Annotated in this window: 39 protein-coding genes; 19 read left to right on the forward strand and 20 right to left on the reverse strand. The window is 66.7% G+C overall.

Annotated features, from left to right (window positions below):
• Both IQ458_RS16775 and IQ458_RS16780 read right to left on the reverse strand, forming a co-directional pair.
• Positions 1 to 268 (reverse strand): FecR/PupR family sigma factor regulator (locus IQ458_RS16775; protein ID WP_203323526.1); only part of this gene is annotated, 268 nt, incomplete at its 3' end.
• The gene (locus IQ458_RS16780) at positions 246 to 833 is read right to left on the reverse strand and encodes an RNA polymerase sigma factor (protein WP_183639606.1); all 588 of its coding nucleotides are present in this window, start codon (positions 831 to 833) and stop codon (positions 246 to 248) included. The genes IQ458_RS16780 and IQ458_RS16775, both read right to left, overlap by 23 nt.
• A 125-nt stretch (positions 834 to 958) precedes the next feature.
• Between IQ458_RS16780 and IQ458_RS16785 the strand changes: the two genes are divergently transcribed.
• Together IQ458_RS16785 and IQ458_RS16790 are read left to right on the forward strand one after the other, a co-directional pair.
• Positions 959 to 2,026, forward strand: a complete 1,068-nt coding sequence (locus IQ458_RS16785; protein ID WP_203323527.1) for a cyanophycinase — start codon at positions 959 to 961, stop codon at positions 2,024 to 2,026.
• 26 nt (positions 2,027 to 2,052) lie between these two features.
• Positions 2,053 to 3,075, forward strand: a complete 1,023-nt coding sequence (locus IQ458_RS16790; protein ID WP_235996920.1) for an isoaspartyl peptidase/L-asparaginase family protein — start codon at positions 2,053 to 2,055, stop codon at positions 3,073 to 3,075.
• Positions 3,076 to 3,304: 229 nt separating this feature from the next.
• Here the strand turns inward: IQ458_RS16790 and IQ458_RS16795 are convergent, their stop codons facing one another.
• From IQ458_RS16795 to IQ458_RS16810, 4 genes are all read right to left on the reverse strand, one after another.
• Positions 3,305 to 3,652, reverse strand: a complete 348-nt coding sequence (locus tag IQ458_RS16795; protein ID WP_183639603.1) for a VOC family protein — start codon at positions 3,650 to 3,652, stop codon at positions 3,305 to 3,307.
• A 74-nt stretch (positions 3,653 to 3,726) separates the two neighbouring features.
• Positions 3,727 to 4,482: a helix-turn-helix domain-containing protein gene (locus tag IQ458_RS16800; RefSeq protein WP_203323529.1), complete on the reverse strand. Its 756-nt coding sequence runs from the start codon at positions 4,480 to 4,482 to the stop codon at positions 3,727 to 3,729.
• A 31-nt stretch (positions 4,483 to 4,513) separates the two neighbouring features.
• The gene (locus IQ458_RS16805) at positions 4,514 to 6,094 is read right to left on the reverse strand and encodes a serine hydrolase domain-containing protein (RefSeq protein ID WP_203323530.1); all 1,581 of its coding nucleotides are present in this window, start codon (positions 6,092 to 6,094) and stop codon (positions 4,514 to 4,516) included.
• Between the two features lie 132 nt (positions 6,095 to 6,226).
• Positions 6,227 to 7,195: a LysR family transcriptional regulator gene (locus IQ458_RS16810; protein ID WP_183639600.1), complete on the reverse strand. Its 969-nt coding sequence runs from the start codon at positions 7,193 to 7,195 to the stop codon at positions 6,227 to 6,229.
• Positions 7,196 to 7,300: 105 nt separating this feature from the next.
• Here IQ458_RS16810 and aceB point away from each other — a divergent pair, with 105 nt between their 5' ends.
• The 6 genes from aceB (at position 7,301) to IQ458_RS16840 (ending at position 16,353) form a co-directional block, all read left to right on the forward strand.
• On the forward strand, positions 7,301 to 8,926 hold the full coding sequence (gene aceB, locus IQ458_RS16815) for a malate synthase A (protein WP_203323531.1): 1,626 nt from the start codon (positions 7,301 to 7,303) through the stop codon (positions 8,924 to 8,926).
• Between the two features lie 23 nt (positions 8,927 to 8,949).
• Entirely contained in the window at positions 8,950 to 10,239 is a 1,290-nt protein-coding gene (aceA, locus tag IQ458_RS16820; RefSeq protein WP_203323532.1) for an isocitrate lyase, read from the forward strand.
• Between the two features lie 182 nt (positions 10,240 to 10,421).
• The gene (locus tag IQ458_RS19930; RefSeq protein WP_328805217.1) at positions 10,422 to 13,862 is read left to right on the forward strand and encodes an RHS repeat domain-containing protein; all 3,441 of its coding nucleotides are present in this window, start codon (positions 10,422 to 10,424) and stop codon (positions 13,860 to 13,862) included.
• 38 nt (positions 13,863 to 13,900) lie between these two features.
• Positions 13,901 to 14,245 carry a hypothetical protein gene (locus tag IQ458_RS16830; protein ID WP_203323533.1) on the forward strand — a complete coding sequence of 115 codons (345 nt, stop codon included), beginning with the start codon at positions 13,901 to 13,903 and terminating at the stop codon, positions 14,243 to 14,245.
• A gap of 70 nt (positions 14,246 to 14,315) precedes the next feature.
• Positions 14,316 to 14,999: a hypothetical protein gene (locus IQ458_RS16835; RefSeq protein ID WP_203323534.1), complete on the forward strand. Its 684-nt coding sequence runs from the start codon at positions 14,316 to 14,318 to the stop codon at positions 14,997 to 14,999.
• 727 nt (positions 15,000 to 15,726) lie between these two features.
• On the forward strand, positions 15,727 to 16,353 hold the full coding sequence (locus IQ458_RS16840) for a hypothetical protein (protein ID WP_203323535.1): 627 nt from the start codon (positions 15,727 to 15,729) through the stop codon (positions 16,351 to 16,353).
• Here the strand turns inward: IQ458_RS16840 and IQ458_RS16845 are convergent.
• Positions 16,274 to 18,328 carry a S9 family peptidase gene (locus IQ458_RS16845; RefSeq protein ID WP_203323536.1) on the reverse strand — a complete coding sequence of 685 codons (2,055 nt, stop codon included), beginning with the start codon at positions 18,326 to 18,328 and terminating at the stop codon, positions 16,274 to 16,276. The genes IQ458_RS16840 and IQ458_RS16845 overlap by 80 nt on opposite strands.
• A 141-nt stretch (positions 18,329 to 18,469) precedes the next feature.
• Entirely contained in the window at positions 18,470 to 19,381 is a 912-nt protein-coding gene (locus IQ458_RS16850) for a sigma-70 family RNA polymerase sigma factor (protein WP_203323537.1), read from the reverse strand.
• 158 nt (positions 19,382 to 19,539) lie between these two features.
• Between IQ458_RS16850 and IQ458_RS16855 the strand changes: the two genes are divergently transcribed.
• Positions 19,540 to 19,998, forward strand: a complete 459-nt coding sequence (locus tag IQ458_RS16855; RefSeq protein ID WP_141455123.1) for a carboxymuconolactone decarboxylase family protein — start codon at positions 19,540 to 19,542, stop codon at positions 19,996 to 19,998.
• A 105-nt stretch (positions 19,999 to 20,103) separates the two neighbouring features.
• Here IQ458_RS16855 and IQ458_RS16860 read toward each other — a convergent pair whose 3' ends face one another.
• The 3 genes from IQ458_RS16860 to ubiK form a co-directional block, all read right to left on the reverse strand.
• A complete protein-coding gene (locus IQ458_RS16860) occupies positions 20,104 to 20,841 on the reverse strand; it encodes a phytochelatin synthase family protein (RefSeq protein WP_203323538.1) in 738 nt (245 codons plus the stop codon).
• Between the two features lie 195 nt (positions 20,842 to 21,036).
• Positions 21,037 to 22,539 carry a YifB family Mg chelatase-like AAA ATPase gene (locus tag IQ458_RS16865; protein WP_203323539.1) on the reverse strand — a complete coding sequence of 501 codons (1,503 nt, stop codon included), beginning with the start codon at positions 22,537 to 22,539 and terminating at the stop codon, positions 21,037 to 21,039.
• 10 nt (positions 22,540 to 22,549) lie between these two features.
• On the reverse strand, positions 22,550 to 22,819 hold the full coding sequence (gene ubiK, locus IQ458_RS16870; protein ID WP_203323540.1) for a ubiquinone biosynthesis accessory factor UbiK: 270 nt from the start codon (positions 22,817 to 22,819) through the stop codon (positions 22,550 to 22,552).
• A gap of 175 nt (positions 22,820 to 22,994) precedes the next feature.
• On the opposite strand from ubiK, the gene IQ458_RS16875 reads away from it, so the two are divergent.
• Both IQ458_RS16875 and IQ458_RS16880 read left to right on the forward strand, forming a co-directional pair.
• Positions 22,995 to 23,333 carry a P-II family nitrogen regulator gene (locus IQ458_RS16875; protein ID WP_141455127.1) on the forward strand — a complete coding sequence of 113 codons (339 nt, stop codon included), beginning with the start codon at positions 22,995 to 22,997 and terminating at the stop codon, positions 23,331 to 23,333.
• Positions 23,333 to 23,785 carry a hypothetical protein gene (locus IQ458_RS16880; protein WP_203323541.1) on the forward strand — a complete coding sequence of 151 codons (453 nt, stop codon included), beginning with the start codon at positions 23,333 to 23,335 and terminating at the stop codon, positions 23,783 to 23,785. Before IQ458_RS16875 ends, IQ458_RS16880 begins: the two co-directional genes overlap by 1 nt.
• A gap of 64 nt (positions 23,786 to 23,849) precedes the next feature.
• Here IQ458_RS16880 and speE read toward each other — a convergent pair whose 3' ends face one another.
• Positions 23,850 to 24,701 (reverse strand): polyamine aminopropyltransferase, encoded by an 852-nt coding sequence (gene speE, locus IQ458_RS16885; RefSeq protein ID WP_203323542.1) that lies wholly within the window; start codon positions 24,699 to 24,701, stop codon positions 23,850 to 23,852.
• Between the two features lie 173 nt (positions 24,702 to 24,874).
• On the opposite strand from speE, the gene speA reads away from it, so the two are divergent.
• Positions 24,875 to 26,764: an arginine decarboxylase gene (speA, locus tag IQ458_RS16890; RefSeq protein WP_183639590.1), complete on the forward strand. Its 1,890-nt coding sequence runs from the start codon at positions 24,875 to 24,877 to the stop codon at positions 26,762 to 26,764.
• 84 nt (positions 26,765 to 26,848) lie between these two features.
• On the opposite strand, the gene IQ458_RS16895 is transcribed toward speA, so the two are convergent.
• The 4 genes from IQ458_RS16895 to radC form a co-directional block, all read right to left on the reverse strand.
• Positions 26,849 to 27,598 carry an SDR family NAD(P)-dependent oxidoreductase gene (locus IQ458_RS16895; protein ID WP_203323543.1) on the reverse strand — a complete coding sequence of 250 codons (750 nt, stop codon included), beginning with the start codon at positions 27,596 to 27,598 and terminating at the stop codon, positions 26,849 to 26,851.
• A 152-nt stretch (positions 27,599 to 27,750) separates the two neighbouring features.
• Complete coding sequence (locus IQ458_RS16900; RefSeq protein ID WP_203323544.1) at positions 27,751 to 28,584, reverse strand: SPOR domain-containing protein; 834 nt, start codon at positions 28,582 to 28,584, stop codon at positions 27,751 to 27,753.
• 15 nt (positions 28,585 to 28,599) lie between these two features.
• Entirely contained in the window at positions 28,600 to 30,288 is a 1,689-nt protein-coding gene (argS, locus tag IQ458_RS16905) for an arginine--tRNA ligase (RefSeq protein WP_203323545.1), read from the reverse strand.
• A 107-nt stretch (positions 30,289 to 30,395) separates the two neighbouring features.
• Positions 30,396 to 31,070, reverse strand: a complete 675-nt coding sequence (radC, locus tag IQ458_RS16910; RefSeq protein ID WP_183639586.1) for a RadC family protein — start codon at positions 31,068 to 31,070, stop codon at positions 30,396 to 30,398.
• Between the two features lie 94 nt (positions 31,071 to 31,164).
• Between radC and coaBC the strand changes: the two genes are divergently transcribed.
• From coaBC to IQ458_RS16925, 3 genes are read left to right on the forward strand one after another with little or no spacing between them, the layout of a single operon-like run.
• Positions 31,165 to 32,385, forward strand: coding sequence for a bifunctional phosphopantothenoylcysteine decarboxylase/phosphopantothenate--cysteine ligase CoaBC (gene coaBC / locus IQ458_RS16915; protein ID WP_203323546.1), 1,221 nt, complete (start codon positions 31,165 to 31,167; stop codon positions 32,383 to 32,385).
• Positions 32,382 to 32,852 (forward strand): dUTP diphosphatase, encoded by a 471-nt coding sequence (gene dut / locus IQ458_RS16920; protein ID WP_203323547.1) that lies wholly within the window; start codon positions 32,382 to 32,384, stop codon positions 32,850 to 32,852. Before coaBC ends, dut begins: the two co-directional genes overlap by 4 nt.
• Positions 32,853 to 32,868: 16 nt before the next feature.
• Positions 32,869 to 35,199, forward strand: a complete 2,331-nt coding sequence (locus IQ458_RS16925; RefSeq protein ID WP_203323548.1) for a phosphomannomutase/phosphoglucomutase — start codon at positions 32,869 to 32,871, stop codon at positions 35,197 to 35,199.
• 56 nt (positions 35,200 to 35,255) lie between these two features.
• Here IQ458_RS16925 and IQ458_RS16930 read toward each other — a convergent pair whose 3' ends face one another.
• Both IQ458_RS16930 and pyrE read right to left on the reverse strand, forming a co-directional pair.
• Positions 35,256 to 35,948: a hypothetical protein gene (locus IQ458_RS16930; RefSeq protein WP_425504713.1), complete on the reverse strand. Its 693-nt coding sequence runs from the start codon at positions 35,946 to 35,948 to the stop codon at positions 35,256 to 35,258.
• A 19-nt stretch (positions 35,949 to 35,967) separates the two neighbouring features.
• Complete coding sequence (gene pyrE, locus IQ458_RS16935) at positions 35,968 to 36,645, reverse strand: orotate phosphoribosyltransferase (protein WP_183639582.1); 678 nt, start codon at positions 36,643 to 36,645, stop codon at positions 35,968 to 35,970.
• 112 nt (positions 36,646 to 36,757) lie between these two features.
• Between pyrE and IQ458_RS16940 the strand changes: the two genes are divergently transcribed.
• Genes IQ458_RS16940 through IQ458_RS16950 form a run of 3 tightly spaced genes read left to right on the forward strand, consistent with a single transcriptional unit; the run spans position 36,758 to position 39,122 of the window.
• Entirely contained in the window at positions 36,758 to 37,531 is a 774-nt protein-coding gene (locus tag IQ458_RS16940; RefSeq protein WP_141455142.1) for an exodeoxyribonuclease III, read from the forward strand.
• Complete coding sequence (locus IQ458_RS16945) at positions 37,528 to 38,844, forward strand: AmpG family muropeptide MFS transporter (protein WP_183639581.1); 1,317 nt, start codon at positions 37,528 to 37,530, stop codon at positions 38,842 to 38,844. The genes IQ458_RS16940 and IQ458_RS16945 overlap by 4 nt, the downstream gene beginning before the upstream one ends.
• 50 nt (positions 38,845 to 38,894) lie before the next feature.
• On the forward strand, positions 38,895 to 39,122 hold the full coding sequence (locus IQ458_RS16950) for a hypothetical protein (RefSeq protein ID WP_183639580.1): 228 nt from the start codon (positions 38,895 to 38,897) through the stop codon (positions 39,120 to 39,122).
• Between the two features lie 6 nt (positions 39,123 to 39,128).
• On the opposite strand, the gene IQ458_RS16955 is transcribed toward IQ458_RS16950, so the two are convergent.
• Together IQ458_RS16955 and IQ458_RS16960 are read right to left on the reverse strand one after the other, a co-directional pair.
• The gene (locus IQ458_RS16955; RefSeq protein ID WP_203323549.1) at positions 39,129 to 40,274 is read right to left on the reverse strand and encodes an anhydro-N-acetylmuramic acid kinase; all 1,146 of its coding nucleotides are present in this window, start codon (positions 40,272 to 40,274) and stop codon (positions 39,129 to 39,131) included.
• Between the two features lie 91 nt (positions 40,275 to 40,365).
• Positions 40,366 to 41,823, reverse strand: a complete 1,458-nt coding sequence (locus IQ458_RS16960; RefSeq protein ID WP_203323550.1) for a peptidoglycan DD-metalloendopeptidase family protein — start codon at positions 41,821 to 41,823, stop codon at positions 40,366 to 40,368.
• A 181-nt stretch (positions 41,824 to 42,004) separates the two neighbouring features.
• Here IQ458_RS16960 and tyrS point away from each other — a divergent pair, with 181 nt between their 5' ends.
• Positions 42,005 to 43,216 carry a tyrosine--tRNA ligase gene (gene tyrS, locus IQ458_RS16965; protein ID WP_235996921.1) on the forward strand — a complete coding sequence of 404 codons (1,212 nt, stop codon included), beginning with the start codon at positions 42,005 to 42,007 and terminating at the stop codon, positions 43,214 to 43,216.
• Positions 43,217 to 43,460: the final 244 nt, after the last annotated feature.

Raw genomic sequence — 43,460 nt, forward strand, 5'->3', positions numbered from 1 at the left:
GCGCACGCGCCGGCGCAGGGCGGTCCAGCGGCGAAGCACCCCATTGTCCGCGCGGCGGCGCGGCACCCGGTGCCTGTCCGGCGCCCAGCGCGGCCAGCCGGCCGCTTTCATTCCAGGCAGATTCCAGGCGCAGGAACGCGACCCGGTGCGCGGTGGATTCGGCCAGCCACGCGTCCAGTCCGGCCTGGTCGGTCCCGGCCCACCCGTCGCTTTCGCGTCGCGCGAGCCAGGCCGCCGCGGCCTGTTCAATCTGTCTGCTGCTGGCCATGTCCCGGTTCCCTTCCTGCGTCCTGCAAGGCCTGCCGCGCGCGGGCGCGCGTCCCGCCACCGCCGTAGAAATGTTCGGCAATCAGGCGGATTCCCTTGGCGACATGCTTTTCCACGGTCTTCTCGCTGATGCCCAGGCGCGAGGCCACCTCTTTCTGTGGCAGTTCCTCGACCCGGCGCAGCCAGATGACCTCCCGGCACCGGTCCGGCAGGCGGTCGAAAGCGTCGGCCAGGCGCTTGAGCACCTGCCGGCCGCCACACCACCGTTCGGGCGATACCTCGTCTATCAAGACGTTTATCGAGTCGAAATCACCCACTGTCTCGATCGACACCACCCGGCTGCGGCGCAGCCGGTCGGTCATCAGGTGGCGCGCGGTGGCGAACAGGAACGACTTGGGCGCGGTCGGCACCGACTTGCCGGCGGCCTCGTAGACCCGCACGTACACTTCCTGGCGCAGGTCGTGGATCTCTTCCCGATGCGGCCAGCAGCGGCGCAGGAAATGCACCAGCGCCTCCTCGTGGACGAGGATTTCGCGGGCGAACCAGGCGTCGGTGGATTCGGTCATGCCACGACATTACCCCAATCCGCGCGGGCCAACGACGGCCATCGATGCTGCACAGCAGCGACGACCGGGGGAGGGGAAGCGCGTATCCGTTCGTCTTCAATGCAGGTGCCCCCTGGAGTTCCATGATGCCGTCGACGTCGTCCCGCCGCCTGTTCCTGCAACGCTGCGCGCTTCTGATCCTGACGCTGGCCGCCGCTGTCGGCACGGCGACCGCCGGGGATGCGCCCGCCACGGACGCGTCGCGCCGCGACGGCTACCGCTACTTTGAAATCGGCGACCTCACCGCCACGCGACCCGGCGCGACCGAGGCCGGGCTGATGCTGGTCGGCGGCGGCGATTGGCCCTACGACGCCTTCCGCTGGATGATCGAAAAGGCCGGGCATGGCCGCATCGTGATCCTGCGCGCCTCCGGCACCGTCGAGGCGCAGGACGAATTCTTCAAGGACATCGGCGGCATCACCGCCGCGCAGACGCTGGTGTTCGACGATCGCCGCGCCGCCAGCGATCCGGAAGTGCTGCGCATCGTGCGCGAGGCCGACGGCATCTTCCTGGCCGGCGGGGACCAGTCCAACTACGTGCGCTTCTGGAAAGGCACGCCGCTGAACGAGGCGCTGGACGCCCACGTGCGCGCCGGCAAGCCCATCGGCGGCACCAGCGCGGGCCTGGCGATCCTGGGGGCGTTCGCCTATGGCGCGATGGACGGCGGCAGCATCGTCTCGCCGACCGCGATGACCGACCCCGCGGGGTCGGAAGTCACCCTGGTGGATGATTTCCTGCACATGCCCTACCTGCAGAACGTGATCACCGACAGCCACTTCGGCGAACGGGATCGGCTGGGCCGCCTGATCGCCTTCGTCGCCCGGCTGTCGGCCGAACAGAAGCGCACGGACCTGGCCGGTATCGGCATCGACGAATACACCGCGCTGTGCATCGACGCCAGCGGCATCGCCCGCGTCCACAGTGGCGACGGCGGCCATGTCTGGCTGGTGCGCCCGCAGCGCCAGGCCGACGTGTTCGCCGCCGGCAAGCCGCTGACCTTCCGCGACGTGCCGGTCATCGGCCTGGATACCGGCAGCACGCTGCGGTTTCCGGACTTCAGCGTCGAGCATCCGGCGTTCGAGCGCCGCATCGATGTGGTGAACGGCGTCCTGGGCGACGCCGCGCGCACCGCCTCGCTAGAATCAACCCCCTGAACCACTGCCATTCCGGAATGACTGCCATGACGAACCTGTTGCGTGCGTGCTGCCTTGCGTTGTTGGGAATGGCGGGCACCGCCATCGCCGCGGATGCGGATCGGCCGGTGCTGGTCATCCACGGCGGCGCGGGCGTGGAGCGTGGCGATCTCGCTCCCGAGGAAATCGCCGCCGCGCGCAAATCAATGGAAGAAGCGCTGCGCGCCGGCCACGCCCAGCTTGCCGCCGGCAAGCCGGCGCTGGACGCGGTGGCCGCCGCGATCACCGTGATGGAGGACGCGCCCAGCTTCAACGCCGGACGCGGCGCGGTGTTCACCCATGACGGCAAGAACGAACTGGACGCCTCGATCATGGACGGTGCCAGCGGCAAGGCCGGCGCGGTGGCCGGCGTGCACCGGGTCAAGAATCCGATCCAGCTGGCGCGGCTGGTGATGGACAAGTCCAGGCACGTGATGATGGTTGGCGACGGCGCCGAGGCCTTCGCGACCGAGCAGGGCGTGACCCTGGTGGATCCGTCCTACTTCCGCACCGAGAAGCGCTGGCAGCAGCTGCAGAAGGCGCTGAAGGAAGAGGCCTCCGGACAGGCGCATGCGGATCTGGAAACGGCCAAGCATTTCGGCACCGTGGGCGCGTTGGCGCTGGATGCGCAGGGCAAGCTGGCTGCGGGAACCTCGACCGGTGGCATGACCAACAAGCGCTACGGCCGGGTCGGCGATTCGCCGATCATCGGCGCCGGTACCTATGCCGACGCGCGCTGCGCGGTATCGGGCACCGGCTGGGGGGAGTACTACATCCGTGCGGTCGCCGCGCACGACATCTGCGCGCGCGTGCGCTACGGCGGCCAGGACATCGCCAGCGCCGCCAGGGCGGTGATCAACGACGAGATTCCCAAGGCCGGCGGCGACGGCGGCGCGATTGCGCTGGGCGCCGACGGCAGCATCGCCTTCCCGTTCAACACCGAGGGCATGTACCGCGGCTGGATCGGCGCCGACGGCGTGCCGCACGTGGCGATCTTCGCCGACGACCCGCTGCCGATGCCGAAGAAGTAAGCCCGCTGAAATCCCGAACCTGTGGGAGCGACGTGAGTCGCGAATCAGATGCCCGGTAGCGCATGGCGCGAAAAGCTCGCGACTCACGTCGCTCCCACAGGAAGGTGTTCCCGCAGGGCGACAGGCGTGCCGAAGATCGGACACTTGTAGGAGCGACGTAAGTCGCGACCGTATCCCTTGAAGATCACGGGTCGCGACTTACGTCGCTCCTGCAGGCGCAAGCGCTGAATCAGCCCTGCGACCACACCGCCAGTTCGTAGCCGTCGCGATCCAGGAAGTGGAAGCGGCGGCCGCCGGGGAAGGCGAAGATGGGCTGGCTGATGCGTCCGCCGGCAGACTCGACCGCGCTCTGGCTGGCTTCCAGCTCATCCGACTGGATCACGATCAGCGCGCCGCCCGGGCGCGGCTCGCCATGCGCGAAGCCGCCGGTCAGCCGGCCATCGCGGAACTCGCAGTAGTCCGGGCCGTAATCCTGGAAGGTCCAGCCGAACGCCTTGCCGTAGAACGCCTTGGCAGTGGCGATCGAAGCGACGTTGAACTCGACGTAGTCGATGCGATGGTGGTGGGATTCGCTCATGGCGCGGCTCGTGTGGAGGGCGGGCGCGCAGTATCGCGCGATGGCCGGACGGCGTCTTGGAAAAAACGGCCAGCTCAGCCGTGCCGCTGCGCCAGCAAGTCGGTCGGTGTCAGTCCGGTGAGCAGGCGGGTGTCGCGGACCAGGTGCGAAGCATCGCCGTAACCGGCGTCCAGCGCGCGTCGCAGCAACGGCAGATCCGCCGGCGTACGCAGGAAGCGTTGCAGGCGCAGGATCCGCGCCAGCGTCTTGGGGCCGTAGCCGAAGGCATCGTGGCAGCGCCGCCGCAGGGTGCGTTCGCCGATGCCCAGTTCGCGCGCGAGCCTTGCCGGCGACGCGGCATCGGAATGAGCCAGGCGAGTGAACAGCGCGCGCATGGCGGGATCCGCAGTCGGCAGGCCCTGCCGGGCGACCGCGTGTTGCAGGGACCGCAGGCGATCCGCGGGATCGGCGGCATCGAAGGCCAGCCCATCGGTCAGCCGGCGCGCCCGCCGTCCCCACAGATCGCGCAGCGCGACCCGCTGGCCGGTGATGTTCCGCAATGGCAGGCCAAGGAACGCCTGCGCCGCGCCCGGCGCGAACCGGATCGCGGTCAGCAACGCGCCGGGCGCGATGGATGCCGTTTGCGCGATCGGATCCGGCCCGGCCACGAACACCTCGTCATCCGCCCAGATCAGATCGACGCAGCCGTCGGGGATGACCAGCACCTCCGCTGCCGGCCGCGACGGCGCCTGGTAGGTCCAGGCGCAGGCCAGGCCCGCGCGCAGCGGCGCGGCCGGCGCGACCTCGCGGTAGGCGGAAGGAGGAAGGTCGGAGGCGGCGTCGCGTGGCATGGTGTGCGCCACAGGTTACGCGCTTCCATCGTCAGCCTTCATCCCCGGAATCGGCGCGCCGCAGTTCCAGCCAGTGGTTGAGCGCGAACACGAAGTACGGATCCAGCACGCCCGCGGGTCCCTTCGGTCCGGACCAGGCCATCGCCTCGCCCGCGAGCGCGTCGCCGCGCAGTCGCAGATCCACGCGCAGCGCATGCCGGCGCCGCCGCGCGTCGGCGGTCGGCACCTGGCTGAGCGTGTAGCCGCGCAGGCGTCCGTCTTCGACTTCCACCTTGTCGAGCAGGCTCCACAGCTGATCGCCCAGCCGGAACAGCGCACGGCCATCTTCCAGTACGCGTAGCCGCGCGGGCACCGGCCCCTCATAGGTATGCAAGGTGCCCGACCAGTCGCCGCGCCATTCGGACGGCGCGGTGCCGATCGGCGCCGGCCGCGGTGCGGAAGCGGTGGCGGGGCCGGCGGCGGCGGCGGCGGCGGCCTGCGCGCGCCAGCCCGGCAGCAACTGCTGGAAGATCCGTTCGCGCACCTGCGCCACTGGTGCGCCGGACACGTTGCCCAGCACCGCCACCACCAGGCCTTCGGACGGCACCATCGTCAACGAAGCGGAGACACCGGACATCGAACCGCCATGTTCGTACCAGCGATAGCCGCCGTCGTCGATTACCTCCAGCCCGATGCCGTAGCGGGCATGCGGATTGGTGCGGAAGGCGTTCTCGACCATCGCGGCGCGGTGCCGGGCATCGAGGATTTCGCGTTGCCCCGGCAGCGGCCGGCCGAGGAAGAACAGCCCGAACCGGGCCAGATCCGGCGCGCTGGCGTACATCGCCGCGGCGCCGGGCTCGGCGAAGCCGTAGAACGGAATCGGTTCGCGCTTGCCGCCATAGCGCGCCGCCGCGTGCCGCTCCAGGCCGGGTCCGGTGTCGATGGAGGAATGCCGCATGCCGAGTGGTTCGAACACCCGTGTTCGCAGTGCATCGCTATAGGACTGGCCGGTGACCCGTTCGACGACATGGCCAAGCAGGCCATAGCCGAAATTGTTGTACTCGTGAACCTCGCCAGCGCGACGGTACAGATGCCCATAACGCTGGATGGATTGCGCCATCGGCGGAATCAGCGCGCGCTCGGATTCGCCATAGAAGAATTGCTCGGCCGTGCCCAGCCCGGACGTGTGGTTGGCGACGTGGCGGATGGTCGCCGCGTCGGCGTCGTCGACCCACGAATGCAGCCCGGCCTCGCCCAGATGCCGGTTGACGGGATCGTCCAGGGCGATGCGGCCTTCCTGCACCAGCGTCATCAGCGCGACCGCGGTGAAGGTCTTGGTCACCGAGGCCAGCGAATACATCGTGTCGGCATCGGCGGCGATGCCGCGTTCGCGATCGGCCACGCCGAAGCCTTCGGTCCACAGCAGGCGGCCGTCCTTCGCCACCGCCACCGACATCGCCGGCACGTCGCGTTCCTGCATGCGCGTGCGGATGTATTCGCGCACCGGCGCAAAGTCCGGCTCGGCGGCGTGGGCGGACAGCAGGGACAGGCACGGCAGGGGCAGGCACAGCAACAGCAACAGCGCCGCGCAAGTTTGGCGGACACGTGAAAAACAGGGGAAAGACAGCAACATCGACAGACTCCGGGAGCAATCCAGTGAACCGGCGCACGTTCGTCGTGCGCGGTGTTCCGAAGTTGTCGGCGGATACTGTCCGGAGCGGACAGGGTAGGCGAACGCGTGCGCGGCTTCAAACGCGCGGCGCGCTCAGCGTTCGGAATGCCCGCTGTCGTCGTAGTCGCGGCGGGTGAACAGATCCGGATGGATCAGCTCGATGAAGGCGCGCGCCTGCGGTGACAGGAACTTGCCCTTGCGCACGATCACGCCGTAGCTGCGCGCAGGAAACCAGTCGCTGAGCGAACGCGTTGCCAGTCTGCCGCGATCGGCGTCGGTCAGGCAGATCGAACTGACGATCGACACGCCCATGCCCATCGCCACGTATTGCTTGATCACTTCCCAGCCGCCGACTTCCAGCGCCACCGTGTAGGGCACGCGGTGCTGCTGGAACACCAGGTCCACCAGCCGGTAGGTAATCTGGCGCTTGGGCGGAAGGATCAGTCCGTAGGGCGAAATGTCGGCGAGTTCGAGTCGCGGCTTGTTCGCCAGCGGATGATCCGGCGGAGTGATCAGCAGCGGTTCGAACCGGTAGATCGGTGCGTAGCTGAGATCGGCGGGCACATCCATCATCGAGCCGACCGCCAGATCCACCGCGTCTGAGCGCAGCAGATCGGTGCCGTCGGCGGTGATCGCGTTATGCAGGGTCAGGCGCACGTCCGGGTGCTGCTGGCGGAACAGTTCGACGATGCGCGGCAGCAGGTACAGGATGGTGGAGCTGTTGGCGGCGATGTTCAGTTCGCCGGCGTCCAGCCCGGCGACCTTGTCGTGGAAGGTCGCCTCCAGACCGTCGATGCCCTCGACCAGCGGCTGGGCCAGCTCATACAGCAGTTGCCCCTCGCGGCTGGGACTCAGGCGCCGGCCGCTGCGCTCGAACAGCACCACCCCCAGGTCTCGCTCCAGCGCCTGCAATTGCAGGGTGATGGCCGGCTGGCTGACGAACAGCGCCTCGGCCGCCCGCGATACCGAGCCCAGCCGGACGGTCTGGCAGAACGCCCGCAGGGGCTTCAGCCGGTCCGACTTGTAGGCAAATCGCAGCGTGGGCGGGCGTTTTTCAGGCATTCTGGCCGAAATATAAGTTCAGCTTATTAAGTGCATTGACAAAACTGTTTTGTCAAATAGTATGCTGCGGCGCACGGTGGACCTCCAAGCAGCAGGAGTCCCGAAATGTCCGCCGCCGTTGCCCTGAGCCAATCCGAACCCGCGTCCCGCCCCACGCCCGGCATCAGCCTGACCGTCCGCCATCACGAGCAGGCCGCGCTGTTGCCGCCCGCCGCCTTGGCGCTGCTCGTCTCGCTGCACCGTGCGATCGAGCCCGGCCGGCAAGCCCGGCTGGCCGCGCGCCGCCAGCGGCAGGCGTTCTTCGATGCCGGCGGCCTGCCGGACTTCCGCGACGACACCCGCGCCATCCGCGAGGGCGACTGGCGGGTCGCGCCGCCGCCGGCGGCGCTGCTGGATCGCCGGGTCGAGATCACCGGGCCGGTGGATCCCAAGATGGTGATCAACGCGCTGAACTCCGGCGCGAAGGTCTACATGGCCGACTTCGAGGATTCGACCGCGCCGACCTGGCACAACCTGCTGATCGGCCAGCAGGCCCTGATCGGCGCGGTGCGCGGCGACCTGACCCACACCGCACCCAACGGCAAGCGGTATGCGTTGAAGCCGTTCGATGAGCAGGCCGTGCTGCTGGTGCGCCCGCGCGGCTGGCATCTGGACGAGAAGCACGTGCTGATCGATGGCCAGCCGATCGCCGGCGGTCTGTTCGATCTGGCCGTGTATGCCTTCCACAACGCGCGCGCGCTGGCCGAGCGCGATCGCGGCCCGTATTTCTACCTGCCCAAGCTGCAGAGCATGGAGGAGGCCGCGCTGTGGGAGACCGCGCTGTCGCACATCGAGGCCGCGCTGGGCCTGCCGCAAGGTCAGATGAAGGTCACCGTGCTGATCGAGACGCTGCCGGCGGTGTTCGAGATGCATGAGATCCTGCACGCGCTGCGGGATCGCATCGTCGGCCTGAACTGCGGCCGCTGGGACTACATCTTTTCCTACATCAAGACCTTCCGCCGCCATCGCGACCGGGTGCTGCCCGAGCGCGGCCAGGTGACCATGACCCAGCCGTTCCTGAAGGCCTATTCGGAACTGCTGATCCAGACCTGCCACCGCCGCGGCGCGCATGCGATGGGCGGCATGGCCGCGCAGATTCCGATCGGCAACGACGAGGCGGCCAACGAACAGGCGCTGGCGCGGGTGCGCGCGGACAAGCTGCGCGAGGTCACCGCCGGCCACGACGGCACCTGGGTGGCGCATCCGGCGCTGATCCCGATCGCGCGCGCCATCTTCGACGAACACATGCCCACGCCGAACCAACATGGCGTGCTGCGCGAGGACGTGCGGGTGGGCCGCGACGATCTGATCCGCCCAAGCACCGGCACCATCACCCGTGCCGGTTTCGAGGGCAACGTCGAGGTCTGCGTGCGCTACCTGGCCGCCTGGCTGGACGGCAACGGCTGCGTACCGATCCATTGGCTGATGGAGGACGCCGCGACCGCCGAGATCGCGCGCACCCAGATCTGGCAGTGGCTGCACACGCCCGGCCTGCACCTGGCCGACGGCACCGCGATCGACTTCGCCCTGCTCGACGCCACCCTGCGCAACCTGCCGGCCCGCCTGGGCGACCGCGCGGCGCTGCCCGGCGGCGACAGGGTCGACGAGGCCATCGGCCTGCTCGACGCATTGAGCCGCAGTGAAGACCTGGCCGAATTCCTGACCCTGCCCGCCTACACCCGCATCGACTGAACCCCCATTTCCGGAGAATACCCATGAACAAGCTGCCCACCGCCCAGGACATCCAGAAGGACTGGGACACCAATCCGCGCTGGCAAGGCATCACCCGCAACTACAGCGCCGATGACGTCGTGCGCCTGCGCGGCACCATTCCGGTCGAGCATTCGATCGCGAAGATCGGCGCCGAGAAGCTGTGGAACTACCTGCAGACCGAGGACTTCATCAACGCGCTGGGCGCGCTGACCGGCAACCAGGCGATGCAGCAGGTCAAGGCCGGTCTGAAGGCGATCTACCTGTCCGGCTGGCAGGTCGCGGCCGACGCCAACCTGGCCGGCCAGATGTATCCGGACCAGTCGCTGTATCCGGCCGACTCGGTACCGGCGGTGGTCAAGCGCATCAACAACACCCTGCTGCGCGCGGATCAGCTGCATCACGCCGAGGGTGACGACAGCACCGACTTCCTGCAACCGATCGTCGCCGACGCGGAAGCCGGCTTCGGCGGCGTGCTGAACGCGTTCGAGTTGATGAAGGCGATGATCGAGGCGGGCGCGGCCGGCGTGCACTTCGAGGATCAGCTGGCCAGCGTCAAGAAGTGCGGCCACATGGGCGGCAAGGTGCTGGTGCCGACCCGCGAGGCGGTGGAGAAATTGAACGCCGCGCGCCTGGCCGCCGACGTGATGGGCGTGCCGACCCTGCTGGTCGCGCGAACCGACGCCGAGGCCGCCGACCTGCTGACCAGCGACATCGACGCCAACGACCAGCCGTTCACCACCGGCGAGCGCACCGTCGAGGGCTTCTTCAAGACCCGCAACGGCCTGGACCAGGCGATCAGCCGTGGCCTGGCCTACGCACCCTACGCGGATCTGGTGTGGTGCGAGACCGGCAAGCCGGACCTGGAGTTCGCGCGCAAGTTCGCCGAGGCGATCCACGCGAAGTTCCCCGGCAAGCTGCTGGCCTACAACTGCTCGCCCTCGTTCAACTGGAAGAAGAACCTGGACGACGCCACCATCGCCAAATTCCAGAAGGAAATCGCCAGCTACGGCTACAAATTCCAGTTCATCACCCTGGCCGGCTTCCACAGCCTGAACTACTCGATGTTCAACCTGGCCCACGGCTATGCGCGCCGCCAGATGAGCGCATTCGTGGAACTGCAGGAAGCCGAGTTCGCCGCCGCCGACAAGGGCTTCACCGCGGTTAAGCACCAGCGCGAGGTCGGCACCGGTTACTTCGACGCGGTCACGCAGGCGATCCAGCAGGGCCAGTCCTCGACCACCGCGCTGAAGGGCTCGACCGAGGAGGAGCAGTTCGCGGAGAAGGCGGCGTAGTCCACGAGGGCCAAGCACATGAAAGAAGAACGCCGGGTCGCCCGGCGTTCTTTTTTCCGATGGTTGAGATCACAACAAAAAAAGTGATGCAACTAACTCATTTTTGAACTGTGTCCGCGTTCCGGACGCGCGAGTGAAAGCGATGCCTAGGATGAGGCTCGCAAGTTCAAGGAACGGAATCCGTGGGAAGTGATACAAGAAGAAAGACGGAAACTCGCCGTATTGAAAGTGTGCTGATGGGTTGCGGTCTCTTGTTCGCGGGGCTGCTGTTTCGTCCGGCCAACGCAGGAGTCATCCTTGATGCCAGTAGTCATGGGAGCACCAGATACGGGCTCGCCATGCGGCCAGCCGGCGGCGATGACTTCGATGATGAACAGGGTCTTTTTTTTGGCGTCCCGGAACCCGCACCACTTACCCTCGAAACTCGCCGAGATTTTCTGGAATCGGAGTCCCCTGGGGGAGCGCATCATGTCCAATCGGCCAGTCGCCATGGATGGGATGTCCGAGCAGCGCGCGCGCGCTCGGTGGGATATCGCAAGACCGAGACCATCGAATATCACGATGACACCGGGCTATGGGTGCTGGGACAAGTCAAGCGAACGACGACCAATGGCGTGGAAACCAGCCGGACCGAGTACGGCTGGAAAGCTCTGCCGTCGAGGACTTATGCGTTCGGCAAACAGCAACAGACTCTTGGTTACTACGCTGACGGCAACCTGAAGTCAGCGAAGGATGGCAACGGAAATGCGACCACTTACAGCGGCTGGAAGCGCGGCATTCCGCAGCGCATCACCCATGCCGACGGTACATCCAGAACGGCGGCCGTGAATGATGCTGGCTGGATCATCTCGACCACGGATGAGAATGGTTACAAGACCTGTTACGGTCATGACGCGATGGGAAGGCTTTCACGCCTGATCCATCCTTCCGAGACTCGGGCAGGCATTTGCGATGCCGGTAGGTGGGCAGCGACGACACAGGTATTCGAACCGGTGGCCCGGGCGGAGTACGGACTGGCCGCTGGCCACTGGAGGCAGACGACCAGTAGCGGCAACGCACGCAGGGTGAGCTACTACGACGCGCTGTGGCGTCCATTGTTGGTGCGTGAATACGACGTGGCGAATCTGGCGGGAACCCAACGTTTCAGCCGGTTCGCTTACGACCACGAGGGAAGAACGACGTTTGCCTCTTACCCGGGTTCGACCGAGAGGCTGACCGCTGGCATCTGGACGGAGTACGACGCCCTGGGCCGGGTGACGTCCGTGAGCCAGGACAGCGAATTGGGTCCGCTGACCACCATCACCCAGTACCGGGGCGATGCAACGGGCGCATTTGTGCGCACCATCAGCCCGCGGGGCGTAGTGACGGTGACCCGCCACCAAGCCTTCGATCGGCCCAGCTACGACACCCCGGTACTTGTCGATCAGGGTCAGAACCTGACCGAGCGGGTAGGCATCGACATCACCCGGGACGTGTTCGGAAAGCCACTGTCCATCCGCAAACGCGATGCGGCCGGGACGGTCGCGGTGACCCGCAGATTTACCTACAACAGCGCCCAGGAACTGTGCAAAATCATCGAGCCTGAGACCGGCACGACGGTGTATGGCTATGACGGAGCGGGCAATCTGGCCCACTCAGCGATGGGCTTGCGGGGATTTGGAGACGCTGCCTCCTGTAGTGGCAAGGGAGGCTGGCTCCAGGTGAAGTCACGGGCGGCCATGCGCACTTACGACGCGCGCAACCGGGTCAAGACGCTGGTATTCCCGGACGGGCGGGGCAACACTACCCACACGTATACGCCGGATGGCCTGCTGGCCAGCACGGCGGTGGACAACGATGGCACCAACGTGGTGACCACCAGCTATGGCTACAACCGCCGCCGCCTGCCCACCAGCGAGCGGATGCAGTGGGGCGGGATCAACTGGGGTATCGGCTACGGCTACGACACGTTGGGCCATCTTGCATCGCAGAGCTACCCAAATCGGCAGAGCGTGCATTTCGCACCCAATGCGTTGGGCCAGGCGACCCGGGCCGGCACCTACGCCACCGGGGTGCAGTACTACCCCAATGGGGGGATGAAGCAGTTCACCTACGGCAATGGCGTCGTCCACACCATGACCCAGAACGCGCGCCAGTTGCCGGCACGCAGCACCGACAGCAACGGGGTGCTGGACCTGGGCTATCTCTACGACAAGCACGCCAACGTCATCGGCATCACCGACTACACGACCGGTGCGCGCCAGAGCCGCGCCATGATTTACAACGGGCTAGACCAGCTGGTCCGGACCACCGGCCCCAGCTTCGGCACGGCCAACTACAGTTACAACGTGTTGGACAACCTGACCTCGGTGAAGGTGACCGCTGGCAGCCATGTACGCAACCACACGTATCACTATGACGCCACAAACCGGCTCACCAGCGTGACCAATACGGTGGGCGGGGCCACGGTGATGGGGCTGGGTTATGACGTGCAGGGCAATCTGCGTAACCAGAACGGCCGGGTGTTCAACTTTGATTTCGGCAACCGGCTGCGCGGCGTCAATGGCGTGGCCAGCTATGTGTATGACGGCCATGGCCGACGGGTGCGGGACTACACCACGGCCAGCAAGTACAGCCTGTACAGCCAGAGTGGGCAACTGGTGTTTGACTCGGATGCCCGGGCGGGCAAGTCGAGCCAGTACGTGTACCTGGGCGGCAGCCTGGTGGCGGTGCGGGAGGTGGCCGGTAGCGTGGCGACGGTGAAGTACCAGCATACCGATGCGCTGGGCACGCCCATCGCGGTGACGGACGCGGCCAAGGCCATCGTCCAGACCAGCGAGTACGAGCCCTACGGGCAGCTGACCAACCGAACACTGACGGACGGGCCGGGCTTCACCGGGCATGTGCAGGATGCGGCCACCGGGCTGACCTACATGCAGCAGCGGTATTACGACCCGGTCATCGGGCGGTTCCTGTCGGTGGACCCGGTGACCGCGTACTCCAGTCCGGGTGCCAACTTCAACCGGTACCGGTATGCGAACAACAATCCGTACAAATTCATCGATCCGGATGGGCGAAAGGCCAAGCCAATTGATCCGAATGCCAGGACTGGTTGTGGCAGTTCGTCCTGCCCATCAGGAGGCAATAAAAGAACCAGAGATTGGGATCCATCGAAAGGACGCGGATCAGACCGAATAGATACCTCGGATGGTCCTCGAGTGTGGGTAAGCCCTACAGGAAAAGGAATTCGGGGATGCGATGGGTATGGATGTGGTCACAACGGAGCTCGTCGAGCTGGAGGAGCCAGGCAACATCTAGGGAGCGACTTCGTCTCCGATGCAGGTCAGACCGTACGTGCGCCAACAAATGGGTTGATAGAGCGCAGATCAAATCCATATGCAGATGACGCTCGCTACACGGGACTACAACTACGAACAGACGAAGGAATAGTAGTGAAGTTATGGTACGTGAGCCCTAAGGCGCAGATAGTAGGGTCTGAAGTCGCGGTCGGGCAGGAAATTGGTACGGCCCAGGATCTGTCAACAAAGTATAGAGGAAACATGACAAATCACGTTCATGAGAGGATCACTTCGCCGGAAGGAAAAAACGTAGATCCCGCCTCAATAACATGGCCACTTGAATAGATTGAAGGAAGACTATGTCAAGGATACTCGTGTGCCTAATGGTTTTTCTGATTCAATCTTGTTCTATAGCTGGAATAAAAAAGTTCGAAGGTTCTTATTTCTGGGGAGTGGAGGAAGAAGTGCTGGTTTCGTGCGGGGGAGAATCATTCTGGCTTGAAGGAAGTCCATCCGATCTCGGACCTTTTAGGGATATTGTTCGTAAAGAAAAAGAAAGCGGTTCTGACAAGCCTATCTTTGTCGAACTACTGGCAACCGAGGGGAAAAAAGCCACTGACGGATTCGCCATGGACTATGAAGGCGTTCTGGTGATAAGAAAGATCAGGCTGATATCTAAGAATGTTCCAGAGAGGTGCCATTTTGAAGATGTGACGGAAAATCAGTAGGGCATCAATTCCGCGTGAAAACGTATCGAGCTATGCACTAAAGGCAATGCCGAAGAAGCGAAAACAACTGGTGCATCTCGCGCATTTAAATCCAGAACTGTTAGGGGTGTATTTCGGTCTCAATAGGGGCGAAATCAAGGGCGACTCGACAACTAGAGGCGCCGTGGCAATGAATAGATACTTGTTAGTACTTGTGGTTTTGCTTTTTGCCTGCACGGGTGACGGGGACGTGGAATCACAGACTAGAGTCGTCCAGAAGATCTCAAGTCAAGGTGACTACATGATCAACTCCAGTTCTGGGAGTCTGGGGGGGGCCTATGTAGGGATGAGCCAATCCGAGCTTTCATCCATGCGATATCCACAATCCCATGGCTCTTCGCTTCCAGAAGGAGAGGAGTATGAGGTCGTCAAAGTTACGCTTGGGCAGGTGGAAATAGACTGCATTCTTGATGAGAAAGGGAACGTCCATAGATTTTCAACCTATTCGATTTTGGTTCGCGATGAATGTGGTGCCGGTGTTGGGGCTAGAGTGGCTGAGCTGAAGGAAAAGTATCCCGGTGGAAAGATTCTGATCGGCGATGAGGATGGGCGATTTGCCAGCTTCGTAAATGGAAGCAGAGTTATATTCGTTCTAGATCAAAATAGCATTGATGATTCATGCTTCGACGATATGGAAAAGAAGTGCGGGCTCGATGAGCAGGACGTCAAAGTGAAGCAGCTGGTGGTTTCTTTTGCGGCCGCTGCGGCCTCGTGATGAAGGCGTGCGGGAGTCGGAAAAAGTGGCGGCGCTGAACATGGATATTTCAGTTGGACTGTCTCGCCGGTCGGAACCATGAGATCTGCTGCAGCTGTTATAGTTCTATCTTTCTTGTTGTCTGCATTTTGGGCGGACAATCAAGCATGGAAGAGAGGGCGTAGTTACAGGATTGATTTAGGGATCATTCCAATTGGGGCGAATCCGAACGATATAGATAAGTTTGCCGCTACAGATGCAAGCGGGAGGACAACTTTAGTGATTGCTCTGCCTGGGACGAGGATGGGATTCGCTATGCAATTTTCGATGGTGCGGTCTCTGTTGTTTCTGCGCACCGCAAAGAAGTATCTCATCGCTTACGACTTCCTGCCGGAATGATGTTTGGCGAGAAGATCGATGTTTCTGCAAACAAGGCTGGAAAATTCTTCCTCGTTCATTTTGATTCTTCGAAATCAAGCGATCGTACTGTTTATGTGTCAAGGGAGGATGTCCGATCTTCGTCGGGAAGATTGTTCGCTCTTGAACTCGTAGGAGACAGTCAAGGGCGTCTTGTCGAGGTTGTTCAGAGGACAGATTTCTGAAGATCTTCGCTTGGAACTTCAAGTGGAGGTCGGGCTATAGGAGGAAATATGCCAAGATCCCAATGGCGTGGTGAACAGCAAAAATATGTCGCCAATGTATGGCAAGTGGCGATGCCTGGCTCCCTAGAGAATCAGGTAGCAAAGCAATGAATTTTGGCGGCGTGCCATTCTTGGTTGGACTAAGCATAATCGCTGGATGCGCGCACGCCAGTTGCTTTGGTGGTCAGGTTGTTGACGAGGTTGAGATCCCATCTACTTTTCTTTCCTACCTGCGTGCGAGGGACGTTGATGCCGTTGCCTGCATGGCAAGGAATGAGAAGATCTTTGACCATGTTTCCATGGACTTCTTGGTGGGAAGCGACGGTTACGGGTTCCCGGTAAGGGAAGATTTGAGATCCGCCACTGTGATACTCAGCAATCAGGAAGTGATCACGAAGACAGTCACTCAGACAAATGATGACGGGTCAAAGGAAATTGATGTTGTCTATCTGCCGACTTCAACCGCAAGAACGTTCGAAGAACTGGACGCGATGGTAAGAAATGGTACGGCGGAGCCGTTTCTCAACTATGTCGTTTGCAGGTTTCACCTGGACAACGGCGAGGTATCGATGCCCCACGTCTGCTATGCCGCAAGTATCGAAACGCATGCCCCACCCGACCAGGAATCGGTGCAGGGCATGCTGGAATGTTGCTTTACTTCTTCACCGCCTGCTGATGCGACTTCAGCGCATCGGTCAGGCCCGGCACGCCGTCGGCGCCGGCCGGCACGCTGATGCTGGAGCCGGCGAAATCCTGGCCGATGGGTTCGGCGCGTCCGCCCAGGCACTGGGCCAGGAAGCCTTCGGTCACCGCGTTGAACGCCTTGCTGTTCTCGGGGCGGTGGAAGCCATGGCCTTCATCCGGGAACAGCACGTAGGTGACCGGGATCTTCTTGGCCTGCATCGCCTTGACGATCTGGTCGCTCTCGGCCTGTTTCACCCGCGGGTCGTTGGCGCCCTGGCCGATCAGCAGCGGTTTCTTGATCTGGTCGGCGCGGGTCAGCGGCGAGCGTTCGGTCAGCCACTTGCGGCCTTCCTCGGTGCGCGGGTCGCCCATGCGCTTGGCGAGCTGCTCGAAGAAGCTGGCCCAGTACGGCGGCACCGTGCTCAGCAGGGTGTTGAGGTTGGATGGGCCGACGATGTCGACGCCGCAGGCGAACGTGTCCGGGGTGAAGGTCAGGCCGGCCAGGGTGGCGTAGCCACCGTAGCTGCCGCCCATGATCGCCACCTTGTCGGAAGTGGTCACGCCCTGCTTGACCGCCCATTGCACGCCATCGATCAGATCGTCGTGCATCTTGGCGGCCCACTCGCCGTTGCCGGCGTTGGTGAATTCCTTGCCAAAGCCGGTGGAGCCGCGGAAATTGACCGACAGGACCGCGTAGCCGCGGTTGGCCAGCCACTGGTTGGTGTTGCTGTAACCGTAGGCGTTGCGCGACCACGGACCGCCATGCACCAGCAGCACCATCGGCACCGGCGTGTCGGCCTTGCCATCGTTGTTGGCGTCGGCGCCACGCGGCAGGGTCAGGTAGCTGACCAGGGTCTTGCCGTCGCGGGACGTAATCTCCACCGGCCATTGCGCCACCAGCGGCTTGCCATCGAGCTTCGGCTGCACCGAGAACAGCTTGGTCAGCTTGCCGGCGTCGCGGTCGTAGCGGTAAAAGACAGCCGGTGTCTGCGGAGCGGCGTAGACCACGATCCAGGTCTTGTCGTCGTGGGTGCGCGCGGCCACGCTGGTGTCGCCGGGACCGATGCCGCGAAGGCGCTCCAGATCCTTGGCGATGGACGGATCCACCACCTTCCATTCCTCGCGCAGGTAGTCCGAGGCGACCGCCTGAACCCGTCCGGTGACCGGATGGCTCAGCGAATCGCCGACGTCCGCGCGCGCGTCCTCGAACACCAGTTCGCGCTTGCCGCTGGCCACGTCGATGGCATACAGCGCGGCGGTGTTGCGCTTGCGCGAATCGGTGAAGTACAGGGTCTTGCCGTCGCTGGTCAGTCCGCCCGGACCGGTGGTCAGCGAATCCTCGAACGGCACATCGTCGAACTTGCTCCAGCCGCCCTTGCCGTCGGCGGCGAGCACATCCTGGCCACCGTCGGGTCGCGCGCGGGTGGCGAAGCGCAGGGTGTAGTCGGCGTCTGCGATGTAGCCGGCGATCTGGGCGTCGTTCTTCTGCACCAGCTCGCGCTTGCCGCTGGCCAGATCGACCTTGTAGAGATCGTGCCACTGCGGGTCGCGATCGTTCATGCCCACCAGGATCGTGTCCGGATGGCGATCGCTGACACCCGCGACCTGCGCGCGGGTCTTCGGAAACGGCGACAGATCCCTGGACTCGCCGGACTTCAGATCCACCGCGTAGAGATGGAAATCCTCGTCGCCACCGGTGTCGCGCAGATAGAGCAGGGTGTCGGTCCGGTAGGACCAGAAATACTGGCGGATGCCGCGTGCCTTGTCGGCGGTCACCGCGCGCGCCTGCGACGGATTGTCGGCGGGCGCCACCCACACGTTGGCCACGCCATCGACCGGCGCTACCCAGCTCAGGTAGCGGCCATCCGGGCTGATCTGCACATTGCTGCGCTCGGGATTGCCGAACAGGATCTCGCGCGGGATGAGTTCGACCTCGGACGATGCGACGGCGGCCTGTTGCGCGAAGGCGAACGGACTGACGAGTGCGGCGGACAGTGCTGTCGCGATCAGGGTGGTGCGGAGCATGGCGTTCCTCCTGGATGAGCCGTGTGGTGGCGGACGCGGCGTCGCCGCGAAAGCGCAGTAGACCACACGCCCCGGCGTCGCGGCGGAGTGTCGAAAGTCCGGGGGCCGGTTGGGTGCTTCCGCGAAAGGGAGGCTGGCGCCTCAGGGCAGCGGGCCGATCTCGGTGACCCTGGCCGACGCCACGCGGGCGGGTTCGGCAATGACATCGATGGCGACGATACGGCCGTCGCGCACGGCCATCCGGAACAGGGCGCGCGGTACGCCGTCCGGCGCCCAGATGGCGGCGGGCAGGCCATCGACCAGCGCGGCCTGTCCCGCCTGGGCGCGGCCGAGGAAGGCACTGGCCACCGCGTCGACGCCACGCTGTTCGCGTGCCAGCACCGGCGCGCCGTCGCCCTGCCTGTCCCGGCTGCCCTCGATGGCGGCGACATCGGCGCGCATCACCACGTCCGGTGCCAACAGGGACAGCAGGCCCTGGAGATTGCCGGTGCGCGAGGCGAGCAGGAAGGCATCGACCACCTGGCGGGCACGCGCGCGATCGGCCAGCGCGTCTGCGCCGGCACCCTGGACCCGGCGCCGCGCACGGCTGGCCAGCTGCCGCGTGGCTTCCACGCTGCGATCCAGCATGTGGGCAATCTCTTCGTACGGCACCGCGAACATGTCGTGCAGTACGAACGCCACGCGCTCGGCCGGGGCCAGCGTATCCAGCACGATCAGCATGGCCGGGCCGATCGAATCGGCCAGCAGCACCTCGTGTTCCGGACCGGCACTGGCATCGGCGGCGGGCAGCGCCGCGTCCGGCACCAGGTCCATCGATTCCTCGCTGCGCACCTTGCGCGCGCGCAGCAGATCCAGCGCCAGCCGGGTCACCACCGTCGTCAGCCAGCTGGCAAGATTGCCGACCTCGGTAGCGTCGGCACGATTCAGGCGCAACCACGCCTCCTGCACCACGTCCTCGGCTTCGGCGTGCGAGCCCAGCATGCGGAACGCAACGGCCTCGAGCCGGGTGCGGTTGGACTGGAACTGTTCGGCCAGTCGATGCAAATCTGTCATGGAGAAAGATCCTGGGAGAAACCGGTTTGACGCGCCAGCGGGCCGGGACGTGACGCAACGTTCGGAAAAAGAAACGATCCGCGATGATGGAGATGTATCCGTCACGCCGGCCGATGCCGGCGCGTCATGGGAATGACCACCAACCAAAGGAAGTTCCCATGCAAGCCCGTATGCCCAACCCCGCCGTCATCCACCACGATGCCATGAAGGCGCTGCTCGCGCTGCACCAGTCCACGCAAGGCAAGGGCATCTCCGATGCCCTGCTGCACCTCATCGACCTGCGGGTCAGCCAGATCAATGGCTGCAGCTTCTGCGTGGACATGCATGCCCGCGAATGCCGGCAGGCCGGTGAAACCGACGAGCGGCTGTTCGCCGTCGCGGTCTGGCGCGAAGCGCCGTGGTTCACCGAGGCCGAGCGCGCCGCGCTGGAACTGGCCGAGGCGGTGACCCGCATCGCCGACCGCGGCGATGCCGTCAGCGACGAGGTCTGGTCCCGCGCCCGGGCCCACTACGACGAAGCCGCATTGGCCTCGCTGCTGATCGCCATCGCCAACATCAACGTCTGGAACCGCCTGAATGTCGCCACGCGCCAGCCGGCCGGGCAGCGGGTGAGTTGATCCACGGTTCGCCGAATCACGGGCCGTTCCGCGCAAGGCCGATCCTGTGCGGCGAAGCGGAAGCGATGGCGCACGTCGGGGTGCTCCAGGAGAGTCGCCTGACCCTCAACGCCGGTCGAAGCCGACCGGCGAAGTGGCGGACACGGTATGCGCGCCGCGAACCACGAGATAGCCTCGCGTGGTCGTGGTCTTCTTGTTCAACGGCGCGCGCATCGCCGTCCAGACCTTGTCCAGATCCGCCCAGGCCGGTGGATACCGGTGGGCGGCGACGTCCAGGATGAGCAGGCGATCACTGGGCGCGTGATAGGCGGCGACCGGCGAAATGTGGCCCATGCGGACCTGGCCCAGATCCGCGCGTTGGTAGTTCACCAGCAGGTAGTCGCCCTCGCGGCGCAGGTTCTCGCGCGCCCGTTGCCGGAACGAGGCCCGGTCCGTCGCCGAGGCGAACACCACGTCCACCTGCGCGCCATGTGCGCGCAGCAGGCCGGCCAGTCCGTTGAGCGACATCCCTTTGAAACTCGTTTTCAGCGGACCCGGCCCGGCGTGGGGATAAGCGAACAGGGCGCGCGGGTCCCGCGGCGCGTCGGCGATGCCGGCTGCGTTGAGCACGGTGATGGCACTGGCCACGCCGCAATACGCCTTGCGCGTCTGCGGGACGAAACTGCCGGTCAATTCGTCATGGTCGGCGCGCTCGCTTTCGGCCAACAGGCGCCGGCCCAGCGGCGAGTCCAGCGGAATCAGATCCCCGGGCAACGCCAGCATCCGCGGTGCCGGCGCGCGCAGGTATTCGTTCCACACCGCGCCCGCGCCGCCCGCCACCGCGATCAGGACGACCGCAAACAATCCGACCAATCCCGCCCGCTTCATGGCGACCTCGGCTATGGCGAAAGCGCGCCGCCGCCGTTTTCGCGGCAGGCGGCCAAATGACTACAGCGCGAAATGGATGAAATGGCGGTGAAGCAACAGGTACCCGGCAATGCTGGAGTGAAACCGGAACGGGCATTCGAGCCGGATCTGCCGGCAGCGGTGCCATGCCCTCTAGGGCTTGCCCCGCTCAATCCTCCGGTATCCCAATGCCTCGGTCAGATGTGATCTGTCGATGCGTTCGGCGGCGGCCAGATCCGCGATGGTCCGCGCCACCCGCAGCACCCGCTGCATGGAGCGCGCGGACAGTCGGAGCCGATCGATGGCGTGTTCCAACAATGCCTGGTCGGCATCGTCGAGCCTGCACAGCGTCAGGGTTTCCGCCTGGCCCAGTTGCGCGTTGAGCCGGCCGGCGCGCGCCAGCTGGATCGCGCGCGCCTGTTCCACCCGCACCCGCACCTGCGTGCTGGTCTCGCCCGGTGACGCATCCGGACGCAATTCCCTCGGCGGCAGGCGCGGCACCTCCACATGCAGATCGATGCGGTCCAGCAACGGGCCTGAAATGCGGCCGCGATACCGCTGCACGACATCGCTGGAGCAGCGGCAACGCCCGCTGTTGTCGCCGGCCCAACCGCACGGGCAGGGATTCATCGCCGCGACGAGCTGGAAGCGCGCGGGAAACTCGGCGCTGCGTGCCGCGCGCGAGATGGACACCGTGCCGGACTCCAGGGGCTCCCGCAGCACTTCCAGCGCGCGTCGGTCCCACTCGGGCAATTCGTCGAGGAACAGCACGCCGTTGTGGGCCAGGGAGATCTCGCCCGGACGCGGTTCGGTGCCGCCTCCCACCAGTGCGACTGCGCTGGCCGTATGGTGCGGACTGCGGAACGGTCGCCGCCGCCAGCGCGCCGGATCCAGCCCGCGGCCGCTGATCGATGCGATGGCGGCCGTTTCCAGCGCCTCCGCTTCGCTGGCTTCCGGCAGCAGTCCGGGCAGCCGCGACGCCAGCAGGGTCTTGCCGCAACCGGGCGAGCCGACCAGCAGCAGATGGTGGTTGCCGGCGGCCGCCACCTCGAGCGCGCGGCGCGCCTGCACCTGCCCGCGCACGTCACTGAGATCGGGAACGAACGATGCGTCGGGCGGCGGTGTTTCGGCGACCGGCAGTTCGCGCTGGCCGCCCAGGGCGGCGCAGACCTCCAGCAGGGTGCGCGCGGTGCGAGCCTGGCCGTCGCGGGCGAGCGCCGCTTCCGGACCGTTGGCCGGCGCGACAATCAGCGTCCGTTGCGCGCGCGCGGCGGCCAGCGCCGCTGGCAGCACGCCGTCGACGCCGCGCAGCTCGCCGGTCAGGCCGAGTTCGCCGAGGAACTCGTAATCGGCCAGCGCGTCGCGCGGGATCTGCCCGCTGGCGGCCAGGATGCCGAGCGCGATGGGCAGGTCGAAGCGCCCGCCGTCCTTGGGAAGATCGGCCGGCGCCAGGTTGACGGTGATGCGGCGGGCCGGGAATTCGAACTGCGCGCAGAGGATGGCGGCGCGCACGCGGTCGCGTGCCTCGCGTACCGCCGCCTCGGGCAGGCCGACGATGTGGGTCTGAGGCAGGCCACCGGACAGGTGCACTTCCACCCTGACCGGAGGCGCGGCCACGCCCGCCCGTGCACGGCTGTGCACCAGCGCCAGGCTCATGGCGGCGGAATCAGGACTGGGCGGTGGATGCGGAGGCGGGCGGTGCCACTTCCAGTGCCTGGACAGTGCGTTCCAGGGCTTCGAGTTTCTCGCGGGTGCGCAGCAGGACCGCGCGCTGGACCTCGTACTCCTCGCGGGTCACCAGGTCCAGCCTGGAGAGGCCGCTCTGCAAGGCGCCCTTGAACGCCTGCTGCAGTTCCTCGCGGGATTCGCGCAGGCTCGGCGGGACCAGATCACTGAGGCGGCGGGCGAGGTCGTCGAGATGGTTGAGATCGATCATGGGGGGTCTCCGGCAGTGAAGCCGAGCATTGCATCCGGGAGTCGTCCCGGCCATCGGGATTCACCGCGTCGCGCCATCGGAGAAATCCCGCGGCGCCAGGTCGACATTGAACCCGACCCCCGCCCCGGCCGCAACCACGATATGCTGCCGCCAGCATTTCCGGAGAACAGTCCCGATGAAGATGATCATGGCCATCATCAAGCCGTTCAAGCTGGACGACGTGCGCGAAGCACTCGCCGAATCCGGCATCGCCGGCATCACCGTCACCGAGGTCAAGGGCTTCGGCCGGCAGAAGGGCCACACCGAGCTGTACCGCGGCGCCGAGTACGTCGTCGACTTCCTGCCCAAGGTGAAGCTGGAAGTGGCGGTGACCGACGAGCAGGCCGAATCGGTGGTGGAAGCCATCGTCAAGGCCGCCGGCACCGGCAAGATCGGCGACGGAAAGGTGTTCGTCTACGACCTGGAGCGGGTGGTGCGCATCCGCACCGGTGAACTGGACGCGGACGCGCTGTAGTGCGCGTCGCGAAGCGGTTCCTGTTCATCGCGCTGCTGTGCCTGGCGGCGACGGTATCGGCGACGAGCGTGGTTCCCAAGCCGCTGGCCGAAATGGTGCGGGAAGCCGACCATGTCGTTGTGGCGACGATCACCCGCGTCGACATGGTGGACGGCAAGGGCCGGTTGCTTGCGGATCCCGAGTCGCGGACCGGTCCCGGTTCGGCCAACCAGATGCGTCTGCATCTGGAGGTCCATGAAGTGATCGCCACGCGGCTGCCACCGGTTTCCCGCACGATCCGGGTGCCGTTGTGGATGATGTGGCACTACGAGTTGGGCACCATGCAGAAGCATCTCACCGGCCAGCGTGGCATTTTCCTGCTCACTGGGCGCGACTACCAGCCGGTGTATCCGGCCAACTTCCAGCGTTCGCTGGATGAGCGGGCGGAGATACAGCGCTTGCTGGAGCACTGAGATCAGGAGTACCGGATAAAAAAAGCCCCGCATCGCGGGGCTTTTTTCATCGAACCGGCAGCGCTTACTCGCCCAGCGCCTTGGCCACGAACGGCGGGGCGACCAGCGCGCCGGTGTGCAGGTGCGCGCTGTAGTACAGGGTGTCGAAGCCCTTGTTGGCGGCGTCCTGCTGGCGGAAGTCGAAACCGCCGGACTTGCGTGCCATGGTCACGCTCCACCAGCCGGTCGGGTAGCACGGCTGCGGGAACGGCAGGGTCTTGAAGGCGGTGAAGCCGGCCTTGCCCATCTCGCCGCGCATTTCCTTGATCAGGTCCAGCAGCGCCAGCGGCGACTCGGACTGCTGCACCAGGATGCCGTCGTCCTTCAGCGCGCGGAAGCAGCTTTCGTAGAAGGCCTTGTTGAACAGGCCCTCGGCCGGGCCGACCGGATCGGTGGAGTCCACGATCACGATGTCCACGCTGCCGGCCGGGCAGTTGGCCATGTAGGCCACGCCGTCGTCGAACAGCAACTCGGCGCGCGCGTCGCCGTTGGATTCGCACAGCTCGGGGAAGTACTTCTCCGACATGCGGGTGACCTGCTCGTCGATGTCGCACTGGGTGGCGCTTTCCACGCCCGGGTGCTTGAGCACCTCGCGCAGGGTGCCGCAGTCGCCGCCGCCGATGATTACCACGCGCCTGGGCGCGGCGTGGGTGAACAGCGCCGGGTGGCTGATCATCTCGTGATAGAAGAAGTTGTCGCGCGTGGTCAGCATCACCGCGCCGTCGATGATCATCAACTTGCCCCAGTCGGTGGTGTCGTAGATCTCGATCTTCTGGAACGGCGACTGCACCTCGTCCAGCTTGCCGGTGACGCGGTAGCCGATGGCCGAGCCGGTGGGCTGGAAGTGTTCGATGTACCAGTTGTCGTTCGTGGTCATGGTCTGTCCTGGGGGGGGAAGGATCCGGCCGTTGTCGGCGGGCGCGACGGCCGTGGCCGGTGGGCCCGCGGCCACCGGGGTGAGGCGGGGACGGCGAGGGCGCGCATTGTAACGAACCCCCATGACCACTGCCTGTAGAATGCGCGTCCGTTCGTATTCAGCTGGAAACGCCGATGTCCTGGTCCACCGACCAAGCCCGCAAGACCTATTCCATCCCGCACTGGGCGGAAGGGTATTTCGACGTGGATGCCGCCGGCCGCATGGTGGTCTCGCCCAAGGGCGACGGCGGACCGGTCATCCCGTTGCCGGAGGTGGTGGATGCCGCGCGAGCCAACGGCGCCAAGCTGCCGCTGCTGGTGCGCTTCCCGGACATCCTGGGCGACCGCCTGGGCAAGCTGCAGGCCGCCTTCGCCCAGGCGCAGGCCGACTGGGATTACCGTGGTGGTTACACCGCCGTGTACCCGATCAAGGTCAACCAGCATCGCGGCGTGGCCGGCACCCTGGCCTCGCACGCCGGCGAGGGCTTCGGCCTGGAAGCGGGCAGCAAGCCCGAGCTGATGGCGGTGCTGGCGCTGTCGCGCCCCGGCGGCCTCATCGTCTGCAACGGCTACAAGGATCGCGAGTACATCCGGCTGGCCCTGATCGGCCGCAAGCTGGGCCTGCAGACCTTCATCGTGGTGGAAAAGCCCTCCGAGCTGCCGCTGGTCATCGAGGAGGCGCGCAAGCTGGGCGTCAAGCCGGGCCTGGGCGTGCGCATGCGCCTGGCCACGCTGGGCGCGGGCAAATGGCAGAACAGCGGTGGCGACAAGGCCAAGTTCGGCCTGTCGCCGCGCCAGGTGCTGGATCTGTGGAAATACCTGCGCGACGCCGGCCTGCAGGATTGCCTGGGCCTGCTGCATTTCCACATGGGCTCGCAGATCTCCAACGTCCGCGACATCGCCAACGGCATGCGCGAGGCGACCCGCTACTTCGTCGAGCTGTCCAAGCTGGGCGCGAGCATCACCCATGTCGACGTCGGCGGCGGCCTGGGCATCGACTACGAAGGCACCCGTTCGCGCAGCTACTGCTCGATCAACTACGGCCTGAACCAGTACGCCAGCAACATCGTGCAGCCGCTGGCCGACGCCTGCGAGCAGCACGGGTTGACCCCGCCGCGCATCGTCACCGAGTGCGGCCGCGCGATGACCGCGCACCACGCGGTGCTGGTGGTCAACGTGGCCGAGGTGGAGCAGGCGCCGGAAGGCCGCGTGCCGCCTGCCCACGACGACGAGCCGGCGGTCATCCGCCATCTGCGCGAGATCCACGCCGAACTGGACGAGCGGCCGGCCGTCGAGCTGTTCCACGAAGCACAGCATCATCACAGCGAGGGCCTGTCCCTCTATGCATTGGGCCAGCTGGATCTGGTCCATCGCGCGCGCATCGACGATCTGTTCTACGCCATCGCCCACGCGGTGCGCGGGCGCCTGAGCAGCGACGAGCGCAGCCACCGGGATCTGCTGGATGAACTCAACGAGCGGCTGGTGGACAAGTATTTCGTCAACTTCAGCGTGTTCGAATCGATTCCCGATGTGTGGGCGATCGACCAGGTCTTCCCGATCCTGCCGATCGAGCGCCTGGACGAAGCGCCGGATCGCCGCGGCGTGATCGCCGACATGACCTGCGACTCGGACGGCATGGTGGAAACCTATGTCGAGAACGAAGGGCTGGACACCTCGCTGCCGCTGCATTCGCTGAGGTCCGGCGAAAGCTACCGGCTGGGCATCTTCCTGGTCGGTGCGTACCAGGAAATCCTCGGCGACATCCACAATCTGTTCGGCGACACCGATGCGGTGGAAGTCAGCGCCGACACCGGCACCGGCTACCTGCTCACCCAGCAGCGCCGCGGCGACACCACCGACGTGATGCTGGATTACGTGGGCTACAAGCTGGATGACCTGCGCACCGCGTACCGTACCCGTGTCGCCGAAGCCGGATTGCCGCAGGAAGAAGCGGCGGCCCTGTCCGACGCGCTGGAAGCCGGCCTGACCGGCTACACCTACCTGTCGGACGAACCGCTGGCGTAAGCCCAACAAACCGCCCTTCCCCCGCTTGCGGGGGAAGGTGCCCGAAGGGCGGATGGGGGCGAAGCGGTCGGGGTCACACCCCCATCACCCCCGATGCACCTGGAACCCGGCGAACGACTGCGTCACCGGCATCAGCTCCAGGCGATTGATGTTCAGATGCGGCGGCAGCGTGGCGACCCAGAACAGGGTTTCGGCGATGTCCTCGGCGGTCATCGGCGCCGCGCCCGCATACAGCTTGTCCGACGCGCCCTGATCGCCATGCGTGCGCACCAGGGTGAATTCGGTTTCGGCCATGCCCGGCTCGATCGAAGTCACCCGCACGCCGGTGCCGTGCAGATCCGAGCGCAGGCCCAGCGAGAACTGGGTGACGAACGCCTTGGTCCCGCCGTAGGCATTGCCGCCCGGATAGGGGTAGGTGCCGGCGATCGAACTGATGTTGATGATCGCGCCCTTGCGCTCGATCAGCGCCGGCAGCAGGCGATGGGTGAGGGTGACCAGGCTGCCGATGTTGGTGGCGATCATGGTCCGCCAGTCTTCCAGGCTGGCCGCTTGCGCCGGCGCGGTACCCAGCGCGAGACCGGCGTTGTTGATCAGCAGATCAATCCCGCGAAAGGCTTCCGGCAATGCCGCCAGCGCGGCATCCAGGGCGGCTTCGTCGCGGATGTCGAAGGCCGCCGCATGCACGTGGTCGCCGCCGAGTTCGTCCACCAGCGCCTGCAGCCGATCCGCGCGACGACCGGTGGCGATCACGCGCCAGCCGTCGGCGACGAAACGGCGCACGGCGGCGGCGCCGAAACCGGAGGTCGCTCCGGTGATGAGGGCGGTTCGGGTCATGGGGGCTCCTTGAAAATCAGCCGCACGCCTGGGGATTCAGCGTGTGGGTGGGATACAAACAAAAGCCCGCCACGCGGGCTGCGCGTGGCGGGCGGATATCGAAACCGGATGCGGCATGCGGACTCCTCGGCGCTCGCGGAAGTCCGGCGCGATCACTGGGCCTTGATGGCCATCGCGGGCAGGCCGCCGCTGGCCAGTTTCTGCTTGGCCTCGGCCAGTTCGCTGGCGGTGCCGTAGGGTCCCATGCGCACGCGATAGACGGTCTTGCCGCCGATCTGCGCGGACTCGACCCGCGCGCTCAGGCCCAGCAGGGCGATCTTGGCCTTGGTGGCCTCGGCGTCGCCGGACGCGCCGAATGCGCCGGCCTGCAGGATGTAGCGCGCGCTGTTGTCCGCGTCGGCGACCGTGCGCGGTTGCGCGGGCTTGCTCGTCGGCGCGGTGGCCGGACTGGATGTCGTGGCGGCGGCGGTCGCCGGTGCCTCGTCGATCGGGCGCGGCAGCGTCGCCGGCGTGGTGCCGGTGGCGGGAGTGGTCGTGGCGGGCGTTGCCGCCGCAGCGGCGGCCGCGGCCTTTTCCTCGCGTGCCTTGCGCGCGGCTTCCTCGCGCGCGCTGGCGGCCAGCTCCGCGTCGGACATCTGCACTTCCTTGCCCGGCAGCAGGGTGTAGAAGTCGTACTGCGGTTCCTTGGCCGGCGCCTGCGCGTCGGCATCGCCATTCGCCGCCTGCGTCGCGCCGGACGCGGCGCCGCTGGGGGTGCCCGCCGATTCGGGCACCACCGCCTCGACATCGGCCGAAGCCACCGGTGCCGGCTGCGCGTCGGGATTCGGCTGCGGCCGGAAGAAGCCGTCGCCATCCTTCTTCATCAGGCCGGGCGCGATGAAGTAGATCGCCAGACCGATGAGCAGGCCGAGCAGCAGCCACACCCAGGCCGGGGTGGCGTGGCTGGAATTACGGGTGGCCTGACTCTTGCCGCGACGTGCCGCCATTCAAAAAATCTCCGGTTACATTTTTTCGGGCGCGCTCACGCCCAACAGATCCATGCCGTTGGCCAGCGCCTGCCGCACGGCCGAGGCCAGCGCCAGGCGCGCGTCGCGCGCATCGGCGTCCTCGACCAGCACCGGCGTGCCGCCGTACCACGTGTGGAAAGCATAGGCCAACTCGCGCAGGTATTGCGCGATGGCATGGGGTTCCAGCGACTCGCCCGCCGCTTCCACCACTTCCGGATAGCGCGACAGTTCCACCATCAGCGCGAGCGATGATTCGTCGTCCAGCCGAGCGAGGTGGGCCAGGCCATTGGCCGGGTCGTAGGCGTAGCCCTTTTCGGCCGCCTGGCGATGCAGGCTGCACACGCGGGCATGCGCGTACTGCACGTAGAACACCGGATTGTCGTTGCTCTGCTGGCGCGCCAGGTCGATGTCGAAGGTCAGCTGCGAGTCCGGCTTGCGGGCGATCAGGAACCAGCGCGTGGCATCGCGTCCGGCTTCCTCGATGAGATCGCGCAGGGTGAAGTAGCTGCCGGCGCGCTTGGAGAGTTTCACTTCCTCGCCGCCGCGCATCACCGTGACCATCTGGTGCAGCACGTATTCGGGATAACCGGCGGGAATGCCCTCGTCCAGCGCCTGCAGGCCGGCGCGCACGCGCGCCAGCGAACCATGGTGGTCGGCGCCCAGTTCGGTGATCGCGCGACCGTAGCCACGCTGCCACTTGCTCAGGTGGTAGGCCACGTCCGGCACGAAATAGGTGTAGGTGCCGTCGGATTTGCGCATCACCCGGTCCTTGTCGTCGCCGAAGTCGGTGGACTTCAGCCACAGGGCGCCGCCTTCCTCGTAGGTGTGGCCGGAGGCGACCAGTTTGCCGACGGTCTCCTCGACCTTGCGGTCGGCGTACAGCGAGCTTTCCAGGAAGTACACATCGAACGACACGCCGAACGCGGCCAGGTCCAGGTTCTGCTCGCGGCGCAGGTAGGCCACGGCGAACTGGCGGATGGCCTCCAGGTTGTCGGGATCCTTGCCGCCGACCACCACGTGGCCTTCGAACTCGACGCTGTCGCCCGCCAGATAGGCGTGCGCGACATCACCGATGTAGTCGCCGCGATAACCATCCTCCGGCCAGCCTTCGCTGTCCGGGGTCAGGCCCTTCGCGCGCGCCTGGGTGGACTTGGCCAGGTTGTCGATCTGCACGCCGGCGTCGTTGTAGTAGAACTCGCGGCGGGTGTTCCAGCCGTTGGCGGCCAGCACCCGGGCGATGCAGTCGCCGATGGCGCCGGCGCGGCCGTGGCCGACATGCAGCGGACCGGTCGGGTTGGCCGAGACGTATTCCACGCCCACCACGCGGCCGGCGCCACTCTGGTTGCGGCCGTAGGCGGGACCCTGCTGTAGGGCGGTGGCGACCTCGCGCTGGTAGGCGGCGGTGGTCAGGTGGAAGTTGATGAAGCCGGGGCCGGCAATCTCCACTTTCGCCACGTCGTCGCTGGCCGGCAGGGCGGCCACCAGCGCGGTGGCGATGGCGCGCGGATTGCTGCGCGCGGCCTTGGCCAGCAGCATCGCGGCGTTGGTGGCGAAGTCCCCGTGCTCGCGGGTCTTGGGTCGCTCGACCACGAAATCCGGCGTGGCGGTGTCGGCCGGCAGGGTGCCGGCCTGGCGCAGGGCATCGATGCCCTGGGCGATCAAGGCGCGTAGGGAGGCTTTCACGGAGGGTCTGCGGATGTTGCGGGACCGGGCATTTTACGCGGAACCGGCAGGAGCGTCCGGCGGGGCCTGAACGGCGCGGCGCGGAGGACGCGATCCCGCCGGGGCGGTCACAGCCAGCCGCGCTCCGCCAGCGAGGTCGGCGGACCGTCCCCGACCACGAAATGGTCGAGCAGGCGGATGTCCATCAGCGACAGCGCGTCCCGCAGCCGCAGGGTGATCAGGCGGTCTGCCTCGGAGGGCGCGCTGTTCCCGGATGGGTGGTTGTGGCCGACGATCACGGCCGCGGCGTTGTGCGCCAAGGCCCGCCGGACCACCTCGCGCGGATGCACCTCGGCGCTGTCGAGGGTGCCGCGGAACAGTTCCTCGAACGCTAGCGCGCGGTGGCGCACATCCAGGAACAGCGCCGCGAACACCTCGTGATCGTGCGCGCGCAGGCGCTGGCTGAAGTAGCGGCCGGCGATGGTCGGGTCGGTCAGCTGCTCGCCGCGCTCCAGATCCGCGGCCAGGTGGCGGCGGCCGATTTCCAGCGCACCGGCCATCCGGCTGGCGCGGGCCGGCCCCAGCCCCGGCAGGGCGACCAGTTCCCTGGGCGGACGGTCGAGCAGCCGTCGCAGTGGCCCGTGGTTCGAGAGCAGGTCGCGGGCGGTGGCGACCGCGTCGCGCCCGCGCAGGCCGGAACCGAGGAACAGCGCCAGCAGTTCGGCGTCGGAGAGCGCGGCGGGGCCGCGGGTGAAGAGCTTTTCACGGGGCCGTTCGTGGATGGGCCAGTCTCGGATGTGCATATGGTCAAGATGCCCGGTCCGCCGCCACGCCGCCATCAGGCGGGAGGGGACCATCGGGTAAGCTAATCCCCTGTTCGTCTGTAGGAAACCCGACGTGACCGGAAGTCTCGAGCCACGGCCGCTGCAGGGCCAGCGCCTGCTGGTGTGTGTGGGCGGCGGCATCGCCGCGTACAAGTCGCTGGAACTGGTGCGACGGCTGCGCGACGCCGGCGCCGATGTGCAGGTCGCCATGACCGAAGGCGCCCAGCAGTTCGTCACTGCGCTGAGCTTCCAGGCCCTGTCCGGCCGTCCGGTCCGGACCAGCCTGTGGGACAGCGCCGCCGAAGCCGCCATGGGCCATATCGAACTCGCGCGCTGGGCCGATCGCATCCTGATCGCCCCGGCCACCGCCGACCTGCTGGCGCGGCTGACCCACGGATTCGCCAACGACTTGGTCACCACCCTGTGCCTGGCGACCACCGCGCCGATCACGGTCGCGCCCGCCATGAACCACCGGATGTGGCAGCACCCGGCCACGGTGGCCAATCTGGCGGTGCTGCGCGCGCGCGGCGTGCAGATCATCGGGCCGGAAGACGGCCCGCTGGCCGAAGGCGAATCCGGCCCCGGCCGGTTGAGCGAGCCGGAGGACATCGTCGCCGCGCTGGCCGCCGGCCACGCGCCGGCCGTGCGGGACCTGGCCGGCGTGCGCGTCGTCGTCAGCGCCGGCCCGACCTACGAGGATCTGGATCCGGTCCGTTACCTGGGAAATCGCAGTAGCGGCAAGATGGGCTTCGCGGTGGCGGCCAGCGCGGCGCGGCGCGGCGCCGAGGTGGTGCTGGTGGCCGGTCCGGTCCATCTGCCGACCCCGGCCGGGGTCACCCGCATCGACGTGCGTTCGGCCGCGCAGATGCGCCAGGCCGTGTTCGGTGCGTTGCCGGCCGACATCTACATCGGCGCGGCCGCGGTCGCCGACTACACCCCGCGGGTGGCGGTGCCGAACAAGATCAAGAAGACCGGCGAAACCCTCAGCCTGGATCTGGTGCGCACGCCCGACATCCTGGCCGAGGTCGCGGCCCAGACCCAGGCGCTGAAGTTGGTGGTCGGGTTCGCCGCCGAGACCGAGAACGTCGAGCATTACGCGCGCGGCAAGCTGCAGGCCAAGCGCCTGGACATGATCGTCGCCAACCGGGTCGGCATCGCCGATGGCGGTTTCGAAAGCGATCAGAACGCGCTGGTCGCCTATTGGAAGGACGGCGAGCGCGATTTCGGTTCGGCGCCGAAGACCCGGCTGGCCGACGCCCTGATGGATCTGATCGTGGAGCGACTGAACGCATGAGCCCGGCTGGCACGCAATCCGTGGAACTGAAACTGCTGGACCCCCGGTTCGGCGACGAATGGCCGTTGCCCGCGTATGCGACCGAGGCCAGCGCCGGCGTCGACCTGCGCGCGGCGCTCGACGCCACCCTCACCCTGCAGCCCGGCGACGCCGCGCTGGTGCCCAGCGGCCTGTCCGTGCACCTGGCCGATCCGCAGCTGTGCGCGGTGGTGTTGCCGCGCTCCGGGCTGGGCCACCGGCATGGCATCGTGCTGGGCAACGGCACCGGCCTGATCGACGCCGATTACCAGGGGCCGCTGCTGATCAGTGTCTGGAACCGCGGCCACGAGGCCTTCGCCATCCAGCCCGGCGACCGCATCGCCCAGTTGGTGGTGCTGCCCATCGTGCGCGTAAGCTTCCAGGTGGTGGACGCATTCGCCGACAGCGCCCGGGGAGCAGGCGGTTTCGGCCATACCGGATTGCGCTGAGAGGGGACGGGCGCGAATGAGCAGATCGAGCGAAGCTGGACGTCGGTTGCCGCTGGGCGACCTTTCGCGGGCACTGCCCGGGTTGGCCGTGCTCGGCCTCCTGCTGGCCGGATGGCTGGGCTGGAGCGGCGTGCGCCAGTGGCGCGACGCCGATCGCGGCGAAGCACTGGAACAGGCCCGCGATGCCGGCGTGGCCGCGCTGGAATCCGCTTACCGGGACCAGATCGCGCAATTGACCCGGCGCATGGCCGGCGACGCGGTGAAGGCGGCGCTGGCCGGCAGCGATCCCGCCGCGACCGCGCAGGCCATCCGGCAGGGTTGGGCGGAGGCCGAGCACGTGGAGATCCTGCCGCGCGATCTGGCCCAGGCCTACGCCGATCCGGTCGCATTCGGTTACAGCCGGCTGGCCTTGCTGGAAGCGGCGCAACAAGGGCAGGCGGTGGTCGCGCGGGTGGTCCGGGATCAGGGCAAGGCGGCACTCGGGCTGGCCGTCGACACGGCGCAGGGCGTGGTCTACGCACGCCTGCCGCTGTCCCGGCTGACCGCCGGCTTCGAAGCCGTGGCGATGCCGCCGGGCACCTACCTGGCGCTGCGCCAGGGCAACTTCAACGTCGTCCAGCGCGGCAGCGCGAATCTGGCCGACGAGGCCGAAGTGATGGCGCATGCCGTGGGCAAGACCGGCCTGCGCGTGGCCGCGGCGCAACCGGACAGTGAATCCGGCCCGTTCGGGCTGGGCCCCCTGGGCAGTTCGATTGGCGCCGTGCTGGCGGCCGCGTTGGCGGTACTGGCCTGGCTGGCGGCCCGTGGCGGCCTGAAGATTCCCGCCCTGCGCCGCGGCGAGGCGGTCGTGGCCGATGCCGACGAGCCCACGCTGGGCCAGGCATTGGAGCGCGATCCGCTGCCGCCGGTCGCCAGGCCGACGAATTCCCCCCCACAGACAGGCAGCATGAGCAGAGAACGAATTCCGGTGGACGTCGATCCCGGCATCTTCCGCGCGTACGACATCCGCGGCATCGTCGGCAAAACCCTCAACGTGGAGGTCGCCGAGTGCATCGGCCAGGCCATCGGCAGCGTGATGCAGGAGCAGGACCTGACCGACATCGTGGTCGGGCGCGACGGCCGCCTGTCCGGGCCGGAATTGGTGGGCGGGCTGATTGCCGGCCTGCGCCGCGCAGGGCGCAACGTCATCGACATCGGCATGGTGCCCACGCCGGTGGCCTATTTCGGCGCCTACCAGTTGCGTGCCGGCAGCTGCGTGGCGGTGACCGGCAGCCACAATCCGCCGGACTACAACGGATTCAAGATCGTGGTGGGCGGTGAAACCCTTTCCGGCGCCACCATCACCGATCTGTACGAGCGCATCCGCGATGGCCGGCTGCACGAAGCCGCCACCCCGGGCGACTTGCAGGAACGCGACATCGCCGCCGACTACATCCAGCGGATCGCCGACGACGTGCAACTGGAGCGTCCGCTGAAGGTGGTGCTGGACGCCGGCAACGGCGTGGCCGGCGACATCGCGCCGCGCCTGCTTGAATCCATCGGCGCGGATGTCATTCCGCTGTACTGCGAAGTGGATGGCACGTTCCCCAACCACCACCCCGATCCGAGCGAACCCCACAACCTGGAAGACCTGATCCAGATGGTGAAGCGTTTCGACGCCGACCTGGGCCTGGCCTTCGACGGCGACGGTGATCGCCTCGGCGTGGTGACCCGGGAAGGCGCCGTGATCTTCCCCGATCGGTTGCTGATGCTGTTCGCCGCCGACGTGCTGGAACGCAATCCCGGCGCGATGATCATCTACGACGTCAAATGCACCGGAAAGCTGCAGCCCTGGATCCTGCGCAACGGCGGCACGCCGCTGATGTGGAAGACGGGGCATTCGCTGATCAAGGCCAAGATGCGCGAAACCGGCGCCGAACTGGCGGGCGAGATGAGCGGCCACTTCTTCTTCCAGGAACGCTGGTACGGCTTCGATGACGGCCTGTACTCGGCCGCGCGCCTGCTGGAAATCCTGGCCCTGCGCGAGGACACGCCGTCGGAAGTCCTGTCGGCGCTGCCGGACGGCATCGCCACCCCGGAGATCAAGGTGCCGGTGGAAGCGGAAACACCGCATGCGGTGGTCGAGCGTTTCGTCGAGACGGCGCGCTTCGACGGTGCCCGCGTGGCGACCATCGACGGCCTGCGGGCGGACTGGGACGACGGCTGGGGCCTGCTGCGCGCCTCCAACACCACGCCCATCCTGGTGTTGCGTTTCGAAGCCGACAACGAGGCGGCGCTCGCGCGCATCAAGGACGTGTTCCGTGCCCACCTGGCGCTGGTGGCGCCGGATCTGACGGCGAACTTCTAGTCCCGATCACGGGGTTCCGCGCGACAACGGCAGGCCGCGCCGGAGCGCGGCGGCGCTCATGCATCGGGCGGTGCGGCGGCCGGCGAAGACCCGGTCGCTGGCGTCGCCGACGCCGGATTGGGTCCCTTCATTTCGCGGTAGCGCTGCATGATCTCGGCGATTTCCACGTCCAGCTCCGCGCGCTGGCGTTCGAAACTGGCCTGCAGCTGGCGCTGGCGCATCAGATCCGCATGCCGGCTGCGGATGTTGGCGGTGGTCTCGGCCGCTACCGTCTGTCCTGCCAGTTCCCGGTCGCCGGCAACCTGCAGCAGGCTGACCAGGCCTTCGCGCAGGCTGACCACGTTGTAGCGCGCGGTCTTGATGTTGTTGTCGACGATGGCGATGCGCTCGTTGAACACCCGGCGCAGCTCTTCCTCGCTGCGATAGGACAACAGCATCGCCTGCTCGGTACGGCGGCGGGTTTCCTGCGCCGCTTCGTCCAGTTGCGCCTGGATCTTCGCCGCCTCCGCCTGCGCGCGCTCCTCCTCGGTCAGCGCCCGGTCCACTTCGGCGGTGCGCAGGCCGCTCGCGGCGTTGATTTCCTCGCGCGCGCGCGTCACGGCCTCGGCCGGCAGGGCATCGCTGCACACGCGCTGGCCGTTCTCGTTCCAGCAATAGAGTTTCTTGGTGGCCGGCTTGTCCTGCGCGCTGGCCAGCGCCATCGAGACCAGGCCCACCGGCAATGCCAGCCAGAAAATGGAACTCCGCATGTGCAGCCCCCTGCTGCCGTCAGTCCGACGAACCGCTGCCATAGCGCGCCCGGTAGGCGAGCAGGTCTTCGCGGTGATGGACAAGTTCCGCGCTTTCCCCGGCGAAATCAAGCAGGTCGTGCAGGTTGGCCACGGCCACCACCGGCACGCCGGTTTCGGCGGCGACCGCCTGGGCGGCCGACAGCCGCGCGCTGCCCTGTCCGTCGCCGGGTTCGGTCAGCACCTCCTGCCGATCCAGCGCCACCACGATCCCGGCCGGGCGGCCGCCGCCGGCGCGGATCAGGCCCAGCGCCTCGCGGATGGCGGTTCCGGCGGTGATGACGTCGTCCACGATGAGCACGTTGCGGCCATCCAGCGGCGCGCCGATCAGCAGGCCGCCTTCACCGTGGCCCTTGGCTTCCTTGCGGTTGAAGGCCAGCGGCACGTCGCGGCCGCGACGCGCGTACTCGCAGCCCACCGCGGTCGCCAGCGGAATGCCCTTGTAGGCGGGGCCGAACAGCAGATCGAACTGCAGGCCGGCGGCGTCCACCGCGTCGGCGTAGCAGGCCGCCAGCTCGGCCAGGCGGGCGCCGCTGTCGAAGCGGCCGGCGTTGAAGAAGTAGGGACTGAGCCGGCCAGACTTGAGGGTGAACTCGCCGAAGCGCAGGGCCTGCGCGTGCAGGGCGAGCTGGAGGAAGCGGGCGCGGTGATCGGACATGGCGGTGCATTCGGCGGGCGAGGGGTGGAAGCATAGCGGTTCCGTGCCACCGGCCTCCACGCATGCGGTACGCTCTTGCGACCCCTTTCCCGTTCCGCGGACCGTTTTTCACATGCGCATCATCAGTTTCAACGCCAACGGCCTGCGTTCGGCCGCCAACAAGGGTTTCTTCGAGTGGTTCGGCCAGCAGGACGCCGACGTGCTGTGCGTGCAGGAAACCAAGGCGCAGGAGCACCAGCTCAGCGGCCCGGCCTTCCTGCCGGAGGGCTACAAGGCCTGGTTCCGCGACGCCACCACCAAGAAGGGCTACAGCGGCGTGGCGATCTACAGCCGGCGTGAACCCGATGAAGTGCGCACCGCGCTGGGCTGGGACGAGTTCGACGAGGAAGGCCGCTACCTGGAAGCGCGCTACGGAAACCTCAGCGTGGTGTCCTTCTACATACCGTCCGGTTCTTCCGGCGAACTGCGGCAGGGCTTCAAGTTCAGGGTGATGGACTGGCTGGCGCCAATCCTGGACGAATGGCGCCGCAGCGGGCGCGACTACGTGCTGTGCGGCGACTGGAACATCGTGCGCACCCGCCTGGACATCAAGAACTGGACCAGCAACCAGAAGAACTCCGGTTGCCTGCCCGCCGAACGTGATTGGCTCAACGGCATGTGCGTGGACGAGGGCGGCTGGGTCGATGCCTATCGCAGCCTGCACCCGGAAGGCCAGGACTACACCTGGTGGAGCAATCGCGGCGGCGCGCGCGCCAACAACGTCGGATGGCGCATCGACTATCAGTTCGTCACTCCGTCGCTGCGTGACCGCCTGCAGCGCTGCGCGATCTATCGCGACAGCTGGTTCTCCGACCACGCGCCGTTCACGGTGGACTACGCCGGATGAGCGTGCCCGCGGCGGCCAAGGCGCCGGTGTCCTACAAGGGCTGGTCCGGCATCCGGCGCGCATTCGCCACGCCGGCCGCCTTCACTATGCTGCTGCTCGGCTTCGGCAGCGGCCTGCCGTTCCTGCTGATCGCGTCGGCGACGCTCAGCACCCGCCTGCGCGACGTGGGACTGGATCTGGGCAGCATCGGCCTGATCAGCCTCGCCAGCTTTTTCTACCTGCTCAAGTTCGTATGGGCGCCGCTGGTGGATCGCTACACCTTTCCGTTGACCGCGTTTCTCGGGCGTCGGCGTTCGTGGCTGCTGGTGGCGCAATTGGGTGTGGCGGCGGGATTGTTCGCATTGGCGTTCACCCGCCCCGAACTCGGCGTCGGCGCGCTGGTGGGATGGGTGCTGTTCGCGTCGCTTGCCGGCGCGACCCAGGATTCGGTGGTCGACGCCTACCGCATCGAGATCGCGCCGGCCGAGGCGCAGGCCGCGCTCGCCGCCACCTACACGCTGGGCTACCGGGTTGGCCTGATCCTGGCCGGCGCCGGCGCGCTCTACATCGCCGAATTCAGCGGCTGGAAAAACGCCTACCTGGCGATGACCGCGCTGATGCTGCTACCGATCCTGGCCACGCTGTTCAGTCGCGAACCCGACGCGCCCGAAGCGGCCGTGAGCCGGCGCATCGATTTCATCGGCGCGTTCTGGCAGCCCTTCGTCAGCTTCTTCCAGACCAATGGCCTGATGCTAGGCGTGGTGCTGCTGCTGTTCGTGGGCCTGTTCAAGTTTCCCGATCAGGTGATCGGGGTGATGGCCGGGCCGTTCTACCTGGACTCCGGCTACAGCAAGTCCGACATCGCCACGGTCTCCAAGTTGTACGGGGTATGGACCGGCATCGCCGGCGCCTTCCTCGGCGGCGTGTGCGTGGCCGCTTTCGGCTTCCGCCGGATGCTAGCGATCGCGGCCATCGCGGTGGCCTGTTCCAACATCGCCTTCCTGCTGATGGCCCAGCACCCCTCCGAAATCTGGGCGTTCTACGCCGCCATCACCGCCGACAACCTCTCGCAGGGCTTCGCCGGCACCGTGCTGGTGGCGTTCATGTCATCGCTGACCAACCGCAATTTCACCGCCACCCAGTACGCGTTGCTGGTCTCGCTGGCGAACCTGCCGGGCAAGTTCATCGGCGGCGTGTCCGGCTACGTCGTCGAGGCCACGTCCTACAGCGCCTTTTTCCTGATGAGCGCGCTCACGGTCATCCCGACGCTGCTGCTGCTGGCCTGGTTGTGGAAGCATATCCGTGAGAATGAAGGTGGCGGCACGTCATCCTGATCAGCCGCAGGGCTGACCGGGGACGAGCGGGGCAGGCAAGGGGGACCGAGATGACCGACATCGTGCTGAAGGACATCGATCCGCTGCTGAGCGAGCGGATCCGCCGGATTGCCCAGGCCCGTGGCTGGAACATGCACGACACCCTGTTCAACCTGATCGAGCAGGGTCTGTTCCACTGCGAGGCGGAAGTCCGCAGCGGTTTCGACGATGGTGAAGTGGACGCGCTGACCGCGGCGATCAACGCCCTGAAGGACGTCCCGGCCGGCAAGGGTTTCTGAGCCGGTTCAGGCCGGAAACACCGTCCCCAGCACCCGCGGTCCCCTGGCGCCGGTGACGGCGGGCAGATTGCCGGGCCGCCCGGCGAGGGTTTCCCTGGCCAACCAGGCGAAACCCATCGCCTCCACGAAATCCGGATCCAGTCCGTGAGCGGCGGTGGATTCGACGCTCACCTCCGGCATCCAGGCCGCCAGCCGCGCCATCAGGCGCGCGTTGTGCACGCCGCCGCCGCAGACCAGCACCCGGCGCGTGCCGGGCTGGTTGGCGCGCAGGGCGCCGGCGACGGTGGCCGCGGTCAGTTCCAGCAGGGTGGCCTGCACGTCGGCGGGCGATGCCGGATGATCGCCCAATCGCGCCTCCAGCCAGGCCAGGTGGAACTGTTCGCGCCCGGTGCTCTTGGGCGGCGGCAGGGCGAACCAGGGCTCCTCGAGCAATCGCGCCAGCAGCGCTTCATTGGCCTGGCCACCCGCCGCGAACGCGCCGCCCGCGTCGAACGCCGCGCCGGTATGGCGTTCGCACCAGGCGTCCATCAATGCGTTGGCCGGGCCGGTGTCGAAACCGCGCACGGCGATCCCATCGCCGCTGCGCGGCAGCAGGGTGAAATTGCCGATGCCGCCGAGGTTCAACACCGCGCGCTCCTCGCCCGCGGAACCCAGCAGGGCGGCATGGAAGGCCGGCATCAGCGGTGCGCCATGGCCGCCGGCGGCCACGTCGCGGCGGCGGAAGTCGGCCACCGTGTCGATACCGCTGCGTTCGGCGATCACGTTGCCGTCGCCGATCTGCCAGGTGAAGGGCGGATTGGCGTGCGGACGATGGCGGATGGTCTGGCCGTGCGAACCAATTGCGCGCACATCGCGGGCGGAAACGTCCGCTTCGCCGAGCAGGTGCAGGGCCGCGTCGGCAAAATGGATGCCGGTCAACGCATCCAACCGGCCCACCTCGTCCAGCGAAGGCGCATCGCCCCCCTGGCCGAGGGCGATCAACGCGGCGCGCGTGGCATCGTCCCAGCGATAGGTGCGGCCCAGCAGCAATTCACAGCGCAGCGCGGAGGCAGGCTGACCGAAGCGCACCAAGGCGGCGTCGATGCCATCGGCGCTGGTACCGGAGATCAGGCCCAGGAAGAGCGCCGGGGGCGCCTCGTCGGCAGGGGACATTGCGGGTTTCCGTGACTATGCGCGCACGCGCCGGTACGCCGAAGACTACGCCATGGGACTCCCGCCCTCGCGGAAGTCCCGGTGCCGCGGCTCAGCCCTTCTTGGACTTGCCGGCCGGCTTCTTGGCGTCGGCGACCTGGGTTTCCTTGGCCGGCTCGGCCGGGGAAACGTCGGCGTAGATGATGTTCTCCACCGTGCGGATGCGCGCGAGCGCATTGGCGGTGTAGGTGCGGAACGAAGCCAGTTGCGTGCCGGCCAGCGGTTCCGGCGGCGGCATCGTCACCGACAGCGGATTGCGGTGCACGCCATTGATGCGGAATTCGTAGTGCAGGTGCGGACCGGTAGCCAGGCCGGTGGAACCGACATAGCCGATCACCGTGCCCTGCGCGACCCGCTGGCCGACCTTGATCTTGCCCAGCCGTGACATGTGGCCGTACAGCGTGGTGTGGCCACGGCCGTGATCCAGGATCACCACCCGGCCATAACCGTTCTGCCAGCCGGCGAACTGCACGCGCGCATCACCGGCGGCCATGATCGGCGTGCCGGTCACCGCGGCGTAGTCCACGCCCTTGTGCATGCGCATCGTGCCCAGCACCGGATGGCGGCGCGCGCCGAACTTCGAACTCAGGCGCGCATACGGAATCGGCATGCGGATGAAGTTCTTCTTCAGCGGACGGCCCGCGGCGGTGAAGTACTCCGGCTTGCCACCCGGACGGGAGAAACGGAAACCCGAATGCAGCTTGCCGTCCACGGTGAACGTCGCCGCCTGCACCGGCCCGGTGCTGATCAGCTCACCCTCGCGCCAGGTCTGCTCGACCACCACGCTGAAGCGATCCTCCGGACCGAGGTCGGAGTTGAAGTCGATGTCGTACTTGAAGATGTCGTCGGTCAGCGAGTTGATGTTGGCGGCGGTCAGGCCGGCCTTGCGCGCCGAACGGTTGAGCGAACGGCCGACTTTGCCGCTGAGCACCACCGTGCGGGTGGTAGTCTCGCGCGCGACCACTTTCTCGGTGACCTTGTCGCCGTCCAGGCTGAGTTCGATCCGGTGCTGCGGATCCCGGTCGTAACGCAGTGTGCGCAGCTCGCCGGTGACGGGCAGGTCGAACGCCAGCTCGGTGCCGGGCTTGAGGCGGGTGAGTGCCCGCTTGGCATCGGCGTTTTCCAGCAGCGCGTGCATGGTGCCCGACGGGATGTTCAATTCCTCGAAGATCGCGCCCAGCGTCTGGCCCGGCTTGACCCGCACCATCTGCCAGCTGTCGCCCGCCACGCCTTCCTGGCGCTCGCGCGACAATTGCGGCAGCTTGAGGGTAAGCGTGGCGCGCGCGTCGGTGGCCGACGGCGGCTGGATCGCGTTGGAGAAGCCCGGCACGATCGTGGCGAGCATGATGCCGATGGTGGTGAACAGGCTGGCGTGGATCCAGTGGCGGCGGGTCCATCGGCCGGTCGGCAGATGTTGTTTCACCCGCTGGTGCAGGGTCGAATCGCGAAGGAGTTCCAGGCGTTGCTGGAATTGTTGCTTACGGCGGCTGCCGTCCCCATGAGTCTGCATCTAGCCGAACCTCGGGCCCAAGACGGGACCCCAATCGGCGTAACATAGTCACACTAAGAGTTCGCGTCAAACCATTGAGCCGATTGGCTTTTTTGAATAGCATCACGCTTAACTTCGCTTTAACCTGATGTTCAACTTTGTCGGCGCCTGTTCACGTCGGCCCCACCCGGAAGACCTTGCCTTGTCCCCCGCAGAAGCCCTTTCCCTGATCGGCCGTGGCGCCGACGAAATCATCAAGCCCGAAGAACTCGAGGCGCGCCTGAAACTGGGCCGCCCCCTGCGGGTGAAGGCCGGTTTCGACCCCACCGCCCCGGACCTGCACCTGGGCCACACGGTCCTGCTGAACAAGATGCGGCACTTCCAGGACCTCGGCCACCAGGTGATCTTCCTGATCGGCGACTTCACCGGAATGATCGGCGACCCCAGCGGCAAGAACGTCACCCGCAAGCCGCTGACCCGGGATGAGGTGTTGGCCAACGCCCAGACCTACGCCGACCAGGTCTACAAGGTGCTGGACCGGGAAAAGACCGAGCTGCGCTTCAATTCCGAATGGTTCGGCCAGATGACCGCGGCCGACATGATCCGGCTGGCCGCACAGCACACCGTGGCCCGCATGCTGGAGCGCGACGACTTCGCCAAGCGTTATGCCGCCCAGCAGTCCATCGCCATCCATGAATTCCTCTACCCGCTGGTGCAGGGCTACGACTCCGTCGCCCTGAAGGCCGATGTCGAGCTCGGCGGCACCGACCAGAAGTTCAACCTGCTGATGGGCCGCGGCCTGCAGGAGCACCACGGCCAGCCGCCGCAGATCGTACTGACCATGCCGCTGCTGGAAGGCCTGGACGGCGTGGCCAAGATGTCCAAGTCGCTCGGCAACTACATCGGCATCAGCGAGCCGGCCATCGACATCGTCACCAAGACCATGAAGATCGGCGACGAACTGATGTGGCGCTGGATCGACCTGCTCAGCTTCGAGATCGGGGTGGCCGAAGCCACCGCGCTCAAGGCCGAAGTCGCCTCAGGCGGGCTGAATCCGCGCGACGTCAAACTGCGCCTGGCGCGCGAGCTGGCCGCCCGCTTCCATGACGCCGCCGCGGCCGAGCAGGCGATCGCCGGCTGGCATGCGGTTGTCCGGGGCGAGGGCGACACTTCGCTGCTGCCGTTGCAGGACGTGGCGGTCCCTGCCGAGGGACTGCGCATCGGCGCGCTGCTGACGGCCGCCGGCATCACTCCGAGCAATTCAGAGGCCGGCCGCAAGCTCAAGGAACGCGCGGTCAAGGTGGATGGCGCGGTGGTGGAGGATCCGAACCTGGTTTTCCAGCCCGGTTTCGAAGGTGTCCTGCAGGTCGGCAAGCGCAATTTCGCCCGCGTGCGACTGGTCCAGGCGGGCTGATCGGGCCGCCGTGCGACCCCGGCGGCATCAGTCCGGCCGCCCGAAACCCGCGGCCTTCCGATGACGGCCCCGGCGCTGCCATAAATTTGCAATCCGGGGCTTCCAAACGGCCGCGGAACCGGTCATACTTTCCCTCCCCCCATCGCAGGGGGGCGCTTCAACCCCTCGGGGCAGCGCCGCAGCGATGGGAGCTTCGAAAAAATCTCTCAACGAGGTGTTGACGAAGCAGCAAAGGGTCGCCATA

Origin of the sequence: Pseudoxanthomonas beigongshangi (assembly GCF_016820515.1) — a bacterium.
GTDB classification, from domain to species: domain Bacteria; phylum Pseudomonadota; class Gammaproteobacteria; order Xanthomonadales; family Xanthomonadaceae; genus Pseudoxanthomonas_A; species Pseudoxanthomonas_A beigongshangi.

Excerpts from the sequence above, each read along its gene's own strand:
- IQ458_RS16855 (WP_141455123.1), top strand. The coding sequence starts at position 19,540 with ATGCAAGCCCGTATGCCCAACCCCGCCGTCATCCACCACGATGCCATG.
- speE (WP_203323542.1), bottom strand. The coding sequence starts at position 24,701 with ATGACCACGAACGACAACTGGTACATCGAACACTTCCAGCCCACCGGC.
- speA (WP_183639590.1), top strand. The coding sequence starts at position 24,875 with ATGTCCTGGTCCACCGACCAAGCCCGCAAGACCTATTCCATCCCGCAC.
- aceA (WP_203323532.1), top strand. The coding sequence starts at position 8,950 with ATGAACAAGCTGCCCACCGCCCAGGACATCCAGAAGGACTGGGACACC.
- dut (WP_203323547.1), top strand. The coding sequence starts at position 32,382 with ATGAGCCCGGCTGGCACGCAATCCGTGGAACTGAAACTGCTGGACCCC.
- radC (WP_183639586.1), bottom strand. The coding sequence starts at position 31,070 with ATGCACATCCGAGACTGGCCCATCCACGAACGGCCCCGTGAAAAGCTC.
- IQ458_RS16900 (WP_203323544.1), bottom strand. The coding sequence starts at position 28,584 with ATGGCGGCACGTCGCGGCAAGAGTCAGGCCACCCGTAATTCCAGCCAC.
- IQ458_RS16850 (WP_203323537.1), bottom strand. The coding sequence starts at position 19,381 with ATGACAGATTTGCATCGACTGGCCGAACAGTTCCAGTCCAACCGCACC.
- IQ458_RS16955 (WP_203323549.1), bottom strand. The coding sequence starts at position 40,274 with ATGTCCCCTGCCGACGAGGCGCCCCCGGCGCTCTTCCTGGGCCTGATC.
- IQ458_RS16785 (WP_203323527.1), top strand. The coding sequence starts at position 959 with ATGCCGTCGACGTCGTCCCGCCGCCTGTTCCTGCAACGCTGCGCGCTT.
- IQ458_RS16930 (WP_425504713.1), bottom strand. The coding sequence starts at position 35,948 with ATGCGGAGTTCCATTTTCTGGCTGGCATTGCCGGTGGGCCTGGTCTCG.
- IQ458_RS16895 (WP_203323543.1), bottom strand. The coding sequence starts at position 27,598 with ATGACCCGAACCGCCCTCATCACCGGAGCGACCTCCGGTTTCGGCGCC.
- IQ458_RS16805 (WP_203323530.1), bottom strand. The coding sequence starts at position 6,094 with ATGTTGCTGTCTTTCCCCTGTTTTTCACGTGTCCGCCAAACTTGCGCG.
- IQ458_RS16810 (WP_183639600.1), bottom strand. The coding sequence starts at position 7,195 with ATGCCTGAAAAACGCCCGCCCACGCTGCGATTTGCCTACAAGTCGGAC.
- IQ458_RS16960 (WP_203323550.1), bottom strand. The coding sequence starts at position 41,823 with ATGCAGACTCATGGGGACGGCAGCCGCCGTAAGCAACAATTCCAGCAA.
- aceB (WP_203323531.1), top strand. The coding sequence starts at position 7,301 with ATGTCCGCCGCCGTTGCCCTGAGCCAATCCGAACCCGCGTCCCGCCCC.
- IQ458_RS16795 (WP_183639603.1), bottom strand. The coding sequence starts at position 3,652 with ATGAGCGAATCCCACCACCATCGCATCGACTACGTCGAGTTCAACGTC.
- IQ458_RS16940 (WP_141455142.1), top strand. The coding sequence starts at position 36,758 with ATGCGCATCATCAGTTTCAACGCCAACGGCCTGCGTTCGGCCGCCAAC.
- IQ458_RS16790 (WP_235996920.1), top strand. The coding sequence starts at position 2,053 with ATGACGAACCTGTTGCGTGCGTGCTGCCTTGCGTTGTTGGGAATGGCG.
- IQ458_RS16950 (WP_183639580.1), top strand. The coding sequence starts at position 38,895 with ATGACCGACATCGTGCTGAAGGACATCGATCCGCTGCTGAGCGAGCGG.
- IQ458_RS16925 (WP_203323548.1), top strand. The coding sequence starts at position 32,869 with ATGAGCAGATCGAGCGAAGCTGGACGTCGGTTGCCGCTGGGCGACCTT.
- pyrE (WP_183639582.1), bottom strand. The coding sequence starts at position 36,645 with ATGTCCGATCACCGCGCCCGCTTCCTCCAGCTCGCCCTGCACGCGCAG.
- IQ458_RS16875 (WP_141455127.1), top strand. The coding sequence starts at position 22,995 with ATGAAGATGATCATGGCCATCATCAAGCCGTTCAAGCTGGACGACGTG.
- IQ458_RS16780 (WP_183639606.1), bottom strand. The coding sequence starts at position 833 with ATGACCGAATCCACCGACGCCTGGTTCGCCCGCGAAATCCTCGTCCAC.
- ubiK (WP_203323540.1), bottom strand. The coding sequence starts at position 22,819 with ATGATCGATCTCAACCATCTCGACGACCTCGCCCGCCGCCTCAGTGAT.
- IQ458_RS16945 (WP_183639581.1), top strand. The coding sequence starts at position 37,528 with ATGAGCGTGCCCGCGGCGGCCAAGGCGCCGGTGTCCTACAAGGGCTGG.
- IQ458_RS16865 (WP_203323539.1), bottom strand. The coding sequence starts at position 22,539 with ATGAGCCTGGCGCTGGTGCACAGCCGTGCACGGGCGGGCGTGGCCGCG.
- IQ458_RS16830 (WP_203323533.1), top strand. The coding sequence starts at position 13,901 with ATGGTTTTTCTGATTCAATCTTGTTCTATAGCTGGAATAAAAAAGTTC.
- IQ458_RS16800 (WP_203323529.1), bottom strand. The coding sequence starts at position 4,482 with ATGCCACGCGACGCCGCCTCCGACCTTCCTCCTTCCGCCTACCGCGAG.
- IQ458_RS16845 (WP_203323536.1), bottom strand. The coding sequence starts at position 18,328 with ATGCTCCGCACCACCCTGATCGCGACAGCACTGTCCGCCGCACTCGTC.
- IQ458_RS16840 (WP_203323535.1), top strand. The coding sequence starts at position 15,727 with ATGAATTTTGGCGGCGTGCCATTCTTGGTTGGACTAAGCATAATCGCT.